Origin of the sequence: Paenibacillus sp. NPDC056722 (assembly GCF_042790635.1) — a bacterium.
Lineage (GTDB): Bacteria > Bacillota > Bacilli > Paenibacillales > Paenibacillaceae > Paenibacillus_AQ > Paenibacillus_AQ agri.
Genome location: NZ_JBHTYV010000013.1, coordinates 85,088 through 130,455, shown reverse-complemented (window position 1 = coordinate 130,455; position 45,368 = coordinate 85,088). Strand labels below are relative to the sequence as shown.

Here is a 45,368-nt window from a genome sequence, read left to right as displayed (position 1 = left end):
CGCCAACCTTCAGGTTCAGCGTTGCTTTATCCAGCGTCACACCCGTTACCGGAGTATTTTCTCCGCTGGAATCCTTCGGTGTTACCGTTACTTCGGACGTTGCTTCGAATTTACCATCTTCAGTTGTTACTTTGATGGTTGCTGTTCCTTCTGCAATAGCAGTAACTTTACCGTTGGCATCCACAATTGCTACGTCAGCGTTGCTTGTGCTCCACGTTACGGCTTTATTGCTTGCCGTATCAGGAGTTACAGTCGCCTTAAGCTCGTCGCTTTCGCCAACCTTCAGGTTCAGCGTTGCTTTATCCAGCGTCACACCCGTTACCGGAGTATTTTCTCCGCTGGAATCCTTCGGTGTTACCGTTACTTCGCTCGTTGCTTGGAATTTACCATCTTCAGTCGTTACTGTAATGGTGGCTGTTCCTTCCGCAATAGCAGTAACTTTACCGCTGGCATCCACAATTGCTACGTCAGCGTTGCTTGTGCTCCACGTTACGGTTTTATTGCTTGCCGTATCAGGAGTTACGGTCGCTTTTAGCTCGTCGCTTTCTCCAACCTTCAGGTTCAGCGTTGCTTTATCCAGGGTTACACCCGTTACTGGAGTATCCTTCGGTGTTACCGTTACTTCGCTTGTTGCTTGGAATCCGCCATCTTCAGTCTTGACTGTGATGATGGCTGTTCCTTCCGCAATAGCAGTGACTTTACCGCTGGCATCCACAGTTGCTACTTCGCTGTTGCTTGTGCTCCAGGTTGCAGCTTTGTTGTTCGCCGTAGCAGGCTCAAATACCGCTTCAAGCTGTCCGCTCTCACCGACTTTTAAGTTCAGTGTAGCTGGTTTCACTGTCACGCCGGTTACTGGTATGTTCGTTTTGTCCACGATCAGTTCCTTCGTGTCACGAACACGGATCCGGTCACCCTTGGAGTACTTACCACTCAAGCCCGTGGCCAGTAGCGTATCTCCAACTTTGATCGGTGCAACTTCACCAGTCTTGTTGACGATATACCCGTCTACAAATACAGTAACGGGTCCAGAGCCGTCATTGAGGATGTACGTGCTCTCATCAACAATATCAACTACCTTAGCTTTCACCTGCACAAGCTGTCCTTGGTATTCATCTGAGACAGAAGCAGCTGTACTAACCAATTTCGGCTCAACTGGTGGCCCAGAGCTAACCTTTACAATGCTATTATCGAATCTGTCAAAGATAAGTTCCTTTTCATTTTCGAACGAACCAATTTTTCCGTAGACACGTACTGTGTCCCCAAGCTGAAGCGCGCCGTCCGGAACATCGTTGAAGGCTACCACGCCGCCCGTTTCATCCTGAATAAAGGCTGAATCATAGAAGGCAGTCGTTGTTACTTTACCTTGGATTACAACATTGGTTTCTTCAGGAAGCTTACGAACCTCCGCGATTGGGGTTATCTTGGTTTCACGATTAGCCAGCCAATTAACAACCTTCAATGCGAATGGAGCATTGTTGGTAGGTCCGTCGTTTTGGGTCATCTGCTTGTCATTAAATATGTTCATACCCGCTACAAAAATGCGGCCTTTGCCGAGTTGCTCTGAAGCTACAAGCGGGATCTTACTACCGCCTTTTACGTCTAGCAGAGGCGGACCATTCTTACCGTTAGCCGTATACACATTATACGAAACGGTGTCAGGTTTCAATTGAGGTGCATCCTGGAATGTCGATTCATTACCACTAGCCAGAACAGTCACTGTACTGCTATTGGCAAGCGGAATTTTATTTCCAGAACCGTCATTCGCCGCTAAACTCGCACCACTATAGAAATCCAGCAATGAAATGAAGTCAGTTAGTCCATTGCTTACCGGATTTAAGTGAAGACGTACTGAGAAGTTAGAAGTCAATGGAGTCGACCAGAAATTACCTGCTGGCGTCTCATCAAACACCCCGTCGTTATTGACCAAAATGCTTGAACCTACACCCTTCAACAGAGAATTCACGGTTTGCTGGGTTCCACCGAAATTACTTTTCTCCGTTAGCAATAGAGAACCGCCGCGATCAACGAAGTTCTTGATGACAGCAATCTCACTCGCAGAATATTCAGTGCTAGGGTGAGTTACCATCAACACGCCTACATTATTCAGAAGCTGATCAGACAAAGAAGTAGTATTCTCTACGACTGTGTAACCCTGTTGTTTAAGCTTCAGAGTCATATCTGTCAGGTTCTTAGCGTAGGTACCCGTATCCGTTGATGTGTTCTCATTCTTATGAGTCGCATCGATCATCAGCGTAATGCCGAGCGGAGCTTTAACATCAACCATCTGTTCATACTTGTTATCACCTAGATCAATGCCATCACTTGAAGATAATACGATAATCAGCTTGTGATTACCGGCTACAGGATTTGCCCAAATAACACTTGCATTAACATTTTGATTGGAATCTAACGAAGGAATTTCTGCATCCCCTATCAGATGTGTTGCATCAATACTGTCATAGTAGAAATGCGCGGTAATATTCTTCAGGTTAATCGTACCCATATTAGAGATCCCTGCTTTCAGGGTTACCGGATTACCTGCGATTGCCGCTCCCTCTACGATGGACAGATCGTTCACTCTTACAGCCAACGGATCTTCTTGCGACCAGATTGGGGAAGAATAGGTTCGATCACCATCTTTTTGTGTTACTCGAACAACGAACCACTGCTGGCCACCCACAACATTGACGCTAGGGTTCCAGCTGAAAGAAGTGGAATTGTCCTTAGGAACATAACTTTCTATTACTCTTCCGCCGTTCGTTACTAACTCAACCTTCGCGATATTATCGTCTGAAGGTGTCTTGATGTAGCTGTATTTTGGATCAGTAGCACTCTCTAGAACCGGATCGCTACCTTTGATGTCAAACTGCAGACTCTTCGAATCTACTGTAGACCCCATGTAATAACCATTCGCCAGCACATCCAGCGAGAAATTCGGATCCTCACTGAAGTAGACGCGCATTTTACGCATAGCCTCCAAGAGAGATTCCTGAGACAGATCGTTAGCTACGATAATCGTCCGTTTCTTCGTTTTTCCCCAGGTTCCATCATGGTTATCTTCACCATAAGTTGGAGCCACATGCCAGCCTAAATCAAGTGCGCTGAAGAATTTATTCTCAGCATTAACATAAGAATAGTTACCGGAACCATTACCTACTTCAAGCATCGTGAAAAGCCTATTGACATTTTTATCATAAGGAATGAAGTTGTCAAAAGCATTTGCCGACATAGCCGGGTGGTTAAACTGCGCCACGATATTGTCATAGGTCAGTGTCCATGCATAATAACTTTGCAGGTTTTGATACTTACCGCCATTTTGAACACGATCGATAAAGTTGGTTGTTCCAAACACGTTGGAATGCCCCCAAGTGGTCGATGTCATTTCAAAAGCAGGGAATACGACAAAGCTGCCGTCCTTGGTGTATTGATTCGCCAGATCTTTGGTCAACTGCCAATCCGAGCCACCTTTACGTTCTGGCATGCCGTTATGATCAACCGTGTCTGTACCAGTCAGACTAGCATCGATATCGTGCGAATGATCGGAGAAAGCAAAATAATCATAGCCATAAAATTCCGCTGCTTTCAAAGCATCTTCAGGAGATCCTTTGGCATCATGGGATATATTCGTATGGTTATGTGTCGTTCCCCGGTAATGATTACCGCCTGTAAATCTTTGAATAACCTCGAACGACCATTGGGTCGACGAAGGGTTGCCCAATTTATCCTTCGCACTAACCACAACAGTGTGTACGCCCACTGCCAAATCATCTTCACTGGTCAGTGTAAGCTTGATTTGGGTTTCGGACTTGACTGCTTTGGCTGTGAAATCCTTACCGTCAATAGAGATGCTCAGTGAGGAAATATCCACTCCATTCGGATCGTCCAAATCTACGGATACAACCGGATGGTTCGTCTCAATGGTGTCCATATTCGCCGGAAGCTCACCCGCATACTCTGGACCATCTTTATCCTCAACGATTTCTACCGCGTTAGGGGTAGCTTCGTCACCAGATTTGCGAGGCTCTTGTCCAACACTTTCAGCCACAATGTAATAGTAGATTTTAGATGTCTTCACATTAGCTTTATCAATCTTGACGTTGTAATTGACTTTGTCGGCCGTTTCCATAGGAATGGATTGGTACGACGATTCCCCTTCATTTTTATAATAAAGAGTCACCGAGTCTGCATACTTAGCCGAAGCTTTGATTGACACATCCAGGCCGGTATAGGCCTTAGTCAAAGGAACATGATTAAACTGCAAATCCCCCTTGATATCGGCGGCATTTCTCGGCAGTATAAAGTATCCGCTTGTGTATGGAGAAATTAATTTCGATTGACTGGCAATGCCTGTGAAGTTATATGCGTCTCCCAGAGACAATGCACTGTTGATATCAATCCCTGTAGTTTTCATAATCTTCACGACAGCTGTATTGCCCGCATCATCGGCAACCGTAACATTATAGTCAGGTCCCTCTGATGGAATGTTGGTTACCTTACCTCTGAAGGAAATCAGGTTGCCTTCAAGTGGCTCTACCTTCTCGTAGACACTCATAGCATCCAATTTGACAGCAGTTGGAGCTGGCACAGCCTCCATACCCTCATTCGTAATCGCTGTAGCAACCAACTGAGTCGCCCCGGCAACAAACACCAGCTTTCCGGCAACCTTTACTTTAGTGCCCGGCGCGATGGAGGAAGAGTCCTGAGCACCAATGACTTGAATACCGCCTGTTGAATCTTGTACGTAAAAGCTTGTTTTCTCTGCTCCCAAGGCTTGGTTAGCGGAGGTCACAATACCTTCAATCGTCGTTTCGTATCCCAAATTCAGCAGGAATCCCTTGTCATCGTTCGCACGAAGATCTGTGATTGGAAGCACTGCTGCCGGATTACCTGCAGCATCGACACGTGCATAGGCGCTGTCTTTAGGTGCCGGTTGGGACGAATCTTTATGAGTTACATATATCGTTTGGTTTTGCCCTGCGTTAGTGATATTCAGCGCAAAGGCACCATCCACTCCCGCAGTAACTTGTCCTGCAGGCGTCAAAGTTCCGTTGTTCAGGAAATATGCGCTTACCGATGATGCATTAGGTACTGAACCTGCGGTACCCGTCACATTTCCAGTTCCGCTTGTATTTACAAAGCGAATTTTGGAAACATCCGGTGAAACCATAGATTTCGAAGTTCTGATCACGATCTCGTCCGGATTAGCGGTGCTGCTCGGAGAGTTCAATACAAAATCATTCAAAGGATTCTTCGTGAAGTAACCATTGCGCAGGCCAAAAACTCCCCGCGGATCGGAACCAAGGTCCGTCTTGCGAAGCAATGTCCCGCTTGAAATGCTGGTGGTAAAGAATGGCGAGCCCCAATGATCGGTTTTCATGTTGAAGCTTGGGTTCGTTCCGTTACCGAAAGCAACAATGTCAATGGCTTTCGGATCATCTTGACTGCTTATTGAGGTCGTGCTGTTCGTAATGGCCAAAATACCACCAGTAGATGCACTTGGATTAAGCGTTGTTGTCTGATCCTCTTTAACCGGTAAATCCTTACCTGTTGCACCCGTGTTGCCTGCAACGAGATAATAGCCGTGAGCTTTGATGATACCGGTCAACTTCGTTCCAGCACTAAAGCTTGTTCCTGTAGCCGAAGTATAACCAATGGCCCACTGATTGTTGAAGTTAATATCCTGATCTGTTGTGTTGTACAGTTCAAAAAACTTTGTTTTGTAGAACGCGCCTCCATTACCGCCGCCTACATAGATCTGGCTGAAAACAACATCGCCAGGTTTATAGTTGCTCCCTGCGAAGCTTACCGCGATCTTATTACTCGGGTCCTTGCCGTTTTCTTGTGCCACAATGTAAAAGGACGTTTTCGAAGCGGCATTGCTGAACGAAAGCGTAAACGATCCGTCTGCAGCAGCTGTCGTTGTTCCCGCTAGTGTGTCATCCGCGAAATACAACTTGATGGATGAGTTGCCAGCTACGGCACCCGCAGTCCCTGAAGCATTAGTCAAAGTAGACAAGGTGATTTTGGAAGCTACCGGATCTGCCGTTTTGGCTGTAGTCACATTCACCGATGCCGTGGCGGTAAAACCACCATCTTGTGAAGTAACAGTGATAACGGATGTCCCCTGTGCATTAGCCTTCAACTTTCCTTGAGCATCGACAGTCACAGCTGCCGCGTTCGAAGAAGTCCAGGCTACTTGCTTGTTGGCAGCAGTTGAAGGCTGAATCGTTGCGAGCAATTGATCAGTGGCTCCAACCGTCAAGTTAACATTGGATTTATCCAACGTAATGCCCGTTACTTTAACGGGTCCAGCGGTTACATTGACCTCTGCTGTAGCCCGGAAGCTACCGTCAACAGTGGTAACTGTAATCGTGGCATGACCTTCGTTCACCCCAGTTACAACTCCGTTATCCACTGTGGCAACCGTTGCGTCGCTAGAGCTCCAACTGACAGAACGCTCTGTTGCGTTCGCCGGCTGGACCGTCGCTGTCAGCGTCCCTTTTCCACCTACAGAGAGAGCAAGGTCCGCAGTATTCAACGTAACGCCTGTTACGCTGACAGGACCGAGTGGTTGCTGCGAACCTTTGACAACAATGTCCGATATTCTGCTGTTGCCATTCACAGGAGCAGTTGTTCCTGTACCATTAATCGCTGCTGAAGAATTGTTTAACCAGCGGATATATACCGCAGGCTGATTCTCCACGGCTTTTGGCAGATCAAAATCTTTTTGCGCGATCGTACTGGTTAAGATATATGTTTCGGAAACATCAAAGAAGTCCGTGCCGTTGAGACTATATTGAATCTTAAAATCTCTTGGCCCAGTACTCGTACCATACTGTTTTGAAGAAAGAGTCAATCCGTAGTAACCTAATGTACTCAGTTGTGCCTCCCAGTATTCTCCGGAAGCCCAGCCGTCTTTGTATATCGTGTTACCTGTTGCTGAATAAGTAGCTTTTCTATCACTACTTAACTTCAGCTTGGCGGTATTAATATTGGAAGCAATACCGCTGGTCGCTGTGTCCAAATTAGCCGCTGAGAAGGTCCAGCCGGCGACAACCTCCGGCGCTACCGCATCAGCTTTGACTACCCCACTATTCGGCAGGATGGTTACAGCTAGAATCATCACAATTAAGGCTGCGCTGATCCATTTCCTGTACTTACTCATTAAATTAAACACTAGAGCAAAACCCCTATTCTTAATGTCATATGTAGCTAAAACTTTTTGAAAATGATGATATTTACCTTAACGCCAAGGGGTTTAACAATTGATCAATAAGCATCCCTCTTCCTGCTGTTGTAATCGGTCCAACTGCATCCGCACAATTCAGCCGACATTATTAATTATATTAACTTTTGTAAGTGAAATATTAAGGTATTGTTACCATATTGTAAATAGATTGTATCTTAAAATAATAGAAAAAGGTGAAGCCTGAGAATCTGACGATCCTCCTGCTCCACCTATTTTCAAATAATAAAAGTCTGTCTCTTCCAGTTATAGTCTACCTCTTACATAGAGCTCACGAAAAGAAAATGCAAGGCTTAGAATTACAAATAATAGCTGGACTGCTAAAGCGAGCATAACCCCATTCAAAATGCCCCATTGAAAAGTTTCACTCACCGCAATCAAGGCCCCCCCTATTCCAATGCTTAACCCTGGGCTGAACGCATCGGTAAATTGGATATTAGCGGATACCTCACCCTCTTTTCCTGCTTCAACCTGCTGCAAGGCCATAGCTCCAGTCGTTGGATGCGCCAAACCGATACCAAAACCAGAGAGAATCTGTGAGAATATAGCGGTCCAAATGCCGCCCCAAGATGAGGATATAGCTACTATTACCATAGCAACCCCAACAATCATCAAACCAGTACCAATTACAACGCGCTTCTGTCTTCCTGCTCCTCTGTCGTTTGCGTCTAATTTAGCTTGTAACCAAGCTGCTGCTGACCAACTCAACGCACCAGCTGCAACAATTAATCCGGCAAAATGAGCGGACAATCCTTTTACTTCCGTCAGCGCTAAGACCACATAACTTTCTGTTGCGAAGTAGGAGGCTACGAACAAACCTCTGACAACAATCGTTGTCGGCAAGCCCCGTTTTAACCTCATCGTCCCTTCCGGCAGCAGCTTCCGCAGCGGTTGAATCATAATCGCGATCCCGGCTAATGAGAGGAGAATTCCCTTCCACTCCGTTACCGAACCTAATCCGCTCAGCAGCATTCCCGTACCGGCGGCCAACAGTACAGCGTATCCTTCCTTCTTACCATTAGAAATTTCCGCTTCCCGGTTAACCTGGAATTTGCGGAAAGTAGGTAACGTCAAAGCAACCGCCAGAACGATAAAAGGAATCACCATCCAGAATACAAATCTCCAGGATAGATATTCCGCCACAAGCCCCGCCACATAGGGACCGATTAATGCAGGCAGGATATAAGCGCTGGAGAATGCTGCAAGAATTTTGGTTCTGATCTCATCGGGATATCCTAATGAAATACTGTAATACACGCAAGTGACGATCGCCCCTGCACCAAAACCTTGAAACGCTCTTCCTACAATTAAAGCAGGCATATTCCATGCCGTCGCCGCAATCACAATACCAAGCACAAAGAATACAAACGATATGATGAATGACGCATAAACGCCTCTTCTATTGATCTGCTGTCCCATGACCATTGTTCCGATGATTTGTGATAACAAAAAGGCACTAAATATCCAGCCATACAAATGCAGCCCCTGCAATTGTCCTGCCAGATTAGGTGCGATAGTTGTAATTGCTAATCCTTCAAAAGCGACTGTAGTTACAGCAATGATAATACCAGTGGTTAACGCCCGGTAAGGGGCATCGAAGATTCCCGGCTCTTTTTTGTTCGTTTCCATTCTTTTACCCTCCATTTAGTTGTCTAGTCACTAATTGCCATGGCAAGTATATGTGCTAAAAAAGGAACTTACAAGTAGAAACGGCTTTGCCGTCCGCTAAGGGACGGTATCCGTTATAAGTCCTTTACATTGTTATGCATAACAGCCAGCACTCTTCTGAACGTCTCGACCTCTTCTTCCGTCAGCCCCTCGACCGTTTTAAGGTAAGCCTCCAGTGAAGGCTCCATAATCTCATCCTCTACCTCCCGGCCCTTATCCGTTAAATAGACTCGCAGTGCCCGGCGATCCAGCTCATGGGTTACCCGATGAACAAATCCCTTCTTCTCCAGCTTGAATAGCATGCGCGCAACATTCGTCTGATCCTTCTGCAACCTTTCGGCAAGCTCCTTCTGGGTGATGCCTTCCGTCTCCCATAGAACAACCAGAATCTCCCATTGCTCTACTGTGATATCGAAGGGATTAACAACTTTCTGATAGTAGCTATTCAGTTTCAGGGCGGCTCGCTGCACAACAACGCCAATATACTTTTCTAATTGCACAATGCTGCCTCCAATATAGTAGACATGATTATAGTTGCTATGACCATTATATTTTTAATTTATTTTCCTGTCAATTGCTACAAGCTATAAAAAAATCGCCTCAGCTTCAGCTGAGACGGGCATGTATCAATCCTATTTTTTTAGCAGCAAATAAGCGAAATAAGGTACTCCAATTAGTGACACCATGACGCCTGCCGGGAGACCGTCGGGGTCGACCAGATTGCGTCCGACCGTATCGGCCAGCAGCAGCAACCACCCGCCGAGCAGCACCGCAACAGGAATAAATAATTGATTACGTGGTCCGACCAGCGCTTTCGCAATATGCGGAGCCAGCAGACCGATGAAAGCAATCCCTCCGGTGACTGATACTGCAGATGCCGCCGCAGCAACAGCAACCACGATAAGAAGCAGACGCTCCCGATCCAAATGAACACCAACGCCAATCGCCGAAGCCTCACTCAAATTGAGTAGATTCAGCTGCCTGGATTTGAACAGTGTAAACGGAATAAGCAGAATTAACCACGGGAGCAATGCCCATATAAACGGCCAATCCGTACCCCATATGTTCCCCGCGATCCATTTCGCAATGAAATCCACCTTAGAGCGTTCCGCCGAAGAAATGATTACGATCATAATCCCTGACAAAGCCAGAGAGAAACCTACCCCAACCAATATCAGACGAGTCGGATCAAGACCTCGGGAACGGCTGTAGGAGAAAATATAAATGAGTATGGCTGTAATTAATGCCCCGAGAAACGCCACGAGCGGCAGCATATATACATATGATCCAGCTTTAACCGGGAAATACAGGAAGAAGATCGCAATTGCTACGCCTGCCCCGGAATTAATCCCAATGATGCCCGGATCAGCCAGATCGTTGCGGGTAATACTTTGCAGAATCGACCCGGATAACGCCAAGGCCATCCCCGACAGCAGCGTGATCAGAATTCTCGGCAGTCTGACAGAGAACAGGACAAAATCTTCTTTGAACGTGCCATGACCCGATAAAACAGGGATCAGTCGGTTAAAAGACAATGACGAATAGCCTACGCCCATACTGATTACAGCGGTCAGGACAATAAGCCCCAGACTGATCAACACAATAAGACGTTGTTTACGAACAAGAGCGGACAATGTCATGAGAGTGCTTTGCCTCCTTTACGTACGACAAACAAGAAGAAGGGTAAGCCCACCATCGCTACAATAGCTGCCATCGGAGTCTCATAGGGCGCATTTATAGTACGGCCGAGCGTATCGGCCAACAGCATAAAGCTGGCGCCAGCGAACACGGAGAACGGCAGGATGTACCGGTAATCGGTGCCAACAATCATGCGGACAATGTGTGGAATCATCAGCCCCAGGAAGGCAATGTTTCCGACAAGCGCTACCGCCGCCCCCGTCAGCAGAACGACCAGAGTAAACAGGATAAATTTGACCCGGACGAGCTTTTGCCCCAGTCCCATTGCAATCTCATCACTCAGGCTAAGAATGGTTAAATGATTGGAATACATAATTGCCACCACAATTGCTATCACAATAACTGGTGTGATCACTTGTAGCTGTCCCCAAGTTGTGCCGATCAATCCCCCGGCGGTCCACATCGAGACGTCCTTGGATATTTTGAAAACAATACTGATGCCATCTGCAATGGCATACAGAAAGGCGGAAATAGCTGCTCCCGCCAGCACGATGCGGATGGGAGACAGTTTCCCTTGTCGCATGGAGCCAAGTCCGAGGACCAGGCCCGCACCTAATGCAGAACCGATAAAACAGGCCAGCATAATGCCGAAGTAGCCCACTCCCGGAAGAAATGCAAAGGCCACAGCCAGCGCCATATTTGCTCCGGAGGTCAAACCCAGCAGGCCAGGATCCGCAAGCGGATTACGGGTTACGCCTTGCATAATGGAGCCGGATACCGCAAATGCGGCACCGACTAGCATCGCAGCCAGCTCACGCGGCATACGAATTTCACGCAGGATGAGAACATTCTCACTAGACGCACCCGGAGAAGTTAGCGCCAGCCATAGATCATACAGCGTTATTTCCTTAGCTCCCAATACCATCGAAATAGCAAAGGAGACGACGAGCACCAGCACACTGCCAAGTAGCTTATAGAAAAATGGGACTGAACGTTTTTTATCTCTCATTGGTTACTTGTTCAGAAAGCTCTTGATAAAGAAATCCAATTGATATTCCAGGCTCAGCGGATCATTGAAGTAGAATGATTTGGCATCCACTTCATAGACATGATTATTTTTCACAGCTGGAAGGTTCTTGTAGGTTTGAGTATCCTGGAAGCTGTTATCCTCATCGGCATTTTTACTGAAGATAATATAATCACCTACATAATCCTTCATCACTTCCGTAGACAATGCCAAATAACCGTCTTTCGCTGTTGCTTCTATCGTCTTCTCAGGTAGACTGAAGCCAAGATCACCGTATAGAAGCTCTGTACCACGTCCAAAGTTATATCCATACACGTACAACTGTTTGTTGAAGGTCTCAATTACCGTCACCGTTGCGCCTTCGCCAACCTTCGCTTTAATCTCTTCGCCGGCTTTTTCGGAACGTGCCTTGAACTCATCGACCCAGGCCTGTGCTTCTTTTTCTTTATTCAACAATTTCCCCACTTCAAGCTGCTGTGTCAAATAATCGACTTTAGCATATGTAAAAGTGACGGTTGGAGCAATTTGCTTTAACTTGTCATAGTTTTGAATATCGCTAAGACCGATAATGAGATCCGGCTGCAGCTCAATGATTTTCTCCAGACTTTCATCCGTAACAGCCTCAACGTCTTTCAGCTCATCTTTAAATCTTGGGTTCTCCTTGGACATCTCGTCCACGCCCACTACCGGCACACCAAGCGCCATCACATTTCCTGTTAAGAATCTGGTCAGCACAACTACGCGCTGCGGATGTGAAGGAACTTCCACGGGGCCGTTCTCAGATTGATAAGTAAAGGTTCCCGCTGGCGCTGCGCCCGAGGACTGGGACACCTCAGAGGAAGAATTATTCACGCTCTTCTCAGCATTATTGGTTTGATTAGCACCACAGGCGCTCAGAATAACTACTAAAGATAAGATTACCGGTACGAAAAGCTTTTTCATCGGATGACTCTCTCCCTTTTTATAATGACTATGTACAATGAATATTCTCATTGATAATGAGTTTCATTTTCATAACCTATTATAGTAAGCCTGATTTCGCTAAACCATGGCTTATTGTTGGAAAAGAAGCTTGGACTATTGAATGCCGGTAAATAATGCCACTGCACGTTGCAACTGTAGACGAATAGAAACGGGGTTATACGGGATCCATTCATCGATGTCCAGATGATGCACTTTATCGTTCCGAACCGCCGAAAGCCCCTTCCAGTATGAGGATTGAAGAATAGCATCGGCATGGGCGAAAGAACCTTTCGGGTCCGGGAATACAAAAACAAGCAGACGATCACCCGCATAATCGGCAAGCTCCGCCAGCTCAATAGGAATGGAATGAAATTGATTACCCAGCCGTTCTATCTCCTGTCCGATTTTGGCCGGGGGCTTCAGCCCAAGCGAATGGTACATCACATATCCTACATTTCGAGCGCCGTATACCTGCATCTGCTCCGGACGCAGAATCAGAATCGTAATCGTTTCCTTCACGACTGCGCTTTCCTGTACCTGCAGACGAGCCTCCTGTTCCTCTTCCTCAAACATCGCGAGCCACTCTTCGGCTCTTTCACTACGCTGGATGGCCTGTGCAATAAGGCGGAAATGCTCCTTCCAGCTTAGTTCCATCCAAGATATTTCAATCACCGGCGCTACCGCCCGCATATGCCCTAGATTCAAGCCAAACCTGTGCAAATGCTGCTGCGCCGCGATAATCAATTCAGATTTTGTCTCCAGTAACACCGAATTAAGCTGCTCAGGAGAAGCATCTGCGCTAATAAATCTCATGTTTTGCGGTTTCTCCAGTTCGGCAATATTCACATATTCACCGTTCTCTGCAATCGTCACAACGGGTTCCAATCCGAGCAGCAACAGATGACTGGCATAAGGGGTTAGCACAACGGCTACGCGCGGCAAGGAGGATCTGCGGTTATAAGCGGAAGGCGCTGCCCCGGTCTGGCGCTTGAAACGGCGGCTCAGGTAAAATTCATCCTTATAACCTACCTTTTGCGCAATCTCACGAAGGGTACCCGAACCACTGATTAGCAGCTCGATCGCCCGGTGCACGCGCAAGCGTGATAGATACTCCTGGGGGGAAAATCCGGTCAGGCGTTTAAATAATATAGAATAATGTGAACTGCTGATACCGGCCAGCGCCGCCAGCTGTTCTCGTGTTATTTTTTCGCTAAAATGATTCTCCAGGTAGGTAATGCTTCGATCCATACTCGGCTGGTCACTGACCGCATACTTCGCATCCTCCCGCTCCAGCAGCTCCGCAATAATTTGATGAAAAACAATCTGATTCTTCACATGCCGGGCTTCATGGATCGGTGAACGGTAAAGATAAAGCTCTTCAACCTTGGCCACAATATCAGGTTCACAAAGAAAAAAGTGAAGGTTCGAACCACCCAGCACCTCGCTTCTCCGTACCATAGAACTTGCAGGCGGAGAGGTCGGTGGCTCCCAGATGCCAATGGAAAGCTTGTACGCGTGAAGTGGCTGCAGGGAATTTGTAACTAATGCCGCATGAACCTGTGCCGGAATCAGCATAATGCTTCCTTCTTGCAGCTCAAAGGTCTGATCATCCAGCCGCAGTACCCCCTTGCCGCCTGCGATAGCAATCAGCACTGTAAAGTCCTCATGGATCTTATGCATGGGCTGATTAGAAGTTCCATATAACGAAAGAATCTGGGCAGCCGTATATAAAGGAAAGTGAGACTCCGCCCACTCCGAATTAACGTTGTTCAAAACAAAGCCTCCATTACCATCATGATGAGGGGCTACTCGCCCCTGCATCATTTTAAGCCATATACACCTGATAATGAAGCATTAAATCTTTTCCATCAAAGTTAGACGTAGAGATCACACACATTCAGCTTAAATCCAGTCGGAACAATAACGAATTCCTGTCCGGATATTCATAGGTTACAGGCAGTTCAGCTGTGGTGATTTCCTTGAAGCCATTCTTTCTGTAAAATTGATGCGATCTATCGGCCGTGTAGGGGGTATCTAGCAGAACCGTCCGTCCTCCTTGTTGCTTGGCAAACTCTATCAGGATTTCAAAAAGAGCTTTTCCAATTCCCGGTTCCTTGCCACGATACTCGCTGTACACGAAAAACTTCTTCAGAATGAACACCTCGTTCGTCTTCTTCATCAGTCCTATAGAACCGATCACTCTGTCTTTCTGATCCACAGCGATCCAGAATCCCCCTCCAGACTTAAGGTAGCAATTCGGGATATCCAAAATATCACTTTGCTCTTCTATCGAGATTCCCAGCTCATACTCATCATTCTGCACACCCAGCACAAGATCAATAATCCCCTGCTTATAACGTTCCTCATAGGTTGTAATCATTCTGGCTCTCCTCCTGCGCTTTATACGGATTAATAGCATCCCACTTCTCCACCTTACGGGATTTCCACTTATCAGTAAAATTGAAATATATGAAATCAACTATTGATAAAAATGATATATTACTTTCACAAATACCATAGAATATGGTAGCTATACCTTTGCTGCAGAGATCTGGTGTACACCCAATCAACCATCACTTCGCATATTCAGGCCCTTGAGGCACATGCTGCTTAAAGGAATAGAAAAAGGGCTGCTCCCGTAAGCCATTTTCATGACTTATAGAACAGCCCCAACACACTTGTTTAACATACTTGTTTAAAACAATTGCTGCCTGTATTGCTCAGGCGACATGCCTATGAACTTCTGGAAGGCACGATAAAGCTGACTTGGACTCGCAAAACCAACATCCAGACTAATGTCGGTCACGGTATGTCTCGTAGAGCGAAGCCGCCGCTTGGCTTCGTCGATCCGGATTTTCAGCATGTACTGGTAAGGAGAACGTCCGATCAATGCTTTGAAGGAACGGATAAAATGATATCTGCTCATCCCGGCGATTCCGGCAAGCTCTTCTATTGAAACTGGCTTCATATAGCAATCCCGCATATACTCCAGCACCCGAACCAAATGCGGGTCCTCGCAATCCGGAAGCCCCTTCTGTACGGTAGCATTGGAATCCTTCTGGTGATTCCCCCGCAGGATTCGGGACAAATAGTGAATGATCTCCAATTCCGTCTCTTCAATAAAGCCTGCCTCTGTCCCGTCATTCGAACATAGGGCTACACTCCATTTGCGGTGCTGCCGTAATAGCTCATCCCCATTCACACGCTGTTGTATAACAGGCTCCCATGGGCGGTCCAGTTCCCAAATCTCCATGAAGTCCTTCAGCTGGATAACAACCACACCTTCCCCGTCCTTAATCTCAAAGGCATGACTGTCATTAGGGGACTTGATCAGCGCCTCCCCTCTCTCCAGCTGGAAGGAATTATTCTCCAAGTCGAAAGCGCAGGAACCGTACACAGGCACGGTGATCTGGTACATATTATTATGGCGATGCTTTTCGTTAATAAAACTATTCTCAATTCTCCACAGTTCCAGCCGTGGAGTTGTCATGTGTATCTGCATGGTCACTCACCCGAGTTCAGTATAGCAAAAAATGCTCAAAAGAAAAGCATCAATCGCGACGACAGATCATCCGGCAATGCGCTAAGCTACCGAATAAGACAAACAAGCAAAGGATGATTGTTATGAAAACTGTCTCAAGCCCTGCCCTGGCAGTGGCCCGCTCGTACTCTGTGTACGCCTTGATCGGCGTTACGGTGGCCCATCTGCTGAATGACGCGATGCAGTCCGCTGTCCCAGCTGTTTTCCCGCTACTGCGGCAAACGCTCGACCTTAGCTTCGCCCAAGTCGGCTGGATTGCCTTCATGCTTAACGTAACCGCCTGCGTGCTGCAGCCGTTCATCGGGAGTCTGACGGACAAACGGCCGATGCCCCTGCTGCTACCCGGCGGAATGCTGTTCTCATTGATCGGTATTATTGGTATGGCCTATTCATCCCATTTCGTAGGATTGCTGATTTCAGCCATGCTGCTAGGTATCGGCTCCTCTGTACTCCATCCGGAATCCTCGCGCGTTGCCCATCTGGCTGCTGGTAAAAGCCACGGGATGGCCCAATCCGTCTTCCAGGTAGGCGGTAATACCGGCCAGGCATTGGCTCCACTTGCAGTCGGTTTTCTGGTTATGCCTTACGGAACACGAGGGCTGATTATGTTCGCATTCGCTGCCGTCCTCGGTATCTTCCTGCAATATGCCGTCAGCCGCTGGTATAAGCAGCAGCTTGTAGCACCGAAGAAGGTTCAAACGGCTGCAGCTGCAGTTCAGCATCCCCGCGGCTTCGTCGCATTGGCGATCAGTTTGCTGATTGTGCTGCTCTTCTCTAAGTTCGTATATATCTCCAGCATGACCGGATACTACTCTTTCTATTATATGGATCGCTTTAAACGCCCGTTTGAGGATGCGCAGATTCCATTGTTCGCTCTCCAATTTGCCGGGATGCTCGGCACCTTACTCGGGGGACCACTTGCAGACCGGTTCGGACGCAAAAAGATTATCTGGTTCTCCATTGCCGGTACAGCTCCCTTTTCCCTGCTGCTGCCGTATGCAACGCCATTCTGGTCTATCATACTCTGCGGTCTGATCGGCGCCATCCTGATGTCCGGCTTCTCGGTCATCATCGTGTATGCGCAAGCACTGCTACCCGGTAAAATCGGCACTGTATCCGGCTTGTTCTTTGGCTTAGCTTTCGGCCTGGCTGGACTCGGTTCAGTTATTATGGGCTGGCTGATCGATCTGACAAACGTGTCTTTTGTCATTCAGATATGTGCTTTCCTGCCACTGCTGGGACTGCTGGCTATGTTCTTGCCATCCGACAGCAAGCTCGCGGGGAATACCCGCGGGTAAGGCTGTTTTAGTAACCGTCTCGGCATGTAATTGGATATTAAGATAGGATATTAAAATGGATACAAAAATAGCATCGAACGCCGTTTTATTGTACGCGGTTCTCGATGCTATTGCTCTAGTTAGTCCTACTACTTGCTGCCTGTAACCGCAGCTACAACATCATCAATGACGTTGCCTTCCGCAATTGGACCGCTAGACATCCAACTTCTCGCCGACACCTTAAATACGTGATTTTGCTTAACAGCCGGCATCGCCTTCCAAAGACCCAGCTTCTCAACCTCTGTAGTAGCAGCGGCTTCTTTATCGAATTCTTCCTTCGTACTGATAGAGCCACCATACATGGCAAACACATAGTCTGCGGTTATGGAAGGCAGCTTCTCAAGCGAAGTATTAATCCCCCAATCATCCGTTGCGGCCTTCTTCAATTCCTCAACGCTGGCATCGGGGTGTAACCCCAGCTTCTCGTAGATCAGGGGTGCAAAGCTAGGAAAGAACACTTGCAGGTCCTTGTCTGATGGACGCATATAGACTACTGTTTTATCAGCTCCAACTGCGGAAACAATGGTTTCCTTGGCTTGCTTGATTTTATCTTCATTGGCCTGGATCACAGCTTGTGCCTTATCTTCGAGGCCAGTTATTTTTCCGATCTCGGTGATCGAGGACTTCCAATCATCTGGCGCATAAGGAACTGTCGGAGCAATTTTGCTCAGCTCGTCATATCCACTTTGATCCGTAAAATATTGCTGGAGAAGTATAAGATCTGGTTTCGCCGCCAGAATCGCTTCCAGGTTCGGCTTCATATCTGCGGTTCCCGACAGTGGAATTCCCAATTCTTTGAGCTTGTCTTCCAGATAATAGCCGTCGAATCCATAGGCGTACACCATTGGAACCCCCAATGAAAGGGTGATATCTTCAAGCCCAATCACGGCGACGCGCTTCGGGTGTGTTGGAGCTTTAGTCTCCCCGTAGGCATGCTTGATCGTTAACGTCTCAGCGGATTCCGTCTGCGACGAATTATTTCCCTGTGCTGAACCAGAAGCATCAGTAGAGGCTGCTGCTTTCTCATTGGCCCCCGTATTCGTGTTATTCCCACAAGCGCTAACCAATAAGGTCAGCAGCAGTATGATCATTAGCCCTGCCATGTTCCGAAAGCTGCTTTGCCCCCTATGGACACCCCGTATTGTGCCATTGGATCTCTCTGTTTGATGCATCGTATTCCCTCCGTCACTGTAATTAATAATGATATTGATTATCATTATCGACTAGGACATTATACAACACACTTACAGCAACGGGAATATGAAAAGATGCCGACTTTTCTCGGGCTATAGTGCACGAAATAGTTGTTCAAGCTCCTGCAAGAAATCATAATGCCGATTGGCCGTATACTCCAGAATCGGTTCAGCCAGCCAAGCTTGGCCCGAAGTCTGATACACGTGACCGTTCCGGACAGCTTTCAGGCGCTGCCAAAGTTCAGACCGCTGAAGCCGTTGCCAGTTCATTAGCGACTGCCCATCCTTCATTACGTTAACAAGCAGTATATCCGCATCGAATGATGCGAGCTGCCCTGCTTGAACCTGTTCAGTAAATTCGATGTGTTCCACGCCTCTTGCACAATGGATCTGCAGATCGTCGTACAAAACTGTACCTGCACGCTTTCCCCAAACCTCAAATCCCCTTGGCAAGATATTTAGAATAAGCAGGCCACCTTGCCTGAACGAATAAGGAATATTCTCCCGAATGACTTCAGCTTTCTTATCGTAACGGCCGAGCCAGCTCTCTGCTTCCTTATCCCGGTCCAGAAACTCGGCAGTCCTTTTCAAATGCTCTCTCCAGCTTACAGAGTGCCAGGGTAGGAACAATACAGGCGCTATCTGACGAAGCTTCTTTTTCTCTTCATCGGGAACCATTTCATCTAGTGCAACAATCCGATCTGGCCTTGCTCTCCATAAGGCTTCCCTATTGAAATCGTAGTCATGTCCCAAAGGCACCTTAATGTCAAAACGGTATTTCTTGCGGTAATCGTCACTCCAGGTCTGATCAATTGGAGCAGCGTACGGAATGATCTGTAAACTAAGTAGTTGCCCGACATTAGGCCAGCTATATGCTGCTACTTTGCAGGTTCGATTCGCAATATAGATACTTGGCGACATTCCTACATGCTTTTTAAACTGGCTGCTGAAATACTGGCGATCCCTGTAACCGACCTCTTCAGCAACTTCTTGCAGGGATTGGCCTTCATCCAGTAAACTTTTAGCCTGATTCGTGCGAAGCTCTGTCAGATAATCCATAGCGCTTTGACCGAATCGGTCTTTAAATGACCGCATGAAATAATACCGGCTCATACCGGCAAGCTCAGACAAGTGATCGACCGTGATCCCTTCTCGAAAATGATCATTTATATACATACGCACTTGATCCAGCGCAGCCTCGTGTTGGCCTTGGTTCTTGAACAACAGATGCAAGAGCTCCTGAAATCCCGCCTGACTGACAAAGCGGTCTGCAGCATCGTCCGTATGCCAGTGAAACATTATTTTCTCACAGAAAGACAGTAGCAGTGTGTCTGCATTCACGCTCACCCGGGCCAGATCCGGCAATATACGCCCCTGCTGAGCACCATATTTTTCGGGAGTATCCGTTTCTACATGAAACCGATACAGCACTTGATCCCCATCTGAATCATAAGTTGTTTCCACTCGCTGCCCGGGCATCACGATATATACGGTATGAGGGGTTAGCGGGTACAACATGCCATTAATGACGATATTGCCGTGCCGCTTGGCAGCAACAATAAGCACATAAGCAGGAGCAGTTTCATACAACAGACGGTAAGTCGAACGCTCCGTTTCTCGGAAACAGTCTTCCAACCTGATCCAGACACGGCTGAGCAGTTCTTTATGCTGTGGTCCTTCCTCGCGTTCTTGAAGCGGAGTCATCTCCACCCTCCCTTAGTTTTGTAATGTCACTATTCCGATTATGCAAAAAGCCCCTGAATTGCCACAAGGACAAATTCAAGAGCTCTTTGATTACTAACTTGATGCGGTCGAGAGGACTCGAACCTCCACGGTATTGCTACCACACGGACCTGAACCGTGCGCGTCTGCCAATTCCGCCACGACCGCATATTATGAAGTCCACATTCTCTTGGACACAAGAGATATCTTACCATGCGAATATGATCATCGTCAACTAATTTTTAAAAATGATGTCACTCAACATTTTCTGTATAATTATTGCTTTTATTAGTGGAAAAGATGTATAATGAGAACAAAGGTTCGCATACTATAAATGAGGTGATTTATAATGGCGACTACTAAGCGTAACAACTCCAATTCAACCGAAGAAATTACCAAAGATGAACTGTCCCTTGTGAGAAGCTACCTGCTGCTAACATTTATCCATAAAGTATTTGAACGCGATTGCCGGGTTATCAGCAAGAGCGGTCTGTTCAAGACACCTCAGCTCTATATAGAGCTTGTCTCCGGCGCTGCCAAGAAGGCCTCGTTAATGTTGCAGGAGGTGAATCGTGAGCTGACTTCCCGCCATCTGAAGATCAACACCGTGCGTCAGGATCAACGTGGTGTAGAAGCACAATACAATTGCAGAGGGTATATCGGAGAGATGAATATCCTCTGGCCCTGTTTCCGCAGAGAGATGATGCTTCGTATGCGTGCCTATCTCGGCCTTGCTACGGACTCCTCCATGGTCTCCCGAGAAGAAGATGTGGTACAGTTAGCTTTATCTATATAATCCCTGTGGAATTCCCCGGAACACAGAACAGCTCCCTGCCAGGATGAATGGCCAGGGAGCTGTTTAAGTTATCATTACTATATATTATCGGGATCTCTTCTCGGTTCCTTGGCAGGCTGAATCAAGTAATTTCGATCAAGCTTGACCACATTTCTGTTAGGGCGGCGAATCATCACTTGAGACTCGTCCCATGCCAGTACGATTCCTCTAATATCGTTGCTGGCAATGCCGTCGCGTACCACACGTACTTTCTCACCGGAGATGCGGTAGGCATCTAGCTGTTCATCGCTAATCATGGTCATTCCCCCTTCTACGATAGCTTATCCGAATTCCTTTCATAAAACAAAGACCCAAATGAGAATTCACCTGGGTCTCCTGCTCGTAAATCCGTTATTCCTGTGTCTGTTCCTTATATCAGCGCTTCATTCTTCTCAAACCAGAAATCGAGAACTTTAGCGGACATCACACGTTGCTCCAAATACTCTACCTGGTTCGCCGTAAACTTCTCTCTCCAGGCGTAGGTCAGTTCTTCACACAAGCTTGTAATGGTCAACAACTCCGACCAAGCTACATAGCGTTTGTACCAAAAAAACTGAGGATGTTCAATCATATAGGGGTACAGATCGTCAAACTCCGTATGTTTGCAATCCAGCGCACGCTCGAAGTGATCCTTGGCCTCGGTTAATTTATCAATAAAAAATTGCTCTGTCACCGGTTCTTTCCCCATTGTGACGCCTCCTCTCCTATGTCTAAGCTTTATTATAAAGGAAAAATCATAGGGTGAAAAGAAGTTGTTTGGAAAATAGGCTTGTGTTTTGTTTCCACTGCCTTCTAGTCTTCGAAGACAACTGTTCCTTCATTTAGGGAACTGATCCGGACTAAGGATTCCAGACGAATACCTTGTTCGCGGATGGTGCGCGCTCCTGCCTGGAAGCTCTTCTCCACAACGACCCCTAGGCCAACCAATTCTGCGCCGGAACGTTGAATAATTTTGATCAATCCCCGCGCCGCATCTCCATTAGCGATGATATCATCAATAAACAGAATCTTATCCTCTGGCGAAACAAATTGACGGGAAAGCATAATGTCGGTAACTATTCCCTTGGTAAACGAAGGGACTCTCTCACACAGCGCATCGGGATCGGCCAGCAGTGTTTTTTTGCGGCGTGCAAAGACGAGCGGTACATTCATAACCAAGGCGGTGGCAAATGCCACGGCAATTCCGGAGGATTCCACGGTTACTATACGAGTAATCCCGCTATCGCTAAATCTCCGGGCAAACTCCCGTCCCATCTCCATCGTCAGCTCGGGATCTACCTGGTGATTCAATAGAGCATCCAGCTTAAGCACCTGATCCGAAACGACGATACCTTCCTCCAAAATCCGCTTTTTCAACACTTCCATGACTTTGAACCTCCAATACACTTATATAATCCATATCTTCCCGCGCACTCCACACAAAGGAATACGTCAGAAGTCATGTCCTTCTGTTCCTCATCATAACCTGTACTATATAGAGTACACAAGGCAATCCTGCAATCCGCTGCTCCATTACCGCTCCAAAATAACCACTCTCAAGGCACCTCTGCTGTGATACATCATTCAAGCACCTGACAGAGGATCCCAAAAACAAGGAGGAAAGCTGTGAAAACCCATCTTCGCACCTTACAGATCGCATTCACTTATATTGGCACTATCGTAGGGGCCGGATTTGCCACCGGGCAAGAAATCCTCCGCTTCTTTACCCGTTACGGTCATTGGGCACTGATCACGATCCTGTGCTCCACTATACTGTTTATTTGGCTTGGCACCAAAATGATGGTGCTCGCCCGGCGGATCCGGGCGAATTCTTATGAGGATTTCAACCGCCACCTCTTTGGCGAGCAGACAGGCAGTATAATCAGCCTGTTCACCATGGTGATTCTGATTGGCGTAAACAGCATTATGCTTGCCGGTGCGGGAGCCATTTTTCAGGAGCATCTGGGTTTTCATTATCAGGCTGGACTAATCCTCACCATCCTAGGGTCTTATCTGCTGCTGACACGAGGCATCTCTGGTATCCTTCACATGAACAGCACCGTTGTTCCACTCATGCTGGCTCTTTCTCTGATTATTGTGATTAATACGATGCATCAACCGGGCGCTGAATATTTTCTGTTTCTCCAGACGGACACCAGCACGTTCTCTGCCTGGCTGTCTCCATTACTGTATACAGCATTTAACCTGGGGATGGCACAGGCTGTTCTTGTACCGCTTGCCCGGGAGACAGAAGACGAGAAGGCCCTGCTGCGGGGCGGTATACTGGGCGGGGCTGGAATAGGTCTCTTACTGCTGGCAGCGCATTTTGCCATGAGCTCGCAAATGCCCGGAATCATGCAGTACGAAATTCCAATGGGCAGCATCGCATTTAGACTTGGAGCCGTGGTCCAAACGATCTACCTGCTGCTAATCTTCCTTGAAATCTTCAGCACATTTGTGGCGGATATTTACGGTGTTACCGCGCAGTTAAAACAGAGGCTGCCCTTATCCCAAGATGTAATTATCGCTTTGCTCATGTTAACCTGCTACCTATTTAGCCAATTCGGATTCAGCTCTCTCTTGTCCGTGTTTTATCCCATTTTCGGCGGTCTAGCACTTGTATGGGGATTCAAGCTGATGCGCACCCCTATCTCCCCGCCACCAGAAGGGCCGAAGCCCGAATCTGGCAGAGATGAGACTTCTTTAGCCAAGCTGAAGCCAGCTTCACGAATTACACGGAAATAACAGCAGCCGTAGGAATCAGCACCCCCGCAGCTTCCGCGACATGGCGGTGACAGGTCATCATTACGATTTGTCGGGTCGCCGACAGCTCGCCAAGCAATGAGAGCGCAGCATGCAGCCTCTGTTCATCAAAATTAACAAAGAGATCGTCGAACAGTAATGGGAGACAGGCTTGCCGAGCCATCGTCTCCGCCAGGGCCAGCCGCAATGCCAGATAGAGCTGCTCCGCAGTTCCGCGGCTTAGCAGTCCGCTATCCAGCAGTCCCGCTGTCCGATGCTCCGCTTTGAGCTCTTTATGCCCCAGAGTCATCACCACTCTGAGGTACTCTCCCTCAGTCAGCTTGTTAAAATAGACCGAGGCCAGCCGCAGCACCTGCGGCTGTTTCTCCTGCTCGTAAATTCTCCGCGTCCTGCCGATAAGTTCCGCAGTAATTGCGGTCACCGCATATTGCCCTGCAATGAGACGAAGTGCGGACCGTTGTTCCTCCAGCTGCTGGAGAACCGTGTCCTCCAGACAGCGCTCCTTCAGGTATTCTCTCTCCTGGAGCAGCTTCCCTCGTCGCTGAAGGAGACTACTGCGCTCTTCTTCTGACGTTGCAGCCTGCTCTTCTGCAACTGAGTGTTCCTGCTCCAACGCAGAAGCATCCAGCGTATCCAGTAGAGCAAGCAGTTCCTTAGTTCCTTCTTGACTCCAGCCACCGAACATGGCCAGTTCCCATTGGCGAAGGTTCCCTTCCAATTCGCCCCGGCGCTGAACTGCCGCCGAGCGGCGCAGAAACTCCTCGCTGTCCTCAGCGCCTCCTTGCTCCAAAAGACTTAGGCGGCGCTGATTCAGCCGCTCCAAATGCAGCTGGGCCTCTTCATATTCTCCCTCTGCCGATCTAAGCCTGGAAGTTAGATCATCCAGCCGCAACAGCTCTGCTTTGAGCCCGTCCCAAGCGAGCTTCCTGGCTTCCAGCCAGCCGGGAATCATCCGGGCCAATTCTTCCCGCTCTCCACTCTCCGATCCCGGCATCTCGGGCTGCGAAGCAGAGGCAGCGACTTCTTCTACTGAGGAACCCGCATCTTCCATAAGAGCCAATACCTCATCCTCGAAGGCTACGCACTCCGCCTCCAGTTGTGCAAGCCGTAGATGGAGCTTGCTCTGCTGTTGAAGCAGTTCATTCCCCTGCTCCACAGCACTGAAGATCTCTGGCAAACCCTCCGGCGACAGACCCTCCGGCAGCTTGTGGCTTCGCAGCCAGGCTTCATATCGGCCAGCCGTATCGGTGAAGGCCGCTTCTTCCTGGCGCATCTCAGCGGCAAGTGCCTGCTCCTGCCCGGCAAGGCTCTCCATCTCGGTGCGGCAGGCCTCGCGCTCATCACTGGCGCGATCCACTTTCTGCCGCCAGGCGGTCCAGGCATCCATGAGCCTGCGCAGCTCCCTCATGCCCGCCTCCAGCCCGCTTGCGTCAGGGCTGGCAGGGCCTCCGGACGACCTGCGCAGCGGTCGTCCCTCTGGGCCACTCTCCGGCTCCGCCCCGGAGAGCAAGAGCCCCCGCAGCCGCAGCATCTCAGCGGCTGCATCTCCGCCGTCCCCGCCATACCCTGGCGGGGACGCCTTACGCCGGCCCGCTCCGCGCAGGCCGGCCCACAGGGCCAGATCGGCCGCGGCCAGCAGGCCGAGCGCGATCCAGGCGCTGACCGGCGGTGCCCCGGTCAGCCACAGCGCCGCGGGCAGCAGCGCGGTCAGGGCTGCGCCGGTCAGCAGCAGGCGCCGGTAGAGCGAAGCCATGCGGGCCCGCATGGCTTCATCGCTTCCCGCGCCGTGCTGCAAGCCGTGCAGCTTCGCCTCGCGCCAGCGCTCCGCGGCCTGCTGCAGCTCATCCCAGAGCTGCAGCACTTCCCGTGCGCTGGCCGGTCGCAGCGCGGCGAAGGTCTCGGCGCCTGCCGCTTGCTCTCGCGCCAGGGCCCGCTCTGCGGCCTGCAGCGATGCTGCCGCAGCCGCAAGCCGGGAACGCAGCGCTTGGCGTGCTGCGCCCTGGGTTTCCATGCGGCGATCATAGCTCGCGAACGCCGCTGCGTAGCGCCGCGCCGCCTCCCGGTCACCCGCCGCACCGGAGAATGTCGCCAGCTCTGCTGTAGTCCACGCAGGATCAATGCTCCGCAAGATGCGCTGTATATGCGCCAGCAGCCCATCAAGCTCCCCTGTAAGCCGCTGGCGTTCTAGACGGCGGTCCTCATAGATGCTACGACGACGGTCGAGTCGCTCCAGCACCGGACCTTGGGCTACCAGCATGGGGTCCGGGTGATTCTGTTCCAGTTCTGCTATCAGTTCCGCTTGAAGCCGCTCAATCCGTTCGGCAGCTGCTGCCGCGCTTCGAATCTCGGCTTCCAGCTCCTGAAGGCGGTTCGCCCCTTCCTCCGGAAAAGATTGAATTTGCGGCAATCCGGCAAATTCCAGACGGGCAGCACTCCATTGCAGCCATACATCGCGAATTTCTAGCGCCTTGCGCAGCATAAGCAATCTGGCGCCAGTGCTGTCGCGCCGTTCCTCGACCTTGGCCAATTGAGCTTCCGTCTCCTCTAGTGCAGACGTATTGTCGTTGTAACGCGGGAGATAAGAGCGGCTATCCGCCATCTGCTGCTCCAGTTTTTCGATCGATTGCAAGATCTTCGCTGCTTCCTGAACCTTGCCTCTCGGCTTATAGAGCTTTTCCGCGTCCTGCAGCAGCCGGCGCTCCGCCCGCATAATTTCACCACCGCCGCCCATACCGGCATGGAACAAATAACTGCTCATCTCATCAGATTGCAGCGCAGCCAGTTCCTGCAGCTCGTCCAGCGACACGGCAAACAGCTGGCGGAACATACTGCGGGATACACCACCGAGCAGATAACGCTCCAGTTCTGCCTGACCTAGTTCTTCCGTCGTTCCGTCTGCCCGGCTCACGGTAACATTCAGCTTCTCACCCCGTCCTTGCCCCTCTCCACCTCCAGCAAAACGGCGGATTTGCCATAGTCCGCCCTCCCGGTCCCGAGCCTTAAGCACTCCACCATGGACCCCGCCATGGAGAGGCTCATAACGTTCTGTGGGATAACTGCGTCCAGGAATCCCGTACAGCATCGCACGGATGAACTGGAGTGTCGTGCTTTTCCCGGCTTCGTTCTGGCCATACAGCACCGTAACACCATCACTCAGTGCCAACTCGCGACCTTGAATCCGGCCGAAGCCGCTGATTTGCAATTGCTCAATCTTCATCATATCGCCCTCCGTCAGGCTGTTCCCGGAAGCCACCCTCAGCTTCACCGGCACCTTCCAGTCCACTCAGTAGCGTAATGCCCAACTCTGCCGCGCCTCTGAGCCAGTCCAGTTTCTCTTCTTCGCTGACCTGTGACAATAGCCGGCGCAGTTCACGGTTCTCCATTAATGGCGCAATTGCGCTGCTAATCATATCCTCCAGCTCTTCCCGTGAACCCTCACCTTCACCCTTTTCAGCTAATCGGAGCATTTCGCCCAGAAAGCTATCCTCCTGCAGCAACCGCGATCGGTCTACTGCAAGTCCAGATTCCACGGCAAAACCTTCTGTCCATACCAGACCCGGATATTCCTTCCGCTCTGCCCGGAGCGCTTCACGCCGCTGAAGTTCGCTCAGTAAATCCGCAGCTGCCCCTTTTTCTGCCAGAAGGCGATGAACGTTCCCCCTGCCCGTCAGACGGAACCGGACGACAGTCATCAGATGCGGATCTGCCTCCCGGATGTCTTCAATCCTCCGCTCCACCGCCTCGACCCACTGTGCTTCATGTTCCATGCCGTCGATAGACAGCTCAGTCACCTGCCAACGGACGACATCCAGCTCGTGAAACTGCAGCGCCGCTTCTCCGTTCTCCCTCACATCAACCACATAACAGCCCTTTGGGCCGATCTCCTTGACACTACGTCCTTGAATATTTCCGGGGTAAACGATATAAGGCTTTTCATATAAAATGCTGCGCTTATGAATATGGCCCAGCGCCCAATAGTCAAACCCTTGACCAATCAGATCCTTGCGGCTGCACGGTGAATACGTCTCATGCTGGAGATCACCGTCCACATTCCCGTGCAGCAGGGCAATATGAAACAGCTCACTGCCTGGCTTCCGGCTAAATGTCACTGCTGTGTTCGCGGTAACCTTGGCAGTAGGATAGGATATACCGCTTACAATAGCGACTTCTTGTCCGTCCCTGCGGCGGTGAGCTGTGGCATATCCCGGAGCATCCCCTCCGAATACCGTTACATGTTCCGGCATTTCGACAACCAGACGCGGACCATCCAGCGGATCATGATTCCCGTGAATCAGAAATACAGGGATGCCCTGCTCTCCTAGCTCCTTCAGAGCCTCCTGGAATCGTAGCTGTCCTTGCAAAGAGGCATCCGACACATCATAGATATCCCCGCTGATGACGACAAAATCAACATTTTCCTTTATCGCTAAACAGATAAGCCGCCCGAGGGCGGCAAAGGTAGACTCCCGTAAATAGGAGCGGACAGCGGCCGGCAGATGAGCCAAACCGGCAAAACGACTGTCCAGATGCAAATCCGCAGCATGCAGAAACCGGAAAGGGATCATCACGCTCAACCCTTCTTTCCGGATTGATGCTGCAAATAGGTTTTTTTAAGTTCATTGGCAACCCGGGTAAGGGAGTAACGGCTTTTAGCTTTCTCCCAGGCTGACCGTGACAGCTCATAACGGTAGGCTGGATCGGCAATCACTTTCTCCAGGGCGTCCGCCAGTTCAATATCATCGTCCGGGTTGACAAGCAGTCCGTTCACACCATCCTCAATCTGTTCCGGAATACCGCCCACATTAGTGCCGACCAGAGCCAGACAGCTCAGCGCAGCTTCCGCAAAAACAGAGCCGAAGGCTTCCGCGCGGGAAGGCAGAACAAAGATATCAAAGAAGGGCATAAATTCCTCCGGATGAAGCGTATATCCATAAAAAATCGTCTCATTGTAGATACCAAGCTCTTGAGCCAGCTTCTCAAGCTCAGACCGGGAAGGACCGTCGCCGATAATATGCAGTACATACTCATGTCCGCGCTTCTTCAGCTCAGCGCAGGCATGAAACAGCGTATCAATCCCTTTCGCCGGCACCAAACGGGTGACAGTAACTAATTGGGGAATATTATTATCATGCGGGACCGGCTTGAATCGCTTCTCATCGAACCCGTTTGGAATCACCCCGACACGCGTAGGCTCATCCAGATATGGTGACAGATAATCGGCGAAGGAGCGCGATACGGTCATGAGACGGTCACTGACATGCTCCAGCTCACGATAGATGGACACCAGAAACTGGTGCTCCAGCCCACCCTCAGCAATGACTCCGTTCAGGATCAGTTCCCGCTCATAGCTGGAGTGCAAAGTCTGGATCAACGGAACGTCAGGGAAAACCTGCTTCATCGCCAGTCCCGCTATGGGGTGATGCGCATGAATAAGATCATATTTTTTGCTCAGACGAAGCTTTGTCCACCATAAATAATCACGATAGGTTTGGATATATTTTTGCACAATATGGCTTTCGCCATAACGTGTCCAATCGAAGGTTTCGAACACAACTTCCTCATGTCCTTTCCCGCGTATCCGCTTGGGCAGCCAGAACAAATCCATCTCCCAGCGGCTGGAACGGAACCTTTCCTGCAGATATGGAATCATAGAAGATACCCCGCCGGGTTGTTCCGGCGGAAAGAAGAGCGCTTGCAGCAAATTCATAGGTCTATCCCCTTTACTATTGCCCTGATTACGGTGAGACCCGGCAATTGTGATATAGTTATTCATATGTAAACTTTCCAGATAAGGACATCATGTCTGGGGAGGTTTAATGATTCATACTTTGATTTTATCGGTATCAACATGAAACAGCAACTGACAAAAGGAGAATGACGTATGATGGAAGAACGGCTGCCCGCCGCTTTTACCGCAACAATGAGAGATATACTGGGACAAGAGGCGGACGCTTTTCTGAAAAGCTACACAGCACCGCGCAGCCAAGGACTGAGATTCAACTGGCTTAAAAGCGGGACGACAGCAGGCCTGAGCGCCGCTGAGAACACCGTTTCCATGTTTGGATTGGAACCGGTACCCTGGTGTTCTGAAGGATTCTATTACGAAGATCCATCCCGTCCGGGCAAACATCCTTACCATGCTGCCGGACTATATTATATACAAGAGCCCTCGGCAATGTCCGCCGCCGAATTGCTGGCCCCACGTCCCGGGGAGACTGTATTGGATCTTGCAGCAGCACCAGGAGGCAAGACTACCCATATCGCTGCTTTGATGCAGGGCCGGGGCCTGCTGGTCTCCAATGAGATTCATCCTGAACGGGCCAAGATTCTCGCCGAAAATGTGGAACGACTTGGCATTGCACACGCACTTGTCACCAACGCTACCCCAGAGGAATTAGCCCGGCGCTTCCCGGAGACCTTCGACCGGATTATGCTGGATGCTCCCTGCTCCGGCGAGGGCATGTTCCGCAAGGATGCCGGGGCCATTGCCGAATGGTCACCGGATCATGTAGAGATGTGCGCTTCGAGACAATGGGACATTTTGCAGGAAGCCTATAGAATGCTTAAGCCCGGTGGCTACATAGCTTACTCCACTTGCACTTTTAACCGCAAGGAAAATGAGGACACCATTGAGCAAATCCTGGACAGTTATCCCGATATGGAACTGGTAACCAGCAAGCGGCTATGGCCGCATTTAGAAAAAGGTGAGGGACATTTCGTGGCGCTCCTGCGGAAGCAGGAAGATGACGATGCAGCATTGGTGGCGGAGCCTAAGCGTAATAAGCGCAGCAGTGGGAAAAATAAGCGAAGTCCAGGAGTTGCCTCCTCTACCAAAGAGGCTTTAGAGCAATTTAAAGCTTGGGCGGCGACGGAACTGCCCGGATTTAATGTGCAGGGTGTTCCGCTTCTCTTCGGTGAATCACTGTATCTGCTCCCTGAATCCTTCAATGAGATCATGCATCCAGGACTGCTTGATGGGCTGAGAGTTCCCCGAGCCGGGCTGCATGTTGCCCACATGAAGAAAAACCGGATCGAGCCTGCCCATGCATTAGCCATGTCATTACAACAAGGACAGGCTGCACGTGGTTATAACTTGGCCGCGGACGGTCCCGAAATCAATGCCTGGCTACGTGGTGAAAGTTTGTCTGTCCCCGCCGGGCTGCACGGTTGGACGCTGGTAACAGTAGACGGCCTCCCGGTCAGCTGGGGCAAAGCCAGCTCAGGACAGCTTAAGAATCATCTTCCCAAAGGTCTCCGTAGCCTATAGCCTATCTTGACAAGCAATGGGCCTATGACCAGTTCATGAAGTCCTCCCCGGCATATGATGTCATTATCCCAAACACACCGAGTGTACAGCATCGGCATTGGGAACAAGATCAGACCTAAGGGAGGAATCAGTTATGGGTGCAGGTTACGGAGGTTTTACTTCAACAGGAGCGATTTTGGTACTATTCATTCTGCTCGTTATCATTTCCCGTTCGTTGTTCATCTAAGTCTTACTGACATAAAGCATATACACGACAAGCAGCTGTGCCGTCCAATTGAGGATGATGCGGCTGTTTTATTTTTCAGTTCAAGCTACATAGACCTCAGATTAGTTTGCTCCCCCATGTAAGCCTATTCTTAGATACTCCATCCCCACAACAACTTTCGAAAGTACAATTAACGGCATTTTTGTATCCTAAATTCTCTGCAGTCAAGGATTAATGAGAATTAAGTACAATATTGTACCTTAAATCTTCCGAATATCCCGTCCAGCTTACTTTTTCGAAAAATAAGATACAATAATGCTCTTATGTACCTCATTTATCATTTTTTAAGAAATATAAGATACAAAAATGCTGTTAGTTGGGAGGTGGACCTTTTTTCACTCTTAACTAGACGGTAACTTCACCAGAATCATGCCTAGTCTTCCGTTCGAATGTTAATTTCACTTAGTGGTTCTCTCGAATTCTCACTGCTTTGAAGCCGGTTTGCCTGAACAATTGTTCTACTTCTTCATTTTGAGTAAATGAATGCATACGGTAATTGATTGTGTAAATTTGAGAAACAATGATAAAGGTTCCTCCAGGCCTGCCGCAAGCTACTGCTTCCCGATTTTTTTGTGTTGGAGTTTCTAAAGATTTCGGAGAAATATCGACACCGTAAATCTTGGCAAGTTTATATTTTTTGCAAATCTATGTATGGTCTGACCACCACCGCAGCCGATGTCCAGTATAATGTCATCTTCTTTTATCGCAATTTCGTGAAAAGCCAAGGGAAGCATCTTCGAATATGCCTTGTTCATCATCTTCAGCATCACATTACCCACCAAGCCTTTGGGGTGCTGGGCTTACCCAATAAGTGACTATAGAAGGCTCATCCTGATCCCTTCTCTTTCGTATCTTCACTCGTAAACTCTAACTCCCAAAATCAACCATCATTATTGTTTAATATGTTTTATTTTACAAATAATAACTTTTTAATGCAATCTTCTAATAGATTCGAATGTGCCTATACACCAAACAGGAACGTCACCCAACCAAAGGCTTGCCTTCTCTGCCAAAGAGGCTGTACCATTTCGGTATTCAGATTGATTTGCCCCACTCAACCAAAAAATTGCATCTCGCAAAAAAAGACTGCAAACACGCATCGCCTTAACGGCTGCTTGTGTCTACAGTCTTTTATAAATAACGTTTTAGTATATCTTGTTCTTTCTACTTGTCACTTTAGGACAAACAGTATTTTACGAGCGCATCACGTACGCCATGTTCATTGTTGGTGCCGGTAATGACATCAGCGGCCGCTTTAACCTCAACCGGAGAATTTTCCATCGCTACGCCTAGACCAGCATACGTCAGCATGGAAATATCATTGAAGTAGTTGCCGATTGATAGAACTTCCTCTCGGGGAACGCCGAGATCTGCGGCCAGGTTTTTTAGTGCATTGCCTTTGGACGCTTCTGGATTCATAAAATCAATGAAAAATTCCCCGCTGCGCAAAATGTTATATTGCTGTGTCCAGGTGCCCCATTCCCGTTCTGCTTCATCCAGAATATCCGGCTTCGAGAACACAGTGAACTTCACAATCGGCTCCCGGAAATCTTCCCAGGCCGGCAGCGAGGCTGGTACAACCTGAAAATTCTCATACATATGATTAGCTTCTTTGGATAGGTTCTCCACATTGTCCACGTACATATCAAAAGCCGTATTGATGTCAAAATGCATCCCGCGTTCGCGGCAATACTCAATATAAGGGTCTAATCCGCGTGCGTCTAATCCGTATTGATGCAGCACTTCCCGGTTCTCCACGCGCACGGTGGCTGCTCCGTTATGACCCAACACATAACCCGACAGTCCCATCTCCTGCATAAAAGGAATCGAGTTCTGCGGGCTGCGCCCTGTACATAATACAATTCGGCCACCCAGCCGCGTTACTTCCGCAATGGCTTTCATGTTCTCTTCGCTCAGTTGATGATCATCATTGAGCAGTGTTCCATCGACATCCAGTGCAATCAGTTTGTATTTCATACTCCACCATCCTTGTCGGTCTTTGTTTGTTATCTGCTTAGCGAGGTCCATTATTTATGTGACTGTATGAAACGCACACCTCAGGTTATATCTCTCAGATGAAGCAACTTCGGACGCATCCTTGGTGTTCCCTATAGCTCTCTATAGTAGCTCCATGAAACGCCTGAGTCTTGCTCCAGTATTCTGCAATCATTTGAGCGGCCACCGCAGTATCGAATACATTGATTCCAGCACCAACTATAACAGGTTATAAAATAAGGGCAATCTTGTACCTTAATTTACAGAATACACCCATGGGCCAAAGAATAAGGGCATTAATGCACCTTATTTTTCGTGAATACACCCTTCAAGCAGCGAAAGGAAGAATTTAGTGTGCAATTTTGCCTTTAATCGCTCTTTTTTCGTTTATTCAGCCTAATTAAGGTACCATTTTGCCTTTATTTTCTGCTACCACCCTGCGCCAAGGTGAATTGGTCTCCGAGCTATAGCTGAGTCACCCGAATTACGGCTTGCTCATAAAATTATTAATCAGCAGGGAGCCCAGCGGCCCTTTATCCGACCTCACCCTTCTCTACCCGCATCCAGCAGATGCAGCTCCTCGGCTGTCAGCTCACGGCAGGCGCCCTGCGGCAAGCTTTCGTCCAGCTTCAGCCCGCCCATAGATACACGCTTCAGGAAGACTACCTTTTTCCCGACGGCCTGGAACATCCGTTTGACCTGATGGAATTTACCTTCGGTGATCGTAAGCGAAATCTGCGAGATGACTTTGCTGCCGCGCTCACGACTAAGGATGGTCAACTGCGCAGGTAGAGTCACATACCCGTCCTCAAGCTCCACACCAGCCGCGAAGGCCGCTACATCGGCAGCATCCACTTCGCCCTCCACTGTGGCTTCATAAGTCTTTGGCACATGTTTGCGCGGGGACAACAGTTCGTGAGCGAGCTTGCCGTCGTTGGTGAGCAGAAGTAGTCCTACCGTATCCTTATCCAGCCGGCCGACCGGAAACGGTTCGAAATGCGCGTATTCCTGGTCCAGCAGGTCAATTACAGTCCGATCCCGGCGGTCTTCCGTTGCCGAGAGAACGCCGGGGGGTTTATTCATCATAAGATATATATGTTCGCGGTACGTAAAACGTTGGCCGCCAATTTCTATGACATCTTGATTAGGGTCGACATGAATACCGCTGTCCTTGACCACGGTACCGTTCACTGTAATGAGGCCCTGCTTGGCCTGCTTACGAATCTCGCTGCGTGAACCGGCTCCGATATGGGACAGCACTTTATCCAAGCGTTGCTTCTTGCTGCTGTTACCTGAAGCTCCCATCTTACGTCCACCTCCATCCAGCGGGATATTCGTTCTTCAGCATGCCATCCTGCCATTTGCCCCATCCGGCGCTGTAGCCGTCAATGCAGACCAGCACATAGCCCTTCAAAGGACTTCCAGGCTTAACGACCAGCCGTTCCTCAGGGATCGCCAAAGTCTCTCCCTTAAGATAAGAAACTGCCTCCCCGCTCGCACTAGACAACGACAGACTGCGGCTGCTTTCTTCAGGCCGCAGCGCGGTCGCCAGCGGATGGCCGGGAATGAACCGGCCATTGCGGACCTGTCCCAGGTACCAACCGGGACGAACCGCCTTAAGCCCGTTCAGTGCCGCCTGTGGCAGCGGCGACAGGTAGAGATGGTCACCGAACAGCACGGGATGACCCTCAGGCTCCGGGCTCAGCTGTTCGCGAGCCCAGTCGCGGTACGCAGACAGCGCGGCCTCTTCAGCTGAGGCCTGACCCCGGCCACCGTCTCGGCCCGCTGGCCGCCCGCCCTTGCCGCGCCCGTTCTCCGCGCGGCGCACGGCAGACTTGCCAGACTCGGCCTTACCTTTTCTAGGCCGAGCCGCAGCTGACAGTGTTACATCGTCAGCCGTACCAACTTCGGCACCCGGCTTCGCGGTGCCGTCATGCCGCAGCACGGCCATGAAGTGGCCTTCGCCCTTCACCTTGTGCGGCCACAGCCGTGCCGTACCGGCAAGCTCGCCGAATCCCGGCGCGAACGATCCGGTGCCGCCCACAGGCACTACCGAAAAGTGCGGATGCGCCGCGAGGAAGGTTGCAATGCTACCTTCATTCTCTTCCGGGGAGAAGGTACAGGTGGAGTAGACAAGCGTTCCACCTGGGGCCAGCGCCATTGCGGCCGAGTTTAGAATTTCCCGCTGCATGTCCGCATATTTGGCCGGTGTCTCCGGCTCCCATTGACGCACCATGTCCTCATCCTTGCGGAACATCCCCTCGCCGGAGCACGGTGCATCGATCAGGATTTTGTCAAAAAAGCCGGGGAACGCCGCCGCGATTCGCTCAGGGCTCTCGTTCAGTACGATTCCATTCCGAACGCCGTACAGCTCCAGATTCTTGGCTAGCGCCTTGGTCCGCTCAGAATGCAGATCATTACTGATCAAGAGACCCGCGCCCTGAAGCTTGGCGGCAATCTGGGTGGACTTGCCGCCGGGAGCTGCGCACAGGTCGAGCACACGGTCGCCGGGCACTACGCCAAGCAATTCCACCGGAGCCATAGCACTCGGCTCCTGAATGTAGTACAAGCCCGCATGATAATAGGGATGCTTGCCTGGACGTGCTCCTTCTTCAGTATAAAATCCCGTAGGACACCACGGGATAGGCTCAAGCCCAAGCGGAGACAGCGCCCGCAGTGCTTCCACCGTTATTTTTAACGTATTCACCCGGATGCCTCCATATGGAGTCTCCTTGTAGGTGTCTGCAAATTGCTGATATTCATTTCCCAGCAGTTCCTTCATCCGCTGGGTGAAAGTGCCGGGCAGTTGTGCCGCCATGATGCCGTCCTCCTGCTTAAATAGGGTGATGAAAGACTCAAGGAACACCCTTGCGGGTGCCCCTTAAAGTAGACTGCTTATTCTATAAATCGAACTCCAAAAGAATAAGAGCGTTGACTTACTTGTGTTTCGAATGTGCTCGGTCCGGTCGTTGTGGGCCCCGGCGCTGGGGAATATTCGGTGTGATGCCGGTAGCTGCAAGTCTCACTTGCTCCGCCAGATCGTGATCAACGATGTCGATGGTAAGATCGAAATAAGGAAACGGCTGATCAGCGAAATTCTCCAGACGAACAGCATACTCCTTTACTTCACCCACCAGCTTCGCGAGATCGATACCGAGCGTCTTCGCCGGATAATTCTCCAGCTTGGCCGCCGCCCCCTGCAGCATCATTCTGCCACCGCGAACGTTGTTGTTCCGGAAGTGGTACAGTCCGACGGCTACCTGCAACAATCCCTTATATAAAGGGTCCTTGTCCTTGGCAAGCCACAGCTCCTCGAGCACTTCATGACACTCGAAATAATCTCTGTCCCGGTTGAAGTAGACCAGATATGCCAGGTACAGCGGTTCATAGTCCATTCGGCAGATCGCCCTTCTTCGCTTCAGAGAGGAGTCCGCGCACATGGTCCAGAAGTCCCTTCATGGCCTCCATATCGTGAGCCTGCCAGATTTCATTGAACCGTTCCTGGCTCTCGATGGCTTCATTGACCAGATGATAGAAATACAACTGGTGAATAGCCTTCAGCAATTGCGTGGTTGTATTCGAATTTTCCTCGAAGGTCATCTGGGCATCCAGAATTTCTTCACGGATACTGGACATTTCACTGTCAAGAATCGATGCCGCTTCCGCCGCCGTCTTCAGACGCACCCGGATTTCATCGGGCAAGCTTTCACGATATTTATAATTCAGGGAGTGTTCGATCGTCGCCCAGAAATTCATAGCGAGCGTACGGATCTGAATCTCAGCGAGCACAATCTTTTGGCCCAGGGCCGTCTGTACAGGATATTTGATAATCATATGAAAGCTGCGGTAGCCGCTCTCTTTATAATTGGTGATGTAATCCTTCTCATAGAGGACTTCCAGGTCCTTGCGGGCCCGGATATATTCAGCCACCCTGCGGATATCCTCCACGAATTGGCACATAATGCGAATGCCGGCGATATCCTCGATGCCCGTCTCCAGATCTTCCATCTTCACATTCAGGCGCTTGGCCTTTTCCAGAATGCTGGAGAGCCGCTTTACCCGGCCGGTTACGAACTCGATTGGCGTATATTCCTCTCTTTTTTTCAACTCCGAACGCATGGTCTTAAACTTAACTTTCAGTTCCTCCACAGTTTGCTCATATGGAAGTAAAAAAGTTCCCCAATCCCTTCCGTCCATCGCCTTCGTCCTCCTGTCCTTTCGTCTTCCTCAGTGATGATCCGCGCCCACCGCTTCGGAAAGTGTACGGAATCCGTCCCGGCGCAGCAGTTGCCGCAATCCGGCATGCAGCCTCCGGTTCACTTCAGGTCCCTCATAGATGAGGGCTGTATAAATCTCAACCAGGCTGGCGCCCGCCCGGATCTTGTCATAGGCATCCTGACTGGTGAAAATCCCGCCCGAACCGATAATCGGCATTTGGCCGCCGGTCTGACGATAGATTTTGCGGATAATTTCAGTGGAACGGTCACGGAGCGGCTTCCCGCTGAGGCCTCCGGCCTCTCCCGCCTTCTCATGGCTCAGTCCCTCACGGGTTATCGTAGTATTAGTAGCGATAATGCCGTCCATCCCCGCTTCAGTCAGCGTATGTACCATATATTCCAGCTCGGTGTCGCTCACGTCGGGAGCGATCTTCACCAGCAGGCTTTTGTTCAGTCCGGTCGCCTTGCGCTGAATCTCCATTTCTTCCTTGACCTGAGCCAGCAGGAACGACAGCTCACTACCGTGCTGGAGGCTGCGCAGGTCTGGCGTATTCGGCGAGCTGATGTTCACCACAAAAAAATCACCGTACGGATACAGCGTACGGATACACTGGCGGTAATCCTCATGGGCAGCTTCATTACTAGTCGCCTTGTTCCGTCCAATATTGACCGCAACCGGAATTCTGCGGTGCTTTAGTGCCTTCAGCCGTTCCTTCATGGCCTCGGCCCCTTCGTTGTTGAAGCCCATCCGGTTAATCAGGGCCTCGTCTGAGGGCAGGCGGAACAACCGCGGGCTCTCGTTGCCCGGCTGTCCTTTGGGCGTCACCGTACCCACTTCCATGAAGCCAAAGCCGATGGAAGAAAACCCCGGCACCGCTGCAGCGTTCTTATCCAGGCCCGCAGCCAGTCCTACCGGGGTAGGAAAGTGAACGCCAAACAAATCGACAGCCATGTCGGCCGTCTCCGGCACCCCGTACATCAGGCGCAGAGCCGCGCTGCCACCAGGCATGAATGCTGCTTTGTCCAGGCCGCCAACGACCAGATGGTGCGCCTTTTCCGGGTCCATTTTGAAGAAAATCGGTTTTCCAAAATTACGATACAGCACCATTCTCGCTCCTTCATGGGGTCATTGCTAGTGCTTAAGTCTCCCCGCTTCTGTAGGTTTCTACTTGATTTTAGCCTTTTCCGGGTGAAAAGAAAAGTTTTTTGCCCTTTCCCGCTCCAAAGGACCCGTAGTCCAAGTATAGTAATTTTATTGTAAACGCATTACAATGTAAGGGTAATCACCGATTATAAGAGAAAGAAGGTCGAACTGTATGTCAACCAAACGTAAACCTCCTACACTGCAGCAGAAGAAGGAAGAAGTGAACCGCAAAGCCCTCTTGTGGATCGGCGTAAGCCTTGTATTACTTATCATTCTGATTGTTGTTCTGTTAATTGTAGCAGGCAATTAGTTCAACCAGTGGTACTTTTTATGGGGGTTGGTCTGATTCTCTGAAGTTGCCGGCGCGAAGCGTTCCTTCGGCATCAGCAGTTCTGCAGGCAGAACCCCTCTGCTGATTTCTACCTTCGTTCCCTTAGGCGCCAGTGCAAATAATTCCTCCACATCCCCGCGTCTCATCCGAATACAGCCCAATGACTCATCCTTGCCGATACTGTTCAGATCATTCGTGCCATGAATGGCATAATTCGTGTCTGAGAGCTGCATACCGCGGCTGCCGAACTCTCCGTTGTCATGCCCATTAGGATTAACAACCTTATCCGATATCGCAAAACGTCCCTCAGGGGTACGATCCCCGCCTAGACCCACTTCATAGTTCCGCAGCATCACCGAGCCGCTGACGACTGCCAGACGGTGTGTTTGTTTATCTATAATAATAGTAAGCGGGCTGGCAAAAAAGGGCTGGCCCTGCGTCCCGCCGCTGGCCCCAGACCCACTCCCGTCAGCTCCCTGCGCGGCTTGTGACGTAGCTGGCTGTTCCGGTTGATCTCCTCTTGCCCCCGGGCTTGCCGCCGCCCTGAGCGGCTTAAACGCCTGCTTCAAAGTAGGTGTGACGCCCCCCAGCCAATTCCCGGGAAACGGTCCAGTGAGTTCCTTCAGGGAATCCGGCAGCTTTCCCTTTGCAGACTGGTAGGCCTTCATCGCGCTCCACAGCACCGCTTGCTCCTCCTGGGCGTCTTGCCACTCTCCGGCCTGCTTGGCCAGTTCGCCATGCTCCGGCGGCTTACAGTTGCAGACAGCCGGCTCAAAGGACTGATACTCGATGACTCCATCACTCTTCTTTTCGAGCGCAGAAATCAGTGGCAGCCGCTTATTCCAGATCAGCCATTGTCCTTGACGCTTCATACCGAGTACCGCTGTCTTGGAACCCGCCTGCTCCCCACCGAGCATCGTGACCAGCAGCTTGCCGGCCGAGGAAGCGCCTCCACCTTCGACCGCTGTGAAGGCTAGCTTGGACTTAACCGGTGTCTGACTATTTCCCGGTTTAGCAATGGCAGGTACCTCTACAGGATCAACCTTGTCTGAATCCCCCGCAGCTGAAGACCCATCGGGTTCCCATTGCCCGACAAGCCCCGGTGCTGCTGCCGAAGGGATGACCACCAGCAGCAAGAGTATTATCGCCATCAGCGCGCGGCGGATCTTCTTTCGTTTCCGGTCCCGCTCGCGCCCGGCCTGAAGCAGCCCATCCTCATACTCACGAAGCATTTCGGCGGGCACCTTACTATGCTCGAAAGCCTCATAGACTTCCCCGGACTGGTTAAAGCAATAATTGGCTTTGCCGTGCTGTCCGTTCTTATAATATTCTTTCCCAAGCAAGTACCATGCCATCTTATTATCAGGATGCATCTGCACGTAGACTTTGAGATGCTGTATATTTTTCATCGGGACCTCCGCTATTTAAAGATTCCTTCATTATTACTATCGGCTGGATATGAAAAAAAAGACATCCCCAGCACCAAAATTGGGCCTAAGGATGTCTTTTATCTCGTATGACGATAATATCGCGGGTGAATTAACCTTCTTTATTAAACGGCTCGTCCGCAATCTTGATGGAATCGGTTGGGCATCCGTCGCAAGCATCTTGCAGATCGTCGAACAGATCGTCTGGAATTGCCGTTACGCCGTGGTTTCTGTCATTCTCATAAATAACTTCCGCCAAGCCTTCATCATCGTAATCATAAATATCAGGGGCCGTCGCGCCACATGCACCACATGCAATGCAAGTATCTTTCTCGACCCAAGTGTACTTAGCCATAATTTATCTTTGCCTCCTGTTAAACAATACAGCGCCGTGAGAACGGTCTGTTATTTTTCTCATATTAATATAAAAGGAATGCAATTTCAATGAATTTTCAAGACGTTTGCATTTCCGCCTCAAAATATGGCAACTGATCCAAGCGGATAGTCACGCCCTTATTTTCAGTCCTGATCCCGCTCCAGACGGCCGAGATTATCTTTCTGCAGCGAGGTGCCCCGTTCCTTGTGGTTGCGCAGCAGCGAGGAGTGCGTATCGCTCAGCATCCCTGCCGTCAGCACCGCATTTTCGCCGAATTTATTACGCAGCATGTCCATGGCCTTGTTAAGCGATTCCTTCTTGGGCTGGCGTTCATAATCGAACAGATCCAGTTGAATCGCCGCCTCTTCCTTGGGAGACAGCCCCTGAGAGGTCACACCAAGCAGGCGTACAGGTTTGTCTCCCCGCCAGTGGCGCACATACAGGTCACAGGCAGCCTTGTAGATATCCTCCGCCGTCTCTGAAGGTGCGTCCAACTGACGTGAACGGGTGATCGTCTTCATATCGGGCGTGCGGATAGTCAACTGGATCCCTGCGGCCACAAGACCCTGTTTGCGCAGCCGTCTTGCCACCTGATCGCTCAGGTTGAGCAGGATGGGCCGGGCCTCCGCGATGCCTACAACATCCCGGGGCAGAGTGGTCGTATGCCCGATGGACTTGCTCTGTTCCCGTTCCGGATTGACAACGCCATGATCGATCCCATTGCCCGCCCGCTTCAGCCAGGAGCCCATGACGCCAAAATGCTCAGTCAGCATCCGCTCGTCAGCAGCAGCCAGCTGTCCAATGCTGTAGATCCCAAGCTTCTTTAGTTTCTCCGCCGTCTTCCCGCCGATCCCGAACATTTCGTTGCAGGGCTTATGCCACAGAATATTCGGCACATCGCGCAGCCGCAGCACGGAAATACCATTAGGCTTTTTCAGATCAGAGGCCATCTTGGCCAAGAGTTTATTCGGAGCAATTCCAATGGAGCAAGGGAGGCCCAGTTCCTCCATAATACGGCGCTGGATCTTCTCGGCAATCTCCAGCGGTGTGCCAAACTGGCGGGAACCGGTGATATCCAGATAACATTCATCAATAGAGACCGCTTCAAGCAAAGGAGTATAGCTATAGGCAATCTGCATGAACGCATTCGAATATTTGCGGTATAAATGAAAGTTTGGTTTAATAACGGTCAGCGAAGGGCAGATCCGCAGTGCCTTCTGCACCTGCATTCCCGTAGAGATGCCTTGTCGGCGCGCAGCATAGGAGCAAGTTACAATAATCCCCTTGCGCATCTCCACACTTCCGGCCACTGCCGTCGGTTTGCCCTTATATTGATCCGGGTCCTCCGCCTCATGGACAGAGCAGTAAAAGGCGTTCATATCCACATGCAGGATCACCCGGCCGCTTGCGGGATAATATTGATCAACATTCTGCACAATATCTACCCTCTATCCTCTTATGGTTTCTATTGTCAGAACTAGAATACCGCTCCCCTGCGCGAAGGTCAACTCACCGAGCCTGCTTCTTTAGCACAAATGTTCTCTACCACGTTGCCGTATAAAAAAGTTCTCTGTTACATTCCCGCGTAAAAATGCTATAATGTATAAATTCATTTCCCTTAAGGAGGACTATCATGTCAAAGTCCATCTCCATCTTCGATACAACGTTGCGCGACGGCACCCAAGGTGAAGGTATCAGTCTGTCGGCCGACGACAAGCTGAAGATCGCCAAGAAACTCGATGATCTGGGTGTGCACTATATTGAAGGTGGCATCCCGGGAAGCAACAATAAAGACATCGAATTTTTCAAAAGAGTTAAAGAACTACACCTGAACGCCAAAATCACCGCCTTCGGCAGCACCCGCCGCAAGAATTCCCTGGCTGAGCATGACGACAATCTGCAGCGGATGATTGATGCGGGCGTGCCTGCAGCCACACTCGTAGGTAAGTCATGGGATTTCCATGTGCATACCGCGCTCCAGACTACACTGGAGGAGAATCTCGCCATGATTGGGGATTCCATTTCCTTTCTGAAGCACAAGGGCCTTGAGGTTATTTTTGATGCCGAGCATTTCTTTGACGGTTATAAAAACAACCCTGAATACGCCGCGGCAGTCCTGGCCAAAGCCAGAGAAGCCGGCGCAGACTGGCTGGTTATGTGCGACACGAACGGTGGAACACTTCCCCATGAAATACAGGAGATCGTCACGTCATTGTCGGCACGGCTTCCAGAGGCCAAGCTTGGGATCCATACCCACAATGATTGCGAACTGGCGGTGGCCAATGCGCTTAGCGCCATCGGTGCAGGCGTCCGCCAGGTTCAGGGAACCATCAACGGTTACGGCGAACGCTGCGGCAACGCCAACCTGTGTTCCATCATCCCTACGCTGCAGCTCAAGATGGGTTACCACTGTATTCCGGGTGACAACTTGTCACAGCTCACCAACACTGCCCGCTTTATCAGCGAGGTAGCCAATGTGAACATGCCTGTGAATCAACCCTATGTAGGGAATGCTGCTTTCGCTCACAAGGGCGGTATTCATGTCTCCGCCATCCTGCGCGATTCTCGTACCTATGAGCATATTGCTCCCGAGCTTGTCGGCAACAAGCAGCGCGTTCTGGTCTCAGAACTTGCAGGACAGAGCAATGTACTATCGAAAGCTCAGGATATGGGGCTTCATCTTGATCCTAGCAGCGAACAGGCTCGCAAAGTTATCGACAAGATCAAGACATTGGAACATCAAGGTTATCAGTTTGAGGGTGCAGATGCCTCACTGGAGCTGCTGCTTCGTGAAGCAACAGGTGAAGTCAATGAACTGTTTGTCTTCGAGTCCTTCAAGATGCTGGTGGAGAAAAATGCCGGCAGTCCCGTTGTCTCCGAAGCCTTTGTCAAGATCCGGGTCGGAAAAGAGAACCTCTATACCGCCGCGGAAGGCAATGGTCCGGTCAATGCACTCGACAACGCGCTACGCAAGGCCCTGCTAACCTACTTCCCGCAGCTTAAGGAAATGCACCTCTCCGATTACAAGGTGCGGGTTCTGGATGAACAGGATCAGACAGCGGCGAAGGTACGTGTATTGATCGAGTCGAAAGACTACCATCAAACCTGGAGTACCGTTGGCGTATCCAGTAACGTCATTGAAGCCAGCTGGGAAGCACTGGTCGACAGTATGCGTTATGCTCTGCTTGGCCAGATTTCCCAAGTGCATGAGCAGCTTGAAGATCATGAACCAAGAGGTCTCGTTAACCATTAACGAAGCCGTAACACAATAAAGCCCACTTTCAGCAGCCTGATTGCTGAAAGTGGGCTTTTTTCAAATTCTAATTATTCTTATTTCCTAAGAACCAGTGAGCGCAGTGATCTTCGCTTCCAGTTCCTCCGGCGTCAGGATACCAAGAATAATCTCGGAGATGACACCGTTCTTGTCAATAAGTACATTAGTGGGAAAGACCGCACCGTTATATTTGGCAAAGGCCTCGCCCTTCTGGTCGTATATCACCGGAAATGTCAGCTTGAACTTCTTCACGAAGCGTTCGGCATTCGGCTTGTAATCATGGCTGGTCACATTGATGCCGTAAATATCCAGCGTGTCCTTATATTTTGCGGCTATGACATTCAGCTCCGGAGCCTCCTGCTGGCAGGGATCGCACCAAGAGGCCCAGAAATTGAGCAGAACGGCTTTTTCTCTTTTGCCTCCAACCTGGTATCTGCTGCCGTCACTTCCTTGCAGGGTTAACGCTGGCGCCAGCAATCCGGCACGAGGTCCGGATTCAGTGGGCAGCTCCTGCGATTTGAATACAGCTACCGCTTCTGAGCCCCGTTCCCGCCACATTACAAGCACAACCAGAATAACAATCAAGGTTACTACCGCTAAATTCCGTTTATTAACAGCTTTCATTGGCGTCTGTTCCTTTGCGAAATGGGATAGTTTCTTACTATTGTACCCCCATTCGGTAAAGTTTCAAACCATCCATAAATTTGTCATACATAAAAAAAGGATTCCGCCGCAGAGGACGAAACCCAAATGAAGAGAGGGGTGAACAATTGACAGCCCGCCGGAGAAATGTCCAGTCCATAGGATGGAGTCTTTCTTACAGCAAGCGCTGGGGAGGCACCCGCTGTCCAGTTGTCCACGTCAAGCATGAGGAGGCCTGCCGGTTGCTGCCGCAGCGGGAGGCATGCGATCGACAGCTTGTGTCAAGCGCAGGCGTAGCGCCTTACCCGCTGCGTTCTGTAGCCCCATGCCCACGGTTATACACACATATGGGTTAGCGGTGCTAGGCCCTGCTTAAATAAGCGTACAAATCCCCTAACGTCTCCACCTGACGCCGTTTGGCAATCTCCCGAAGGTAGGCCACCCAGAGCTGCGCCGTCATTTTGGCATCCTCCAGAGCATGATGTCTCTCCGTAATTGGTATACTGTGTACGGCCAGC

General features: G+C 50.0%; 35 protein-coding genes and 1 tRNA gene (1 of these 36 cut by a window edge). 7 read left to right on the top strand and 29 right to left on the bottom strand.

The features are described from left to right. The 9 genes from ACFRAM_RS24005 to ACFRAM_RS23965 form a co-directional block, all read right to left on the bottom strand. Positions 1-7,177: Ig-like domain-containing protein (locus ACFRAM_RS24005; RefSeq protein ID WP_379468821.1), on the bottom strand; the 7,177-nt coding region annotated here is incomplete at its 3' end. A gap of 315 nt (positions 7,178-7,492) precedes the next feature. Beyond that, a complete protein-coding gene (locus ACFRAM_RS24000; protein ID WP_379468819.1) occupies positions 7,493-8,875 on the bottom strand; it encodes an MFS transporter in 1,383 nt (460 codons plus the stop codon). 113 nt (positions 8,876-8,988) lie between these two features. Then, the gene (locus tag ACFRAM_RS23995) at positions 8,989-9,414 is read right to left on the bottom strand and encodes a MarR family winged helix-turn-helix transcriptional regulator (protein ID WP_175374393.1); all 426 of its coding nucleotides are present in this window, start codon (positions 9,412-9,414) and stop codon (positions 8,989-8,991) included. A 132-nt stretch (positions 9,415-9,546) separates the two neighbouring features. Further along, the gene (locus ACFRAM_RS23990; RefSeq protein WP_379468816.1) at positions 9,547-10,554 is read right to left on the bottom strand and encodes a FecCD family ABC transporter permease; all 1,008 of its coding nucleotides are present in this window, start codon (positions 10,552-10,554) and stop codon (positions 9,547-9,549) included. Further along, positions 10,551-11,561 carry a FecCD family ABC transporter permease gene (locus tag ACFRAM_RS23985; RefSeq protein ID WP_379468814.1) on the bottom strand — a complete coding sequence of 337 codons (1,011 nt, stop codon included), beginning with the start codon at positions 11,559-11,561 and terminating at the stop codon, positions 10,551-10,553. The genes ACFRAM_RS23990 and ACFRAM_RS23985 overlap by 4 nt, the downstream gene beginning before the upstream one ends. Positions 11,562-11,564: 3 nt before the next feature. Continuing rightward, positions 11,565-12,521, bottom strand: a complete 957-nt coding sequence (locus tag ACFRAM_RS23980) for an iron-hydroxamate ABC transporter substrate-binding protein (protein ID WP_379468812.1) — start codon at positions 12,519-12,521, stop codon at positions 11,565-11,567. Between the two features lie 135 nt (positions 12,522-12,656). Continuing rightward, the gene (locus tag ACFRAM_RS23975) at positions 12,657-14,315 is read right to left on the bottom strand and encodes a helix-turn-helix domain-containing protein (protein ID WP_379468810.1); all 1,659 of its coding nucleotides are present in this window, start codon (positions 14,313-14,315) and stop codon (positions 12,657-12,659) included. A 124-nt stretch (positions 14,316-14,439) separates the two neighbouring features. Then, positions 14,440-14,922 carry a GNAT family N-acetyltransferase gene (locus tag ACFRAM_RS23970; protein ID WP_379468808.1) on the bottom strand — a complete coding sequence of 161 codons (483 nt, stop codon included), beginning with the start codon at positions 14,920-14,922 and terminating at the stop codon, positions 14,440-14,442. A gap of 315 nt (positions 14,923-15,237) precedes the next feature. Next, positions 15,238-16,044 (bottom strand): helix-turn-helix domain-containing protein, encoded by an 807-nt coding sequence (locus ACFRAM_RS23965; RefSeq protein WP_066371686.1) that lies wholly within the window; start codon positions 16,042-16,044, stop codon positions 15,238-15,240. Positions 16,045-16,166: 122 nt separating this feature from the next. Between ACFRAM_RS23965 and ACFRAM_RS23960 the strand changes: the two genes are divergently transcribed. Further along, on the top strand, positions 16,167-17,381 hold the full coding sequence (locus tag ACFRAM_RS23960; protein ID WP_379468805.1) for an MFS transporter: 1,215 nt from the start codon (positions 16,167-16,169) through the stop codon (positions 17,379-17,381). 128 nt (positions 17,382-17,509) lie between these two features. Here ACFRAM_RS23960 and ACFRAM_RS23955 read toward each other — a convergent pair whose 3' ends face one another. From ACFRAM_RS23955 to ACFRAM_RS23945, 3 genes are all read right to left on the bottom strand, one after another. After that, positions 17,510-18,592: an ABC transporter substrate-binding protein gene (locus tag ACFRAM_RS23955; RefSeq protein WP_379468795.1), complete on the bottom strand. Its 1,083-nt coding sequence runs from the start codon at positions 18,590-18,592 to the stop codon at positions 17,510-17,512. Positions 18,593-18,706: 114 nt separating this feature from the next. Continuing rightward, the gene (locus tag ACFRAM_RS23950) at positions 18,707-20,317 is read right to left on the bottom strand and encodes a helix-turn-helix domain-containing protein (protein WP_379468793.1); all 1,611 of its coding nucleotides are present in this window, start codon (positions 20,315-20,317) and stop codon (positions 18,707-18,709) included. A gap of 102 nt (positions 20,318-20,419) precedes the next feature. Continuing rightward, positions 20,420-20,503, bottom strand: a tRNA-Leu gene (locus ACFRAM_RS23945). Between the two features lie 181 nt (positions 20,504-20,684). Between ACFRAM_RS23945 and ACFRAM_RS23940 the strand changes: the two genes are divergently transcribed. Then, the gene (locus ACFRAM_RS23940) at positions 20,685-21,131 is read left to right on the top strand and encodes a YhjD family protein (RefSeq protein WP_379468792.1); all 447 of its coding nucleotides are present in this window, start codon (positions 20,685-20,687) and stop codon (positions 21,129-21,131) included. A 77-nt stretch (positions 21,132-21,208) separates the two neighbouring features. Here ACFRAM_RS23940 and ACFRAM_RS23935 read toward each other — a convergent pair whose 3' ends face one another. From ACFRAM_RS23935 to ACFRAM_RS23925, 3 genes are all read right to left on the bottom strand, one after another. After that, entirely contained in the window at positions 21,209-21,427 is a 219-nt protein-coding gene (locus tag ACFRAM_RS23935; RefSeq protein WP_175374382.1) for a hypothetical protein, read from the bottom strand. A 113-nt stretch (positions 21,428-21,540) separates the two neighbouring features. Next, entirely contained in the window at positions 21,541-21,858 is a 318-nt protein-coding gene (locus ACFRAM_RS23930; protein ID WP_175374381.1) for a hypothetical protein, read from the bottom strand. A 104-nt stretch (positions 21,859-21,962) separates the two neighbouring features. After that, positions 21,963-22,535 (bottom strand): xanthine phosphoribosyltransferase, encoded by a 573-nt coding sequence (locus ACFRAM_RS23925; RefSeq protein WP_066371725.1) that lies wholly within the window; start codon positions 22,533-22,535, stop codon positions 21,963-21,965. A 240-nt stretch (positions 22,536-22,775) separates the two neighbouring features. Between ACFRAM_RS23925 and ACFRAM_RS23920 the strand changes: the two genes are divergently transcribed. Then, positions 22,776-23,894 carry a YkvI family membrane protein gene (locus ACFRAM_RS23920; protein ID WP_379468772.1) on the top strand — a complete coding sequence of 373 codons (1,119 nt, stop codon included), beginning with the start codon at positions 22,776-22,778 and terminating at the stop codon, positions 23,892-23,894. Here ACFRAM_RS23920 and ACFRAM_RS23915 read toward each other — a convergent pair. Genes ACFRAM_RS23915 through ACFRAM_RS23905 form a run of 3 tightly spaced genes read right to left on the bottom strand, consistent with a single transcriptional unit; the run spans position 23,881 to position 29,619 of the window. Beyond that, complete coding sequence (locus ACFRAM_RS23915; protein WP_379468770.1) at positions 23,881-27,177, bottom strand: AAA family ATPase; 3,297 nt, start codon at positions 27,175-27,177, stop codon at positions 23,881-23,883. The genes ACFRAM_RS23920 and ACFRAM_RS23915 overlap by 14 nt on opposite strands. Further along, complete coding sequence (locus ACFRAM_RS23910; RefSeq protein WP_379468886.1) at positions 27,119-28,477, bottom strand: metallophosphoesterase family protein; 1,359 nt, start codon at positions 28,475-28,477, stop codon at positions 27,119-27,121. Before ACFRAM_RS23910 ends, ACFRAM_RS23915 begins: the two co-directional genes overlap by 59 nt. A 5-nt stretch (positions 28,478-28,482) precedes the next feature. Then, positions 28,483-29,619: a glycosyltransferase family 4 protein gene (locus tag ACFRAM_RS23905; RefSeq protein ID WP_379468768.1), complete on the bottom strand. Its 1,137-nt coding sequence runs from the start codon at positions 29,617-29,619 to the stop codon at positions 28,483-28,485. Positions 29,620-29,793: 174 nt separating this feature from the next. Between ACFRAM_RS23905 and ACFRAM_RS23900 the strand changes: the two genes are divergently transcribed. Next, positions 29,794-31,179, top strand: a complete 1,386-nt coding sequence (locus ACFRAM_RS23900; protein WP_379468765.1) for an RsmF rRNA methyltransferase first C-terminal domain-containing protein — start codon at positions 29,794-29,796, stop codon at positions 31,177-31,179. Between the two features lie 133 nt (positions 31,180-31,312). Further along, positions 31,313-31,405 carry a YjcZ family sporulation protein gene (locus ACFRAM_RS23895; RefSeq protein ID WP_217492820.1) on the top strand — a complete coding sequence of 31 codons (93 nt, stop codon included), beginning with the start codon at positions 31,313-31,315 and terminating at the stop codon, positions 31,403-31,405. A gap of 1,215 nt (positions 31,406-32,620) precedes the next feature. Here ACFRAM_RS23895 and ACFRAM_RS23890 read toward each other — a convergent pair. From ACFRAM_RS23890 to ACFRAM_RS23865, 6 genes are all read right to left on the bottom strand, one after another. After that, on the bottom strand, positions 32,621-33,421 hold the full coding sequence (locus tag ACFRAM_RS23890) for a Cof-type HAD-IIB family hydrolase (RefSeq protein WP_379468762.1): 801 nt from the start codon (positions 33,419-33,421) through the stop codon (positions 32,621-32,623). A gap of 561 nt (positions 33,422-33,982) precedes the next feature. Next, positions 33,983-34,744, bottom strand: a complete 762-nt coding sequence (locus ACFRAM_RS23885) for a pseudouridine synthase (protein WP_379468760.1) — start codon at positions 34,742-34,744, stop codon at positions 33,983-33,985. Position 34,745: 1 nt separating this feature from the next. Further along, on the bottom strand, positions 34,746-36,257 hold the full coding sequence (locus ACFRAM_RS23880; protein ID WP_379468758.1) for an RsmB/NOP family class I SAM-dependent RNA methyltransferase: 1,512 nt from the start codon (positions 36,255-36,257) through the stop codon (positions 34,746-34,748). A 118-nt stretch (positions 36,258-36,375) separates the two neighbouring features. Further along, a complete protein-coding gene (locus tag ACFRAM_RS23875) occupies positions 36,376-36,834 on the bottom strand; it encodes a DUF309 domain-containing protein (protein WP_379468756.1) in 459 nt (152 codons plus the stop codon). Next, positions 36,824-37,636 carry a GTP diphosphokinase gene (gene yjbM, locus ACFRAM_RS23870; RefSeq protein ID WP_379468754.1) on the bottom strand — a complete coding sequence of 271 codons (813 nt, stop codon included), beginning with the start codon at positions 37,634-37,636 and terminating at the stop codon, positions 36,824-36,826. The genes ACFRAM_RS23875 and yjbM overlap by 11 nt, the downstream gene beginning before the upstream one ends. 30 nt (positions 37,637-37,666) lie before the next feature. Next, positions 37,667-38,761: a quinone-dependent dihydroorotate dehydrogenase gene (locus ACFRAM_RS23865; RefSeq protein WP_175374799.1), complete on the bottom strand. Its 1,095-nt coding sequence runs from the start codon at positions 38,759-38,761 to the stop codon at positions 37,667-37,669. Between the two features lie 211 nt (positions 38,762-38,972). Between ACFRAM_RS23865 and ACFRAM_RS23860 the strand changes: the two genes are divergently transcribed. After that, positions 38,973-39,110: a hypothetical protein gene (locus ACFRAM_RS23860; RefSeq protein WP_175374370.1), complete on the top strand. Its 138-nt coding sequence runs from the start codon at positions 38,973-38,975 to the stop codon at positions 39,108-39,110. Here the strand turns inward: ACFRAM_RS23860 and ACFRAM_RS23855 are convergent. The 3 genes from ACFRAM_RS23855 to ACFRAM_RS23845 all read right to left on the bottom strand — a co-directional run bounded on the left by ACFRAM_RS23855 (position 39,107) and on the right by ACFRAM_RS23845 (position 42,370). Then, positions 39,107-40,540, bottom strand: coding sequence for a L,D-transpeptidase (locus tag ACFRAM_RS23855; RefSeq protein WP_379468751.1), 1,434 nt, complete (start codon positions 40,538-40,540; stop codon positions 39,107-39,109). The genes ACFRAM_RS23860 and ACFRAM_RS23855 overlap by 4 nt on opposite strands. Positions 40,541-40,670: 130 nt before the next feature. Next, entirely contained in the window at positions 40,671-40,913 is a 243-nt protein-coding gene (locus ACFRAM_RS23850; protein ID WP_175374368.1) for a ferredoxin, read from the bottom strand. A 164-nt stretch (positions 40,914-41,077) separates the two neighbouring features. Continuing rightward, entirely contained in the window at positions 41,078-42,370 is a 1,293-nt protein-coding gene (locus tag ACFRAM_RS23845; RefSeq protein ID WP_379468749.1) for a DNA polymerase IV, read from the bottom strand. A gap of 197 nt (positions 42,371-42,567) precedes the next feature. Here ACFRAM_RS23845 and cimA point away from each other — a divergent pair, with 197 nt between their 5' ends. After that, positions 42,568-44,187: a citramalate synthase gene (gene cimA / locus ACFRAM_RS23840; RefSeq protein ID WP_379468747.1), complete on the top strand. Its 1,620-nt coding sequence runs from the start codon at positions 42,568-42,570 to the stop codon at positions 44,185-44,187. A gap of 84 nt (positions 44,188-44,271) precedes the next feature. On the opposite strand, the gene ACFRAM_RS23835 is transcribed toward cimA, so the two are convergent. After that, complete coding sequence (locus ACFRAM_RS23835) at positions 44,272-44,832, bottom strand: TlpA family protein disulfide reductase (protein ID WP_379468745.1); 561 nt, start codon at positions 44,830-44,832, stop codon at positions 44,272-44,274. 379 nt (positions 44,833-45,211) lie between these two features. Further along, a protein-coding gene (locus tag ACFRAM_RS23830; protein ID WP_379468743.1) for an exonuclease domain-containing protein crosses the window boundary here: on the bottom strand, positions 45,212-45,368 show its 3' end. The gene runs 593 nt beyond the window's last position; 157 of the gene's 750 nt are visible here — the last part of the coding sequence; the start codon falls outside the window, past its right edge; the stop codon is at positions 45,212-45,214.

Excerpts from the sequence above, each read along its gene's own strand:
- ACFRAM_RS24000 (WP_379468819.1), bottom strand. The coding sequence starts at position 8,875 with ATGGAAACGAACAAAAAAGAGCCGGGAATCTTCGATGCCCCTTACCGG.
- ACFRAM_RS23990 (WP_379468816.1), bottom strand. The coding sequence starts at position 10,554 with ATGACATTGTCCGCTCTTGTTCGTAAACAACGTCTTATTGTGTTGATC.
- ACFRAM_RS23985 (WP_379468814.1), bottom strand. The coding sequence starts at position 11,561 with ATGAGAGATAAAAAACGTTCAGTCCCATTTTTCTATAAGCTACTTGGC.
- ACFRAM_RS23980 (WP_379468812.1), bottom strand. The coding sequence starts at position 12,521 with ATGAAAAAGCTTTTCGTACCGGTAATCTTATCTTTAGTAGTTATTCTG.
- ACFRAM_RS23970 (WP_379468808.1), bottom strand. The coding sequence starts at position 14,922 with ATGATTACAACCTATGAGGAACGTTATAAGCAGGGGATTATTGATCTT.
- ACFRAM_RS23965 (WP_066371686.1), bottom strand. The coding sequence starts at position 16,044 with ATGCAGATACACATGACAACTCCACGGCTGGAACTGTGGAGAATTGAG.
- ACFRAM_RS23960 (WP_379468805.1), top strand. The coding sequence starts at position 16,167 with ATGAAAACTGTCTCAAGCCCTGCCCTGGCAGTGGCCCGCTCGTACTCT.
- ACFRAM_RS23955 (WP_379468795.1), bottom strand. The coding sequence starts at position 18,592 with ATGCATCAAACAGAGAGATCCAATGGCACAATACGGGGTGTCCATAGG.
- ACFRAM_RS23950 (WP_379468793.1), bottom strand. The coding sequence starts at position 20,317 with ATGACTCCGCTTCAAGAACGCGAGGAAGGACCACAGCATAAAGAACTG.
- ACFRAM_RS23940 (WP_379468792.1), top strand. The coding sequence starts at position 20,685 with ATGGCGACTACTAAGCGTAACAACTCCAATTCAACCGAAGAAATTACC.
- ACFRAM_RS23935 (WP_175374382.1), bottom strand. The coding sequence starts at position 21,427 with ATGATTAGCGATGAACAGCTAGATGCCTACCGCATCTCCGGTGAGAAA.
- ACFRAM_RS23930 (WP_175374381.1), bottom strand. The coding sequence starts at position 21,858 with ATGGGGAAAGAACCGGTGACAGAGCAATTTTTTATTGATAAATTAACC.
- ACFRAM_RS23925 (WP_066371725.1), bottom strand. The coding sequence starts at position 22,535 with ATGGAAGTGTTGAAAAAGCGGATTTTGGAGGAAGGTATCGTCGTTTCG.
- ACFRAM_RS23910 (WP_379468886.1), bottom strand. The coding sequence starts at position 28,477 with ATGATCCCTTTCCGGTTTCTGCATGCTGCGGATTTGCATCTGGACAGT.
- ACFRAM_RS23905 (WP_379468768.1), bottom strand. The coding sequence starts at position 29,619 with ATGAATTTGCTGCAAGCGCTCTTCTTTCCGCCGGAACAACCCGGCGGG.
- ACFRAM_RS23900 (WP_379468765.1), top strand. The coding sequence starts at position 29,794 with ATGATGGAAGAACGGCTGCCCGCCGCTTTTACCGCAACAATGAGAGAT.
- ACFRAM_RS23895 (WP_217492820.1), top strand. The coding sequence starts at position 31,313 with ATGGGTGCAGGTTACGGAGGTTTTACTTCAACAGGAGCGATTTTGGTA.
- ACFRAM_RS23890 (WP_379468762.1), bottom strand. The coding sequence starts at position 33,421 with ATGAAATACAAACTGATTGCACTGGATGTCGATGGAACACTGCTCAAT.
- ACFRAM_RS23885 (WP_379468760.1), bottom strand. The coding sequence starts at position 34,744 with ATGGGAGCTTCAGGTAACAGCAGCAAGAAGCAACGCTTGGATAAAGTG.
- ACFRAM_RS23880 (WP_379468758.1), bottom strand. The coding sequence starts at position 36,257 with ATGGCGGCACAACTGCCCGGCACTTTCACCCAGCGGATGAAGGAACTG.
- ACFRAM_RS23875 (WP_379468756.1), bottom strand. The coding sequence starts at position 36,834 with ATGGACTATGAACCGCTGTACCTGGCATATCTGGTCTACTTCAACCGG.
- yjbM (WP_379468754.1), bottom strand. The coding sequence starts at position 37,636 with ATGGACGGAAGGGATTGGGGAACTTTTTTACTTCCATATGAGCAAACT.
- ACFRAM_RS23860 (WP_175374370.1), top strand. The coding sequence starts at position 38,973 with ATGTCAACCAAACGTAAACCTCCTACACTGCAGCAGAAGAAGGAAGAA.
- ACFRAM_RS23855 (WP_379468751.1), bottom strand. The coding sequence starts at position 40,540 with ATGAAAAATATACAGCATCTCAAAGTCTACGTGCAGATGCATCCTGAT.
- ACFRAM_RS23850 (WP_175374368.1), bottom strand. The coding sequence starts at position 40,913 with ATGGCTAAGTACACTTGGGTCGAGAAAGATACTTGCATTGCATGTGGT.
- cimA (WP_379468747.1), top strand. The coding sequence starts at position 42,568 with ATGTCAAAGTCCATCTCCATCTTCGATACAACGTTGCGCGACGGCACC.
- ACFRAM_RS23835 (WP_379468745.1), bottom strand. The coding sequence starts at position 44,832 with ATGAAAGCTGTTAATAAACGGAATTTAGCGGTAGTAACCTTGATTGTT.